The sequence below is a fragment of the Dactylosporangium sp. CA-092794 genome, from assembly GCF_050948465.1.
In the GTDB taxonomy this organism is placed as follows: Bacteria; Actinomycetota; Actinomycetes; order Mycobacteriales; family Micromonosporaceae; genus Dactylosporangium.
In genome coordinates, this window is sequence record NZ_CP192044.1 from 8,518,816 (window position 1) to 8,574,156 (window position 55,341).

Consider the following 55,341-nt stretch of genomic DNA (forward strand, 5'->3'; position numbering starts at 1 on the left):
GGAGGGCAGCGTCACCAGCTTGCCCGAGCAGCGGCACGGGTGCTCCTTCGCGCCGCGCTGCGCCATCGCCGTCGAGACCTGCCGGACGACGGCGCCGCCGCTGCGAGCGGCGGCCGGCGGGCTGGTGGCCTGCCACCTCTACCAGGACGGCGAAGGAGAAGCACGGTGAGCCAGCGGTTGCGGATCGAGGGACTGTCGAAGACGTTCCACGGCGGTTCGGCCAGATCCGGCGGCGTCCGCGCGGTCGACGACGTGTCGCTGACCGTCGATCGTGGACAGACCCTTGCCCTGGTCGGCGAGAGCGGCTGCGGAAAGTCCACGCTCGTGCGTACCATCGCGGGCATCTACCAGGCCACCGCCGGACGGATCCTCGTCGGGGACGTCGACATCAGCGACCGGCGCGCGCTGCGGCGGCATCGCCGGGCGGTCCAGCTCGTGCCGCAGAACCCGCTGTCGTCGCTCAACCGCAGCCGCTCCATCATGCACGCGCTCACCCAGCCGCTGCGCGTGCACCGCATCGGCACCGGCCGGCACGACCGCGAGCGCCGCGCGGCGACCCTGCTGGAGCAGGTCGGCCTGTCCCCCGACTACCTGCGCCGGCTGCCGGTCGGGATGAGCGTCGGCGAGCTGCAGCGGGTGGTGGTGGCCCGGGCGCTGGCCACCGAGCCGTCGGTACTGCTGCTCGACGAGCCGACGTCGAGCGTCGACCTCACGACCAAGGGGCGCATCATCAACCTGCTGCTGGACATGCAGCGCGAGTTCGACCTGACGTCCATGCTCATCACGCACGAGATCGACATCGCCCGCCACCTCAGCCAGCGGATGGCGGTGATGTATCTCGGCCGGATCGTCGAGGAGGGGCCGACCGAGGAGATCTACAACCGGCCCCGCCACCCCTACACCCGGATGCTCGTCGGCTCCGCCACCGCCGCCGACCCACTGCTCGCGCCGGCGGCCGCGGGCCCGGCCGCGGTGGCCACCGGCGAGGTGCCCACCGGTGGCCGGCCGGAAGCGGGCTGCGCCTTCGCGCCCCGGTGCGCGTACGCCGCCGCCGTGTGCACGGCGACGCCGGCGCTGCGGGCGGTCGGCGGGGAGCACCGGGCCGCCTGCCATCGCGTCGACGAGCTGGATCCCGCCGCCTAATCCGGATCGCGGCGGGTGACGGCCGGCCCGAAGATCGCCCGCAGCCGGTCGATCTCGCCCGCCGGCGCGCGATCCGTGTGATAGCCGGGCACGTCGCGGTGCCACACGCCCAGCGCGCGGGTCCGGGCGTGCATCGCGGCGGTGGCCAGCACCAGTGCGTCGGCGTCCAGGAACGGCAGGCCGGCGAAGGTCCGCACGCCCTGCGCGCAGTACAGCTCGTTGGGGATGCCCTCACCCGGCACGATCGTCTGCGCACCGGCCCGGGCGAGCGACTGCGCCGCGAGCTCCATCTTCGCGCGCACGTCCGCGGCCGCCTCCTCGGGCGCGCCCGCCTCGACCAGCTGCCGGCCCTCGGGCACGTAGCGGAACCCGACGCAGAGCTCGGCGCAGCCGTACGCGGCCAGGTTCGCCCGGAGGATCTCCTCCAGGGCCGGCACGAACCCCACGACGCCGAAGCGCAGTCCTTGCGAGCGCAGGAACTCGAAGGCGACCTGCCCGTAGCCGAGCACGGGGATGCTGACGAGGCTGCGCGCCGCGCCCAGGCCGGGATCCTGGCTGGTGCCGATCACGTAGGCGTCGTAGCCGGCCCGCTCGGCGGCGATCGCGCGGTCGGCGAAGTACCAGGAGAACAGCACCTCGACCTGCCCGTAGCGGACGAGGTCCGCCGGCATCCTCGACGGGTACGCCTCGGGCGGCAGCGTGTGGAAACCGACCTCGACATCGGGGCCGAGGTCGCGGGCGTGCCGTTCGTAGGCGCGGTCGAGCCACGGACTGCGGCCGGCGACGGTGTGCTTCTGGAACCAGATCCTCATGTCGCGTCCCCGGGCCGGTGCCGGTTCAGCGAACCGGAAAGCCCAGCCGCCGCGACAACGCCGCCGTCTCCATCAGCAGCAGCGCCGATGCCTGGCCCACCACGGGCCGCAGCCGCTCGGCGGGGCCGCAGACGCTCATCACTCCGGCAAGGCTGCCGTCCGCGCTGAAGACCGGCGCGGCCACCGAACCCGCTCCCTCCTGGCGCTCCCCGAACGAGACCGCGTAGCCGCGCTGGGTGATCTCGGCCAGCTCCCGGCGCAGGACGGCGAGGTCCACGCCGGTCAGCGCGGCCAGGTAGTCGTTGCGCTCCTGGGCCGGTGCGAAGGCGAGGAAGACCTTCGACGAGCCGCCGACGTGCAGCGGGAAGGGCTGCGCCAGCGGTACCGTCATGCGCACCTCGCGGTCGGGAACCGCCTGGCTGAGGTAGATGCGGGCGGGGCCCGAGCGGATGGAGAGGGTGGCCGTCTCGTTGGTGCGCTCGACCAGCCGCCGCATCGGCTCCAGCGCGAACTCGCGCAGGTCGATCCGCTCGAGATAGGCGTTGCCCAGCGCGAGGGCGGCCGGGCCGAGCGTGTAGCGGCGGGTGCCCGGGTCGAAGTCGATCAGCCCGCTCGTGCGCAGCGTGGTCAGGATCCGGTGCACGACCGTCTTGGGCATGTCGAGGTGGGCCGCCACCTCGGTCACCCCCAGGTCGCCCGATACCCGGGTGAACAGCAGCAGCACCTCGACGCCCCGCTCCAGGGAGCCGATGGTCTGCCGTTCGGCCGGTGCCGGCGGCTCGGCGCCCGCACCGTCGGCGCCGCGGCGGGTCCGCGCCGGGGTCCCCACGGCGTTGGTCTCGGTCATGCTGCTCCTGAGCGGGCTCGTGGCGGATGGAGCCGGAGCATCGTATCGGCCCCGTCATGCCGGGGACTGCTCGGGCTCGAAGATCGACGGCAGAAAGGACAGCGCCCGGCCGGCCATGACCAGGGCGGCGAGCTCGATCGCCCCGAGCACCTGGGCCTCCGTCGCGCCGAGACTGACGGCCTTGCGGGCGTGCGCCCGCACCACGTTGGGGTTCACGCCGACGGCCAGGTCGAGCGCCATCACCAGCAGCTCGCGGACCCAGGCGGGCAGGCCCTGGGCGTCGGACTGCGCCGCGTTGAAGATGTGGTGGTAGCCGAGCAGGAAGGCGGGGTCCCGGGCGGCGAGGATCTCGTGCATCGCCATCGTGCGGCCGCCGCGCTGCTCTCGCATGATCGCCAGCAGCTCCCGGCCCTCCTCGGTCATCTCCGTGGTCATGCCTGATCCTCGTTCCTCTCGTGGTCGTCCAGTGAGTCGGTCAGCAGGGCGATGCCCCGCCGGGCCCGATCGAGCTTGGCGGCGCCGAGGCGTGCGCGCAGGACCGCGGGACCGTCGGCCGGCGCCGTTGCCAGGACGCGGCCGAGCGGGTCGACGATCCGGCTGCGGCCGAGCCGCCGCCACACGCCGGCGGCGCCACCGAAGTCGTGCGTGCCGAAACCGTTGCACGCCAGCACGTAGGTCTGGGTGTCCAGGGCGCGGGCGGCCGGCACGGTCGCCCAGTAGCGGCGCTTGACCGGGCCGTCGCCGATGCCGCCGTCGCGGCCGCCGGCCCAGATCGAGTTGATGTTCACGATGATCTCGGCGCCGGCCAGCGCCTGCGCCTTGACGTACTCCGGGAACCAGGCGTCGTAGCAGATCGCGACCCCGATGGTGGCGAGGTCGGTGACGAAGACGGCCGGTGCGCCGCCCGGGCTGAACCACTCGCGCTCCCGGCCGGGCAGGTGGCGCTTGCGCACGACACCGACCAGCCCGGCGGGCCCGAAGAGCGCGGCGCTGTTGTACGGGCGGCCGCCGGGATTCTCCTCGGCGAAGCCGACGACCGCGTGCGCGCCGTGGCGACGTGCCGCGGCCTCGACGCGCGCGAGCGCCTCGCTGTCGCCGACCCGGTGGGCCGGCACGGCCCCGTCGACCGGGAACCCGGTGAGGGCGAGCTCCGGGAACACGACCAGGCGCGGGCCCGCGCCGCCGGCCTCGAGGTGGCCGAGCACCGCCTCGAGGCCGCCGGCATCGGGCCTGGTCTGAACCAGCTCCCCGATCATGGAACCGATCACGGGCGGGCCGGCGCGACGAGGCGGCGCAGCTGCGCGCCGTCGTGGGCGACGCCGCGCGACACGACGGTGACCGGGGTGGCGATGGCGGTGAGGTCGGCGCGGGGGTCGCGGTCGAGCACGACCAGGTCGGCGAGCTTGCCCGGCGCCACGGTGCCCAGCTCGCCGTCGAGGCCGAGCAGCTTGGCGCCGTTGACCGTCGCCGTCTTGAGCGCCTCGGTCGGGGTGAGGCCGAGCCGCACGTACGCCTGCAGCTCGGTATGCAGCTCGTCGTTGTGCAGGTCGGTGCCGGCGGCGAGGGTCACGCCGGCCTCGATCGCCAGCCGCACGGTGTCCCAGACGCGTTCGAGGGCGATGCCGGCCATGTCGGGGTAGCGCGACCAGCGGGCCTCCGGGCCGGGCGCCCAGCTGACCACGTTGGGCACGAGGATGACCCCGTCGGCGGCCATCTTCTCCAGGATCTCCGGCCGCTCGTGCAGCGGGTTTCCGTGTTCGATCGAGTCGACGACGCCGGCCTCCAGCGCCGCCGTCACGACGTGGCAGTGCCAGGCGTGCAGCGCGAACCGCAGTCCGTGCCGGTGCGCCTCCCGCCCGGCCGTGATGATCTCCTCGTCGCTGAAGTAGTTGTTGCGGTTGGGGTCGGAGAAGTCGCGCCGGTGCCCCTTGAGCTTGATGAAATCGACGCCCTGCTTGACGAGTCCGTCGACGGTCTCGATCACGCCGTCGACCCCGGCGGCGTCGACCGTCATGCCGGCCGTCTTCACCATCGTGCCCTCGAACGGGATCGAGAGCACCTGGCCGCAGGTGTAGACGCGCGGGCCCGGCAGCACGCCGGCGCGCACCGCGTCGCGGGCGGCGAGATTGACCATCCACGCCGCCCCGGCGTCGCGGACGGTGGTGATGCCGCGGCCCAGCGAGACCAGCAGGCTGCGGGCGCAGTGGAGCAGTTGCCGCTCGGCCGGGGCGCGGTAGACGTCGTAGTACTGCTCGCCGTCGGGATCGAGCAGCCGGCCCTTGAGGCTCAGGTGCTCGTGGCTGTTGACCAGGCCGGGCAGCACGTAGCCGCCGGCGGCGTCGACGTCGCCGGCGGCCGCCGGGGCGTCGTCGGGACCGATGGACTCGATCACGCCGTCGCCGATCGTGATGGTCGTGGGCGGGCTCGCCTGGTCGGTGTCCAGGTCGAGCACGCGGGCGTTGACGATCCTCATCGTGGCGGGTCCTTTCCGGGTGTCGGCTACGCGCCGGCGGCCGGCAGCGGGGGCAGCGTGGGCTGGGCCCGCAGCAGCCGCTTGGTGTACGGGTGCGTCGGTTCGTCGAAGACCTGTGCGGCCGGGCCGAGCTCGACGATCCGCCCGCCGGACATGACGGCGATGCGGTCGCTGACGGTCCGTGCGACGTGCAGGTCGTGGGTGATGAAGACGTAGGTGAGGCGCCGGCTGCGCCGCAGGTCGGACAGGAGGTTGACGATGCGGGCGCGGATCGGCGCGTCCAGGCCGGAGGTGATCTCGTCGCAGACGATCACCTCGGGGTCCAGCGCGAGTGCCCGCGCGATCGCCACCCGCTGCCGTTGCCCGCCGGAGAACTCGCGCGGGTAGCGGCGCGCGTGCTCGGGGTCCAGGCCGACCATCTCCAGCAGCTGCGCGACCCGGGCGTGGGCGGCCGCCTTGTCCGGCACCATCCGGTGTACCAGCAGCGGCTCGGCGATCGCGTCACCGACCCGCAGCCAGGGGGTGAGGGAGCCGTTCGGATCCTGGAAGATGATCTGCAAGGCCCGGCGGGTGCGGGCGAAGTCGCGCCGCAGCACCGTGCCGAGGTCGTTGCCGTCGAGCCGGACGGTTCCGCCCGTCGGCCGCTGCAGGCCCACGAGCACCCGCCCGAGCGTCGTCTTGCCCGAGCCGGACTCGCCGACCAGGGCGAGCGTCTCGTGCCGGCGCACCTCGAGCGACACGTCGTCGAGCGCCCGCACGGGCACACCCGTGCGGCGCAGCCCCGGCCGGTCACGCTTGCCGAACACCACCGACAGCGCGTCGACGGAGAGCACGGTCTCGGGCAGCGTGGCGGTCACCGCGCGACCACCCGCCGCTCGACGTGGACACACGCGGCCCGGCCCGACGGGGTCGCCACCATCGGCGGGTGGGCCGACCGGCACTCCGCCGTGGCATACGGGCACCGGGGCGCGAAGAGGCAGCGGTCCAGCGCGGCGACGTGACCGGGCACGAAGCCGGGGATGCCGGCCAGGTATCCGTCGCGGGAGGTCTCCAGCGACCGGGCCGACGCCGCGAGCATCTCCGTGTAGGGGTGGCCGGGCCGGGCCAGGCAGGGCTCGGTGCGGCCGCGCTCCACGATTTCGCCCGCGTACATCACGCAGAGCTCGTCGGCCATCTCGGCGGCCACCGGCAGGCTGTGCGTGACCAGCAGCAGCGCCAGGGAGCGCTCGGCGCGCAGCCGCCGCAACAGGGCCAGGATCGCCTGCTCGGTCGTGACGTCCAGGGCGGTGGTCGGCTCGTCGGCGACGAGCAGATCGGGGCCGCCGGCCAGCGCGAGTGCGATGCAGACGCGCTGCTTCATCCCCCCGGAGAGCTCGTGCGGGTAGGCGCGGAAGGTCTGCGCGGGCCGGGGGAACTCCAGATCCTCCATCAGCGCGAGCGCCTCCCGCCGCGCCTGGGCCCGGCTCAGCTCGCGGTGCGTGCGCATCATCTCGACCAGCTGACGGCCGACCGAGAACAGCGGATCCAGGGCCGCCGACGGGTCCTGGAACACGAAGCCGATCCGGCGCCCGCGCACCGAGCGCAGCGCCCGGCGGCCGGCACCGACCTGGTCGATGCCCTCCAGCCGGATCTGCCCGCCGGTCACCCGCACGCCCCGGGGCAGCAGGCCGCCCAGCGCGAGGCAGGTCAGCGACTTGCCGGAGCCGGATTCGCCGACGAGCGCGAGCGAGGCGCCCCGGTCGAGGTCGAAGGACACCGCCCGGACCAGGCCCGCGCCGCCGCGCGGGACCTCGACGTCGATGGCGAGGTCGCGGACGGCGAGCAGAGGGTTCGCGGACACCACGGCTATTTCGGCTTGGCGATGTAGAGCCGGTTGTAGCGGCCGGGATCGCCGGGCCAGTCGACGTCCGTCGACACGGCCCAGATGGCGTGCACGGCCCACTGGAACAACACCGGCGCGTCGTCGTGCATCAGCCGCTGCAGCTGCGACAGGATCGGCTTGCGCGCCTCGGCGTCGGTGAGCGTCAGCTGCTGCTGGTAGAGGCGCATGAACTCGTCGCTGGCGTAGTAGCTGAAGGCGTTTCCGGTCTGGAACGACGACAGCCCGGCCGCGACGTCGAACACGCCCCGGGCGGCGTTGCCGAACTGGAACATCGGTCCGGCCTTGCCGCCGCGGACCACCTGCCCGACCGCCGTGGGGTCCGTCATCGTCTGCAGCGTGACCTTGACGCCGACCTTCTCCAGGTCGCGGGCCACCGCCTGGGCCGCCTCGGCCTGGGCGACGATGCCGGCGGACTGGCTGATCATGCGCGCCTCGAACCCGTTGGGGTAGCCGGCCTGGGCGAGCAGGTCCTTGGCGCGCGCCGGGTCGTAGGTGTAGGGCTTGATGTCCGCGTCGTAGCCGAACTGCGACGGGTGCGCGACGGAGCCGATCCGGGTGCCGTAGCCGAGCAGGAGGTTCTTGATGATGGAGTCGACGTCGACCGCGTAGTTGAGCGCCTGCCGGACCAGCTTGTTGGTCATCGGGCTGTCGGCCGCCGTGCGCCCGGCGGCGTCCAGGGCGATGTAGGCCATCAGCATCTTCGGCATCGAAATAATCTTGATCTTGGGGTTGCCGCTTAGGCTCTTCGCCTGCTGCGGCAGCAGCCCGGCGGCGATGTGGATCTGCCCCGAGGCGAGCGCCGAGAGCTGGGTCTCGGCCGCCTCGATCGTGCGGTAGGTCGCCTCCCGGTAGGCGGGCTTGGTGCCCCAGTAGCCCTCGTTGCGCTCCAGCACCACCTCGTACCCCGCGGTGAACGTCTTGAGCTTGTACGGCCCGGTGCCGACCAGGTTGGTCGCGAGGCCGGTGCCGACCTGCGCGGTGTGCTTCGGAGGCAGCATCGGATACGTCGCCAGCAGCTGGGTGAGCAGCGCGTCGGGGGCCTTGAGCTTCAGCCGCACGGTGTGCGCGTCGACCGCGTCGACCGACGTCACGTTGGCGAACGCGGTGTTGACCGTCTTGGTCGCCGGGTCGGCCGTGCGGGCGAAGGTGAACTTCACCGCGTCGGCGTCGAACGGCTCGCCGTTGGAGAAGGTCACGTTCTGGCGCAGCTTGAGCTCGAACGTGGTGGGGTCGGCGAAGCTCCACGACTCGGCGAGCCGCGGCACCAGCTCGCGCTTGCCGGCGTCGAAGTCGATCAGCGGCTCGCAGATCTCCATGATGACCGAGGCCGGCGCGTCGGCCGCGGTGAGATCGGGGTCGAGCGTGGGGATGCCCTGGGCGTTGGCGATGATGAGCTTCTCCGCCTGCGACGTCGCGCCGGCCGGCGCGTCGTCGCCGCCGCACGCCTGCAGCAGCGGAAGCGTCCCGGCGGCCAGCGCGCCGGCGCCGGCTAACCGGAACAGGTTGCGCCGGGTCAGCGGCGCCGAGATCGTCGAGGGTCGTTCGTCCGTCATGGATCGTCCCTTCACAGTGCCGGCGCCTCACGCGCCGCGGGGGCTGTCGGATCGTCCGCGGCCGCGCCTTCGCCGGCGGTCCTGGCCGAGGCGAGGGCGTCGCGGATGCTGTCGCTGAGCAGGTTCACGCAGAGGACGGTGACGAGCATGGCGATGCCCGGAAAGGCGGTGAGCCACCACTGCGTGTAGATGTAGGAACGGCCCTCGCTCAGCATCCCGCCCCAGGTCGGTGTGGGCGGCTGGATGCCGAGACCGAGGAAGCTCAGGAACGCCTCGGCCAGGATCATGTGACCGATCTGCAGGCTCGTGATGACCAGGAAGGTCGGCCAGACTCCCGGCAGGACGTGCCGGAACATCACGCGTGGGTGGGACAGGCCCATGACGCGCGCGTTCGTGACGAACGTCCGCTCGCGCAGCTCGAGCACGACCGACCGGATCACCCGGGTGTACATGGGCCACCCGGTGAGCCCGAGGATGAGCAGGACGTTGCGCAGGCCCGGCCCGGTCACGCCCGCGACGAGCAGCGCCAGCAGCAGGAACGGAAAGGCCATCATGATGTTGACGACGCCGGCGACGACCGTGTCGGCCCGCCCGCCGAGGTAGCCCGCGAACAGGCCCAGCGGCACGCCGACCACACCGGCGATGACGGCGGCGACCAGGCCCACCAGCAGCGAGACGCGGGCGCCGTAGATCAGCCGCGACAGCTCGTCGCGCCCCAGGCTGTCGGTGCCCAGCGGGAACCGCCAGCTGCCGTCGTGCGCCCAGACCGGGGGCCGCAGCGTGTCGGCGAGCTCGCCCCCGGTGGGGTTGTGCGGGGCGATCAGCGGCGCCAGCACGGCCGCGACGACCAGCAGCAGAAGCAGCACGGCGCTGACCAGGCCGGCCCGCCGGCGCCGGACCGGATCGGTGAAGCGCAGCCGGCGCCGCGGCCGGCCGAGGGACGGTGTCATGAGACCCCCTTGCCGACCCGGACCCGCGGGTCGATGACCGCGACGGCGAGGTCGGCGAGCACGTTGGCGACCACCACGGCGAGGACGATGACCAGCACCGCCGTCTGCACCACCGGGTAGTCGCGGCTGTAGATGGAGCTGATGAGCAGCGTGCCGACGCCGGAGCGGCCGAAGATGTACTCGATGACGACGACGCCGCCGAGCAGCGGCCCGGCCTGCAGCCCGATCAGCGTGGCCACCGGCGGCAGGCAGTTCTTCAGCGCGTGGAGCCCCACGACCGACCGCTCCGGCAGGCCCTTGGCCCGGTGGAACCGCACGAAGTCGGTGTCGAGGACGTCGAGCATGGTGGTCCGGGTCAGGCGCAGGATGTACGGCATGCTGCCGAGGGCGAGCGTCGCGACCGGCAGCACCAGGGAGCCGGCCCCGTCCATGCCGGACGCGGGCAGCCAGTGCAGCCGCACCGCGAACACGATGATGAGGATCAGGCCGACCCAGAACAGCGGCGCCGCCTGGGCCACCGACGAGATCGCGTTGACCACCCGGTCGAGCACGCCGCCGCGGTGGGTCGCCGCGAGCACGCCCAGGGCGATCCCCGCGACGGCGCTCACGGCCAGCGCCACCACCGCCAGCAGCAGGCTCTCGCCGAACTGGTCGCCGACGAGGGACGCGGCGGGCCGGCCGGTGATGATGGAGCGGCCGAAGTCGAACCGGGCCGCGTGCGTCAGGAACAGCCAGTACTGCTCCAGGACGGAGTGGTCGAGCCCGAGTTGCTCGGTGAGGATGCGCCGCTGTTCCTCGGTGGCCTCGGCGGGCAGCAGCGCGTCGAGCGGGTTGCCGCTCAGCCGCAGCGCGACGAAGGTGATGGTGACCGCGCCGACCATCACGACGAGCAGGTGTACCACCTGCCGGCCGACGAACCTGAGCACGGCTCCTCCCTCTGCCGGGTGCGGCTGGGCGTGGCTAGGGCTGGTAGTGCATGACCTTCCGGGTCCAGATGTCGAACCCGAATGCGCTGATGTCGGCCTGGTCGAGCCAGTCGAGCAGCTGCGCCTCGACGGTGTGCGGTGCCTTTCCGCCGTTGGGCGAGTGGCTGAGGATGCAGTGCACGACGTCGAGCCGGACCCCGCGGTTGAGCGCCGCATGGGCCGCGTAGGTGGCGTGCGGCAGCGACCGGCCCAGCTCGGTGTAGGTCGCCCGGCCGTCCGGCCCGCGCCGCGTTTCGACGAGCTTGCTGACGTCGATGAGCAGGGCGCCGGCGATGAGCACGTCGCGGTCGAGCCGGATGTCGTGCACCCGCTCCCACGCGTCGGCCACGGCGACCGCGGCGGCGGCGACGCCCTGGGCGTGCCGCAGCTGCGGATATTCGATCTTCACCGATACGGGGACGTCGAGCAGCCGGTCGTACTCGCTCATCGCCCACAGCTCCTGCCAGATCTCGACCACCGCGTCGCGCAGCGCCGGGTCGCCGATCAGGGCCAGCTCGGGAAACAGCGCCCCGACGTCGATGGTCTCCTTGCCCTCAGCCACGACGGCCCCCGTCGCCCGACACCAGTTCGGCGAACGCGTCGTCGGGCACGGCCCGCTTGTGCGCGACGGCCCACTCGTTAACCGCCCGCACCACCGCCGGTACCACGTCATCGGGCAGGTCGAGGCCGAGCTCGTCCGCCTTCATCCGCACGCCGGTCGGGCCGGTGCCGCGCCCCAGCCGGATGGTCCGGCGGTTGCCCGCGAGCACGGGATCGAACGGCTCCATCAGCGTCGGGTCGGCGCGGGCCGCGACGACGTGGATCTCCAGCTTGTTGGCGAACACGTCCGCCCCGACCACCGGCTTCATCGGCGGGATGGGCACGCCGGTCATCCGGGCGACCAGCCGGGAGACGTCGTAGAGCCCTTCGGAGCGGATCGGCAACCGGATGCCGTAGAGCGCCTCCAGTGCCACGACGAGTTCCTCGAGCGCGCAGTTGCCGGCCCGCTCACCGAGCCCGTTGACGGTGACCTCGATCCAGTCCGCGCCGGCCTCGATGCCCGCCAGCGTGTTCGCCATGGCCAGGCCGAGGTCGTTGTGCATGTGCACGCGGACACCGGCGGTGTCCGACAGGCCGCGCATCCGCTCGACCACGTGGCGCACCACCGAGGGCTTCGCGGTGCCGGTCGAGTCGGCGAGCGAGATGACGGTCGCGCCGGCCTCCAGCGCGGCCGCGTACATGGTGAACAGGTAGTCCTGGTCGGCCAGCGTGGAGAACGAGGGGCCGAACGCGACCTCGCGGAAGCCCGCCGAGCGGGCCAGGGCGACCAGTTCCTGGACCCGCTCGACGGCCGTGGCCCGGGTGTGGCCGAGCTTGTCCAGGTGGGCGTCGGTGGAGCGGAACAGCACCGAGCACACGTCGGCGCCGGCCTCCCGGGTCGAGTGCAGCGCGTCGGCGGCGTCGGGCTTCCAGCCCACGAGCAGGCTGGCCAGCGACTGATCGGGGCAGGCCGCCCGGATCCGGCGCACGGACTCGTCGTCGTCGCCGGCGTAGCCGACCTGCACCACCGGCACGCCGATCGCATGCAGCGCCTGGACGAGCGCCACCTCCTCGTCGGGCGAGAAGGCGACCTCGGCCGCCTGCTGACCCTCGCGCAGCGTGCAGTCGGTGATCGTGAGCCGCGGCCGGATCCGCTCGCCGCGGATCACCTCCGGCGCGAAGTTGAGCGGGCTGGTGTGGATGAGCTCTGGACGTGACGGTGCGGTCATCGCTGCTCCCCGATCTGGGCCGGCAGGAAGGTGCCGGCGCCGGGCTCGGCCAGGACGGCGCCCTCGCGCAGGATCGTCCGTCCACGTTGGACTGTCAGGGCCGGGCGCCCGAAGCCGGACCGGCCGGCGAAGACGCTGTAGTCGGAGTTGCCGTGCAGGCCCTCGTTGCCGATCGTCCAGGCCGGGAAGGGGTCGTAGACGACCAGGTCGCCGTCGAGCCCCGGGCGCAGCCGGCCCTTGCGGTGGCCGAGCCCGAAGATGTCGGCCGGACGCTCGCAGAAGGCGCGCACCAACGCGGGCAGGCCGGTGTCGCGTTCGTGCAGGCCGGCGTGCAGCACCAGCGGGAGCATGTGCTCGACGCCGGGCAGCCCGAACGGCACGTCGAAGAAGTTGGTCTCCTCCGGCCGCTTGCCGGCCAGCGTCTGGCCGGAGGCGTCGCTGGCCACCACGTCGATCTCGCCCGCGCGCAGGGCCGACCAGAGCGCGTCCCGGTCGCGCTCGCCGCGGATCGGCGGCGAGATCTTCGCCGGGCCGCCGATGCGTTGCTGGTCCTCGTCGGTGAGCATGAGGTAGTGCGTGCAGGTCTCGGCGTAGCGGGCCGGCCCCGGCCGGGCGCGGAAGGTCCGCAGCACGTCGAGCGACTCCGCCGCGCTCACGTGCACGATGTACGCGTCACAGCCGGTCAGCTCGGCGAGGCTGAGGGTGCGGTAGACCGCCTCGGCCTCGACGAGCGCGGGGCGGGACCGGCCGTAGGCGGCCGCCGTCACCTCGCCCGCCGCCCGAAGCCGCCGCTCGAGCAGTTCGACCGCGTGCCCGTTCTCGCAGTGGACCATACACAGCCCGCCGCGCGCGGCCAGCATCGTCATCAGGGCGAGGATCCGGCCGTCGTCGAGCATCCGGTTGCCCGGGAACGCGGTGAACGCCTTGAACGAGGCGATGCCTCGCTCGAACAGGGCAGGCACGGCGGTGTCCATGTCATCGCCGGGCGAGACGATCGCGTGGGCGCCGAAGTCGAGGTACGAGCCGCGCTCGCCGTTGGCGACGAACTCGGTGACCGTGTCGACCAGCGTGTGCTCGCCGCCGCCGTGCCACTGCCGACCGGCGAACGGGATCAGCGTGGTGACCCCGCCCGCCGCCGCGGCGAGCGAGAAGGCCTCGATGTCGTCGGCGTAGTACGGATGGTTGTGGGCGTCGATGACGCCGGGCAGGACGTAGCGGTGCGCGGCGTCATAGCTCGACCGCGCCGCGGCCGGATCCAGCTCCGGCGCCACCTCGGCCACCACGCCGTCGGTGACGGCGACGTCGGCCCGGCGCACGCCGTCGCCGTCGACCAGCAGTCCACCGTGGACGATCAGGTCATGCGGCATCGCGATCGGCTCCCCCGTCCGGCCCGGCCGTCGCCTCGATGAGGGTCCAGGGCAGGCGCCACCGGCCGGGCAGTCCGTCCGGATCGGAGCCCGGCGGGAACGGCGCGATCGCCGCCGCGGCGAACCCGGCGCCGGCCAGCTCGGCCGGCAGGTCCAGCCCGAGCAGGGCCGGCATGAACGGCTCGCCGTTGCGCCGGGCGTGCCCGAGATGGAAGAACATCCCGAGCGCGCCGCCCGGGATCAGGTAGAAGTCGAGCACGACGAGCCGGCCGCCGGGCGTGAGCACCCGGCTGGCCGCGCGCAGGAATGCCCGCACCGAGTCCGGCGGCATCTCGTGCACGAGCATCGTCGCCGTGACCACGTCGAAGGAGCCGTCGGCGTAGCGCTCCAGGTCCTCGGCGCGGGCCCGGGCGAGTTCGACGGTGAGTCCTTCGCCGACCGCGTGCCGGTGGGCCAGCCGCAGCGCGGGCGCGCTGAGGTCGCAGCCGGCGATGCGCGCCTGCGGCAGGACCCGCGCGAGCGCCAGCACCGTCCGGCCGAACCCGCAGCCGACGTCGAGCACGCGGCCGGGCGCCAGCGCGGCGATGTGCGCGGCCAGCCCGTCGTGGACCTCCACGGCCTCGTTGCTCATCATCGTCGTCGAGCCCGCCGCCCATTCGTAGACGAGCCCGTCGTGGTCGCGGGAGTGGATGCCGCCGGGCATCAGGTGGAAGTCGGTCTCGGTGTAGTAGCCGGGCGCGGTGACGCCGGGCGCGAGGTCGAGGCGGTCTGGGCAGATCGCGGCGGCGCGGTCCAGCTCGGCGGTCACCTCGCCCGCCATGCGCGCACCGGCCTTCATCAGCCCGCGCGGGCCGGTGTACTTGACCACCTGCAGGTTGCGCTCCAGCCAGCCGAACGCCTGATAGGCCAGGTCGTCGGCGAGCTCCCGTTCGATCCGCTCGGCGCCCGCCGCCGGGTCCTCGCCCGGGCCGGGCAGCCCGCGCCGCGCGGCCCGCTCGACCACCGCGCCGTAGAGCGGGCCGGCCCAGTAGCGGCGCACCGCGAGCACCAGCTCCTGCTGCACCTCGGTCGCGTAGTCAGGACGCATGCGCCGCTCCGCCGTCGTGGGCAAAGGGATCGAGCCACGCGGCCACCAGCGCGTCGGCCCGCTCGGCGATCCAGGCGCGCTCGTCGTCGCCCAGCGGTGCCGCGAGATCGACCCGCCCGCCCTCGATCGCGGCCTCGATACGCCGTTGGCGGGCCGAGAGCAGCAGCAGCTCACCCGTGAGCCCGAGCAGCGACCCCATCAGGGCGTCGGCCTGGGGTCCCGCGAGGAATCCACCGTCCGGCACGAGCGATCCTCCTCTCCGGACTGTTCCTCTCAGAGGAACATCATTCCGGAGTTCTATCACCGCCATGGAATCCGGTCAACGCCACGATGTGCACTTTGATGTGCGTGGACACGGCTCAATTCGGCCAATTCCGGGCGCCGAATGACAGCCTTCCGTAGAGCGAATATTCTCTGTACGATCCAGCGTCATGCCTGACGCTGCGGACCGCATTCGACGACGGCCGCCCGATCTGGCAGCACCGGTCCATCGGCAACTATCTTGCTGATATGGGTACGAAGATCACCGCGGCCCGGTGCGACGACCTTGCAGCGGGGACCCGGCGGCTCGCCGAGCGCGGCGGGCCGGACCTGTGACGGCGGGAATGTTCGAGCGCGACCACGCGATCGGCGCCGGGCCGCCGCGGCGCATGCAGCTCAACGACGAGGCCGCCGACTACGTCCGCGAGCTGATCATGACGGGTCAGCTGCGTCCCGGCGACTTCATCCGGCTCGACGACATCGCACGCCGGCTCGGGGTCAGCACCACGCCCGTGCGCGAAGGGCTGCTGGCGCTGCGCGGCGACGGCTTCGTCCGGCTGGAGGCCCGCCGCGGCTTCGTCGTCGCCCCACTGTCGATCAAGGACATCCGGGACGTATTCGTCGCCCAGGGCACGCTCGCCGGCGAACTGGCCGCCCGCGCCGCCGCGACCATGGCCCCCGCCGGCCACGCACACCTCGCCGAGCTGCAGGAGGCACTCGAGGCCGCCGCCGCGGCCGGGGAGATCGGCCGGCTGGAGGCGCTCAACCACGCGTTCCATCGACACATCAACCGAGCCGCGGACGCCCCCAAGATCGCCTGGCTGCTGTCTGTCGGGGCCCGCTACGTGCCACGGCGCTTCTACGCAACCATCACCGGCTGGCCGGACGCCTCGGCCCGTGACCACGCGGCCATCATCGCCGCGCTCGCGAGCGGTGACGCCGACGGCGCCAGGCAGAGCATGTCCCGCCACGTCAGCCACGCGGGCGAGCTGCTCGCCCGGCATCTGGAGCGCGCGGACAGACCCGGCACCACAACGCCACCGGGAGCCACCTCGTAACATCGGCCGCCGCGGTGTGGTGCTGGTTGATGGTCAGGCGGCCGTCGCAGGCTGGGCGTCGGTGGGGGCACAAGCGGCCATCGGCGCCGGCCCCGGGGGCGGCGCGGATATCGCACCCGCCGGGCGTAACCGCCGATCCGCGCGGCCGGGCCGGACGTATGTCTCCGTGATCATGATGCCCGCGGTGACCACACCCGGGTTTGCCATGATCTCGGAACCTTTCGGTACACAGGGGTACATCACCACTCCACGATCATGAAAAACCGTTGGTGTCGACGCCCAGGCGTGCATGATCCCGGAGACTTCCGGTCGCTGCGCCGCGCCTCGCGGGGGTGTGGCATCGAGACCCGTCAACAAATCGTCGCATCCGCAAGGCTTCCTCAAGAATCGGCACGCAAGCCGGCGAACCGCACGCCGGCCTCGGCAACGCTGCTCTTCGCGGGTCAGTTCGGGTCCAGGGGTGCGGTGGGTGCGGGTCGGCGGTGCCGGCGAGCGGTCAGTGCGCGGCGCAGGACGGCCGGCGCGGCGAGTTCGTCGGGGTGGCGGACCATGTGAGTGACCTCGTCGAAGACGCGGCATACCTGCGGGTCGGTCACCGTGGCGTCGATGATCTGCTGGGAGAGCCAGCTGGTGACCCGGTAGCCCCGCGGGCGGGGCGCGGTGACCGACGGCCGGGCCAGGTCACCGCCGGTGGAGATGCCCCAGGCGGCGTCGACGACCACCTGCTGCAGGTCGAAGAACTGGCGGGCCGAGGAGTCGAGATCCTGGCCCGAGTGCAGGAACATCGACAGGCAGGAGGCGTGCAGTGCGGCCGGGGGCGGCTCCGTCGATCCGATCCGTAGGAAAGTTTGGGCCTTCAACGATGCCATGCAAGCCTCCCCGAGCTGACGCCCACCATCAAAAGCGATCAAATTCCCGCACGAGAGGCTCAAGCCGCATAACGGATTCCTCCGTGGTTCAGAGACGTTACCGCGTTCGCCTGGGCCTCGGGGGTACCAGACCGTGCTGGATCATGCTCTCCGCCGTGTCCGTCACGGACTCCTCGACCGGGCGCATCGTCCAGCCCAGCTCCGTTTCCGCCTTGTCCGCGCTGACCAGCATGAGCCGGTCCCAGAAGGTCAGCGCGAGGCGGACGCTCGGGTCGACGCGGCTGATCAGCCACATCAGGGCGTACGGCATCGGGCCGGTCCCGATCCGGTAGCCGCTCGGCCGGTACCGCTCGGCCAGCACCGACGCCATCTCGCGCGCCCACACGTGCCGGCCGCCGGCCACGTAGCGGTTCCCGGCCGCGGCGGGGCTCTCCATCGCCAGGCGGTGCAGGCGGGCCAGGTCGCGGACGTCGACCGTCGCCCAGCCGATCTTCGGCACGACCGGGAGCCCTCCCGCCATCAACCGGCGGATCAGCACCAGTGACGTGCTGCAGTCGGTGTTCTGCAGCGGCCCGAAGATCGTTCCAGGGTTCACCGCGACGAGTTCCAGGCCGCTGTCGCGGGCGAATTCCCACGCGGCCCGCTCGGCCAGGGTCTTGCTCTTCACATACGCGTCGACCGTGCTCACGTCGGTCCAATCCGCCTCGGTGTACGTGCGGCTGTTGTCGTCGTGGCCGAAGGCGATCGCGGCCAGCGAGGACGTGAGCACCACCCGCCGGACGCCGGCGTCGTGGGCGGCGCGCAGCACGCGCAGCGTTCCGTCCACCGCCGGCGTGATCAGCTCGTGCTCGTCCCTGGGCTGCCGGGAGGGGAAGGGCGAGGCCACGTGCCACACGTAGGCGCAACCGGCGACGGCCTCCGCCCAGCCCGCATCCGCCGTCAGGTCGGCCTCGACGAACTCCAGCTCCCCGCCGGTGCGTTCGGCGATCGCGCGCAGGTGCGTGACGTCGGCGGTGCGCAGATTCCGGACCGTGCCGCGCACCTGGTAGCCGTGCGTCAGGAGTTCCTCGACGCAGTGACCGGCCACGAACCCCGTCGCCCCGGTGACCAGGACCTTCATGTCGCCACCTCGATCTCATCGTTGTGAATGTAAGCAGTGTATAGATCGCGGCGCTCTACGCTCAAGGGGTGCCGCCCACCGACAGCCGGTCCACGTACCACCACGGTGCCCTGCGCGAGGAGCTCATCACCGCCTGCCTGGCGCTGATCGAGAGCGAGGGCATCGGCGCGGTCAGCCTCCGGCGGGTCGCCCGGGAGGCCGGGGTCAGCCCGGGCGCGCCGTACCACCACTTCCCCGACCGGGCGTCGCTGCTCAACGCCATCACCGCCCGCGGCTACCAGCTCCTGCTGGCCGAGGTGCGCCGGGCCGTCGACGCGGCCGGTTCACCCGTCCAGGCGCTCGGCGCGCTGATCGAGACGTACGTGCGCTTCGCCCGCGCGAACACCGCCTATGTGCGGCTGATGTACCGGCCCGAGCTGTCCGAGTCGGACAAGGACCCGGCCGCCGAAGCCACGGCCGAGGAGGGCCTCCAGCTCCTCACCGAGACCGTCGTCGCGTGCCAGCGCGCCGGTGCCGCCCCGCCGGGGGACCCCGGGCCGCTGGTGACGATGATCTGGTCGGTCGCGGCCGGCCTGGCCATGCTGTCCGTCGAAGGCCCGCTCGATCACCTGACCGCCGCCCGCGGATCGACCGTTCCCGAGCTGACCGCCCAGGTTTCGGCGCTCGTCCAGACCCTGCTCACCGGCGCGACGCCGCCCAGGTGACGGGCCGCGCACGCTCCGCCGGGGCCGCCTAAACTTTGGCGCGTGGGCCAGCGCGTCGCGACGACCGAATCGGGCGACGGGGCCCGGATCGCCTACGCGGCGGCGGGGTCGGGGCCGCCGCTGGTGTACGTGGCCGGGTGGCTGTCCCACCTGGAGCTGAGCTGGGCGCTGCCGGCCGAGCGGGCCTTCTACCAGGCCCTGGCCCAGGGGCGCACGCTGATCCGGTATGACAAGCCGGGCTGCGGGCTGTCCGAGCGGACGCCGCCGGAGCGGTACTCGATGGCGCAGGAGCTCGACGCGCTCGACGCCGTGGCCGGCGCCGCCGGGGTCGAGCGGTTCGAGCTCATGGGGGCCTCGCTCGGGGCCGCCGTCGCCGCCACCTGGGCCGCGCGGCACCCGCGGCGGGTGGCCCGGCTGGTGCTGTACGGCGGTTGGGTCAACGGCGCCGACGTCGCCGCGCCGGAGATCCGCACGCACGTGCTCGGCCTCGTCCGGCAGCACTGGGGGCTCGCGTCCGGCCTGCTCGCCGACGTCTTCGCGCCCGACGCGGACGCCGGCACCCGGGCGGCGTTCGTGCGCTACCAGCAGGAGTCCGCCGACGCCGAGACCGCGTGCGCGATGCTGCGGGCCGCCTACCGGGTGGACCTGCGCGACGTGCTGCCGCGGATCGCCGCGCCCACCCTCGTCGTGCACCGCGACCGGGACCGGGCGGCGCCGATCGGCGAGGGCCGGCGGCTCGCCGAGGGCATACCGGGAGCGCGGTTCACCTCGGTCGAGGGGCGCTCGCATCTGCCGTACATCGGCGACGCGAACGCGCTGACCGGCGCGATCCGGCGGTTCCTCGGCCTGCCGGGCCGCCACCGCGGTGCCGCGCCCACGCTGACGGCGCGGCAGCGCGAGGTCGCGGCCCTCATCGCCGAGGGGTGCACCAACCGGGAGATCGGCGAGCGGCTCGGCATCACCGAGCGGTCCGCCGAGGCGCACGTGGAGCGGATCCGGTACCGCATGGACTTCCGCTCCCGCGCGCAGATCGCGGCCTGGTACGTGGCGACCGCCGCCCCGAACTGAGGTATTTTCCCGCCTGCCCCGGGCCGCCGGCCGCGCCGACGATGAGCGGATGCGTTCCCCTCTCTACGCCGTCGTCGCCTACGCGGCCTTCCTGCTCGCCGCCGCCTGGGCCGTCCGCTTCCTGGCCGCCACCGTCGACGGGCCGGCCAGGCACACCGCCCCCGTGGCGCTCGCGGTCGACGCCACGCTGCTGCTGGCCTTCGCCGCGCACCACTCGATCGCCGCCCGCGACCGGTTCAAGCGCCACCTCCCCGAGGCGATCGAGCGCAGCACCTACGTGCTCGTCGCGAGCCTGCTGCTGTTCGCCGTGTTCGGCTGGTGGGAGCCGGTGCCGGCGACGATCTGGCGGGTCGCGGCGCCGTGGTCGGCGGCGTTCTGGGTGGTGTACGTGACCGGCTGGCTCATCGTCGTCGCCTCGACGTTCATGGTCGACCACGCCGAGTTCTTCGGCCTGACCCGGCCGAAGGACCACGGGATCTCCCGGCGGTGGATGTACGCCTGGTGCCGCCACCCGATGATGCTGGGCCTGCTCGTCACGTTCTGGGTCACGCCGCACATGACCGCCGGGCACCTGTTCTTCGCCGTGGCGTCGTCGGCGTACATCGCGATCGGCATCCGCTTCGAGGAGCGCGCGCTGCGGGCCCGGTTCGGCGTCGCCTACGCGAACTACGCCAGGCAGGTGCCGGCCCTCATCCCACGGCCGCGCCGCCGGGAGCCGGCGTCCGCGAATCGGGCGTGAGTACGCGGCGATCGGCGTTTCCGGCCGGACGATGCGGGGTCACCGCGCCGCCCGCAGCGCCGCGAGGCCGCCCTGCGAGTCCTCGAGGGCGATGCGCTCGGCGGTGGCCGAGTCGCCGGCGCGCAGCGCCCGGACCAGGGCGCGATGGCTGGTGTACCGCTCCAGACCGAACGTGTCGTCCTCGGCCACCCGCCGCAGCATCAGCTCCCGCCGCTGCGGGCGGGAGAACACCCGGCTCTGCTCCAGGATCCGCACGAGGACGGGGTTGTGGGCGCACGCGTCCACGGTGTCGTTGAACTCCTGCATGGCGTCGAACAGCGCGGTGAGGTGCCGGTCCACCGGCTGCTCCTGGCGGCGGCGCTCCTTGAGGAGGATCAGCAGGTCGTCCGCCCGGTCGAGGATCGCGTCCAGCGCGTCGAGCTGATCGGCGGTGGCGTGCCGGGCGGCGAACCGGGCGACGAGGCCGCGCAGGCCGACCTCCACCTCCGCGAGATCGTCGATGGCGGCGTCGCGGATCGTGGCGACCAGCACCGTCCGCGGCCCGATCCGCTCGATGAGCCCGTCGAGCTCCAGCCGGCGCAGCGCCTCGCGGACCGGCGTCGGGCTGATCGCGAGCCGCTCGGCCATGCCGCGCTCGGTCACCTTCTCCCCCGGCGCCAGTTCGCCGGTCGCGATGGCGGTGCGGACATGACGGTACGCCTGGTCGGCGAGCGTCTCGGTGGCGTTCATGCCCGAACTCTAGCGCATGCCATGACTAACTTCGTTGCAACTGTTGACGCGTTTGCTATAGCAAATTAACGTGACGCCGGACACATGGAGGCAACACATGGCCGATGTACAAGTCCGGGAGACCGCGACGTCCTATCGCAAGATCACGTTCTTCATTGCTCTCGCGCTCTTCGCGCAGGAGTCGACCTGGAACTTCTACGACAACCAGGTGCCCGTCCTGCTCCGCCAGCACGTCACGAGCGCGGCGCTCGTCGGCGCCCTCATGGGGATGGACAACCTGCTCGGCATCTTCGTCCAACCCTGGATCGGCAACCGGTCGGACAACACCCGCACCCGGTGGGGGCGGCGCATGCCGTACCTCGCGGTGGGCATGCCGCTGGCCGCGCTGCTGTTCCTGCTGCTCCCGTGGACCACGTCGCTGGCCGCGCTGGTCGCCGTGATGTTCCTGTACGCGCTGGTCGCCAACACCGTCCGGCCGCTGGCCGAGTCGATGGTGCCGGACTTCATCCCGCCGCGGCGGCGCAGCCGGGCCAACGCCGTCGTGAAGATCGCGACCTCGCTGACCATCATCGTGGCGTCGTTGATCAGCCTGCTCGTCGTGGACCAGCATCCGCGGGGCGCCTTCCTCATCCCCTCGGCGATTCTGCTGGTCGTCACGGCGGTGCTGATCGTCAGGCTGCGCGACAACCAGTCGGCGGCGTACCAGGCGGCGCTGGAGGAGGACGCGACCGTGGGCCACAGCGAGTCCCGGGTGCCGTTCCGGCGGGTCGTCGCGGATCTGGTCACCGACCACGATCGGCGGCGGATTCTCCTGCTGCTGATGGTCCTGCTCTTCGGCGGGGCGTGGTTCGCCTCCCGCTCCCTGATCACGCCGTACGGCATGGAGGTCCTGGGTCTCACCCGCGGCGAGGCGGGCGGGCTCACGTTGCCCAGCGGCGTCGCGTACCTGCTCGCCGCCTATCCGGCCGCGCTGTGCGCCGAGCGCTTCGGGCGCCTGCGGACCATCGCCGCGGGCATGGCGATCTTCGCCGTCGCGCTGGCCGCCGGCACGATGGTCCAAACCGCCACCGGGACCGTCGTGGTGTTCTGCATCGCCGCCGCCGGCGCCGCCGGGTTCTCGATCAACGCGGCGGTCGCGCTGTGGAACCTGGCGCCGTCGAGCCGGGTGCTCGGCGCCTACACCGGCCTGTACGCGGTCACCTGGTACCTGGGCGGCTTCGGCGGGCCCGCGCTCATCGGCGCCGTGGTCGACCTCACCGGCTGGACCGGGATGCTGCTCGACATCGCGATCCTCGCCGGGCTCGCCGTCCTGGTCGTCGCGCGGCTGGGCTACCTGCAACGCCGTCACCGGTCAGCACCGATCACCTCCTGAGCCGAAAGAGAGCGATGCCGACCATCCTCATCACCACCGACTACCTGACCCCCGGCGACGAGGTCGACAAGTACCTCACCGGCCTGGGCTTCACCACCCGGCACGACCCGATGCGCGGCCCGCGCCGGCCGGAGCGGCTGATCGCCGCCCTGGCCGGCGTGGAGGGGGCGCTGATCGCCAACGAGCCGATGTCGGAGCACGTGCTGCGGCAGGCGCCGAGCCTGCGCGCCGTCGTGCGCACCGGCGTCGGCTACGACTCCGTCGACGTGCCGGCCGCCACCCGGCTCGGCATCAGCGTGAGCAATCTGCCCGGGGTCAACGGCAACGCCGTGGCCGAGTACACCATCGGGCTGCTGCTCGCCCTGGCCCGGCGGCTGGTGCCGATGGCCACCGGGGTCGCCGCCGGCCGCTGGCCCCGCCAGGACGGTCACGAGCTGCGCGGCAAGACGCTCGGCCTGATCGGCTGGGGCGCGGCGGCCCGCCGGGTGGCGCCGCTGGCCCGAGCCTTCGGCATGACGGTGCTGTGCACCAGCGGCGTGCCGGAGGCGCTGCGCGCCGCAGCGCCGGCCCGGTTCGTCGCGCTCGACGAGCTGCTGCGCGAGGCCGATTTCGTGTCCGTGCACACCGCGCTGACCGATCGCACGCGCCACCTCATCGACGCCGCGGCGCTGGCCCGGATGAAGCCGGGCGCGTATCTCGTGAACACCGCACGGGGGCCGATCGTCGACGAGGCCGCCCTTGCCGAGGCTGTCCGCGCCGGCCGCATCGCCGGCGCGGCGCTCGACGTCGTGGACGTCGAGCCGCTCCCGCCGGACAGCGTCCTGCGCGGCGTCGACGGCATCACCGTCTACTCGCACATGGCCGGGCAGACCGCCGAGGCCCGCCGCGACGCCGGGCTGGACGGCGCCAAGGAGCTCGTCGCCGCCCTCGGCGGGCACCCGGCGTCGTCAGTCAACGCCCACCTGATCGCCCAGCCACGTGAGGAGCACCGCGCATGACCACGCAGACCGCGGACGCGGACGTCATCGTCGTCGGCGCCGGCCTCGCCGGGCTGGTGGCCACCGCCGAGCTCGTCGCCGCCGGCCGGACCGTCATCGTGCTCGACCAGGAGCCCGAGCAGAGCCTCGGCGGGCAGGCCTTCTGGTCGTTCGGCGGGTTGTTCCTGGTCGACTCGCCGGAGCAGCGCCGCATGGGCATCCGCGACTCGCGCGAGCTGGCCTGGCAGGACTGGCTGGGCAGCGCCGGATTCGACCGGCCCGAGGACGCATGGCCGCGGCGCTGGGCCGAGGCGTACGTCGACTTCGCCGCCGGCGAGAAACGTGCGTGGCTGCGCGAGCGCGGCATCAAGCTGTTCCCGATCGTCGGCTGGGCCGAGCGGGGCGGTTACGACGCCACCGGGCACGGCAACTCGGTGCCCCGTTTCCACATCACCTGGGGTACTGGACCGGGCCTGCTCGAACCGTTCGTCGCGATCGTCCGGCAGGCCGCCGAGCGGGGGACGGTCCGCCTGCTGTTCCGGCACCGGGTCGACGCGCTGACCGTCAGCGGCGGCGCCGTGGCGGGTGTGAGCGGCCGCCTCCTGGAGCCCAGCGACGCCGTCCGCGGCGCGGCCAGTTCCCGCGCCGAGACCGGCGACTTCGCCTACACCGCCCAGGCCGTCGTGGTCGCCTCCGGCGGCATCGGCGCCGACCTGGACCTGGTCCGCCGCAACTGGCCCGAACGGCTCGGCGCCGCACCGGCGCACATGATCAGCGGCGTTCCGGCCCATGTGGACGGACGCATGCTCGGTATCACCGTGGCGGCCGGGGGTACCGTCATCAATCCCGACCGGATGTGGCACTACGTCGAGGGGGTCGAGAACTGGGACCCGATCTGGCCGGCCCACGGCATCCGCATCCTGCCCGGGCCGTCCTCGATGTGGCTCGACGCGCGGGGACGCCGGCTGCCGGTGCCGCTGTACCCGGGATTCGACACCCTCGGCACGCTCGCCCATCTGCGCACCACCGGCCACGACCACAGCTGGTTCGTCCTCACCCAGAAGATCATCGAGAAGGAGTTCGCGCTGTCCGGATCGGAGCAGAACCCGGATCTGACCGGCCGCAGCGTCCGCCAGGTGCTGGGTCGCATCCGCCCGGGCGCGCCGGCGCCCGTGGAAGCGTTCAAGCGCCGGGGCGCCGACTTCGTGGTGGCTCGCGACCTGGACGAGCTGGTGAAGGGCATGAACGCGCTGACGCCCGAGCCGCTGCTGGACCCGCTCGACATCCGGCGGACGATCGAGGCGCGCGACCGGCAACTGGACAACGGCTTCACGAAGGACATGCAGATCGCGGCGATCCGCAACTTCCGGCGGTACCGGGGCGACCGGCTGATGCGCACCGCGCCGCCCCACCGGCTGCTCGACCCCGCCGCCGGGCCGCTCATCGCGGTGCGGCTGCACGTGCTCACCCGCAAGACCCTCGGCGGCCTGCACACCGATCTCGACGGCCGGGTGCTGGACGGCGCCGGGCAGCCGGTGCCCGGGCTCTACGCCGCCGGCGAGGCCACCGGATTCGGCGGCGGCGGCATGCACGGCTACCGCGCGCTGGAGGGCACCTTCCTGGGCGGCTGCCTGTTCTCCGGCCGGCAGGCCGGCCGGGCGCTCGCGGCGGCCCTCGCATGACCGAGATGAGGAAACCCATGACTGCATCCGTACGCATCCTCGTGCCGACCGGCATGCTCGGCGGGGGATTCCCGCCCGAGACCGTGTCCCGCGGCATCGACCTCGGCGCCGACGTCATCGCCGTGGACGGCGGCTCCACCGACTCCGGCCCGTACTACCTCGGCTCCGGCACCGCCAAGACGGCCGCCGCGGCCGTGGCCCGGGACCTGCGCGTGCTGCTGCGGGCGGCGGCCACCGCCGGCATTCCCCTGATCGTCGGCTCGTGCGGCACCAGCGGCACCGACTCCGGCGTCGACTGGGTCGCCGGCATCGCCCGCGAGATCCTGGCCGAGGAGGGACTGGCCCTGCGGGTCGCCACCATCTACAGCGAGCAGCAGGCCGCCGACCTCAAGGAGCAGCTCGGCCGGGGCCGGGTGCACCCGCTGCCGCCGGCCGGTGAGCTCGACTCGGCCACGCTGGAGAGCTGCCGGCACATCGTCGCGATGATGGGCCATGAGCCGATCGCCGAGGCGCTGGCCGCCGGTGCCGACGTGGTGCTGGCCGGACGCGCCACCGACACCGCGCTCGCCGCCGCCTACCCGCTCATGCGGGGCATGCCGGCCGGCCCCACCTGGCACGCCGCCAAGATCGTCGAGTGCGGCGGGCAGTGCACCACCAACCCGCGCGCCGGCGGGGTGCTGGCCACGATCGACGCCACCGGCTTCACCATCGAGCCGCTCGACCCCGCCGTCGCCTGCACACCGACCTCGGTCGCGGCGCACATGCTGTACGAGACGGTCAACCCGTTCTCCATGCGGGAGCCGGCGGGCACCATCGTGGTCGCCGACGCCACGTACACGGCCCTGGACGATCGGCGCGTCCGCGTGGAGGGTTCCCGCTTCGAACCCGCCGAGCAGTACACCGTCAAGCTCGAGGGCGCCCGGATCACCGGCTACGAGACGATGTCCTTCACCGCGATCCGCGACCCGCGCATCCTCGGCCAGATCACCACCTGGGCCGCGCTCCTGCGCCGGATGATCATCGAGTGGGTCGGCCAGACCCTCGCGCTGGGCACCGACGAGTACGCCTTCGACATCCGCCTCTACGGTCACGACGCGATCCTGGGCGACCTCGACCCGGACACCCGCCCGCCCCGCGAGGTCGGCGTGATGCTCCTGGTCAACGCGGCCGACCAGGCGACGGCCACGGCCATCGCGAAGCTCGTCAACCCGCTCATGCTGCACCTGCCCACCCCGGACATGGACTACCTGCCCAGCCTGGCGTTCCCCACCTCACCCGCCGAGACCGAGCGCGGCGCGGCCTACGAGTTCGTCCTCAACCACGTCGTCGACGTGGACTCCCCCACCGGCCCGTTCCGCATCCACCTCCTGGAGGACGGCGATGTCCGATAACGACCGCCCCCGCACCGTCGGCGATCTCGCGCTCGAGGTCCGGTCCAAGAACGCCGGCCCGTTCTGGGTCACCATGGAGGTGTTCCTGCGCGACGCCGCCGGCTACACCGTGGTCGCCGATCCCGGCTTCCTCGGCGCCGCGCTGATCGCCGACCTCTACCGCGTGCCGGCGGACACCATCCAGATCTTCCGGATCCCCCAGCTCAACGTCGTCAAGATCTCGTTCCCGCGCCCGGTCGTGCAGGGCAGCCTGCACGACCGCGACATGCACGCCGGCCAGCACCATGTACCCCTGGCGCTGCTGGCGCTGCCGGCCCCCGCACGCGGCTGAGTCGCCGGCCAGCGGGCGGGCGGCCTCGGCCGGGGCCGTGGCGCGTCCCGGATCCCGAGCGTCAGCGGTTCCCGGTGATCTCCCTGCGCTCCTCCGCTTCCTCCTCGGGCGGGATCTCCCGCTCGGCGGGTCTCTCGATCGGGAAGAAGAAGCCCTTGACCGTCGGGGCCAGGGCGCCGATGCGGTTCATCTTCTTCGGTACGACCCAGCCGGCGTACTCCAGTTCCTCGGCGCCGCGGCCGTCGCCGGTCGTGAGCGGCTGGTGGACCTCGACGAAGCGCCCGTCGGGCAGGCGGCGGATGATGCCTGTCTCGACGCCGTGGGCCAGGACCTCGCGGTCGTGCTGCTGCAGGCCCAGGGCGAGGTGGTACGCGACGTAGTAGGCCAGCGGCGGCAGGATCAGGACGCCGACGCGACCCGCCCAGGTCATCGCGTTGAGGCTGACGTGGAGCTTGTCGGCCAGCAGGTCGTTGCCGCCGGAGAGCAGCAGTACCACGTAGAACGTGACCGCCATGGCGCCCAGGCCGGTGCGCGACGGGTTGTCGCGCGGGCGCTGCAGCAGGTTGTGGATCGCCTCGTCCTCGGAGAACCTGGCCTCGATGCGCGGATACCCCATCGACAGCCCGGCCAGCAGGCCGGGCAGCACCACCGTGGGCCAGAAGATGGCCGGGAGCGTGTAGCGGTTGCCGAGCAGACCGAACCTGATCTCCCAGGCCGGGAAGATGCGGGCCGAGCCGTCGAGGAACATGACGTACCAGTCGGGCTGGCTCGCCGACGACACGACCGCCGCCCGGTACGGCCCGAACAGCCAGATCGGGTTGATCTGGAAGAAGCCGGCCAATAGCGCGAGCATGGCGAACACGAACATGAAGAAGCCGCCGGACTTGGCCGCGAAGCCGGGGAACATGCGCACGCCGACCACGTTCTCGTTGGTCCGGCCCGGGCCGGGCCACTGCGTGTGCTTCTGCTTGACCAGCAGGCCCAGGTGGACCGTGATCAGTGCGAGCAGGGCGCCCGGCACGATGAGCACGTGCACGATGTACAGCCGGTCGAGAATGACCTCACCCGGGAACTCGCCGCCGAAGAGCGAGGTGGTGACCCAGGTGCCGACGATCGGGATGGACAGCATGATGGCGCTGGCGATGCGCAGGCCGGTGCCGGACAGCGCGTCGTCGGGCAGCGAGTAGCCGGTGAAGCCCTCCAGGAAGGCCAGCCAGAACAGCAGCATGCCGACGGTCCAGTTGGCCTCGCGCGGCTTGCGGAACGCGCCGGTGAAGAAGATCCGGAGCATGTGCACCACGATCGCGGCCACGAACAGGTTGGCCGCCCAGTGGTGCATCTGGCGCATGAACAGGCCGCCGCGCACGTCGAAGGAGATGGTGAGGGCCGAGTTGTACGCCTGGGACACCGTGGCCCCGCGCAGCGGCGTGTAGCTGCCCTCGTAGGTCGTCTCCCGCATGGACGGGTCGAAGAACAGCGCGATGAACGTGCCGCTGAGCAGCAGCACGACGAACGAGTACAGGGCGATCTCACCCAGCAGGAACGACCAGTGGTCGGGGAAGACCTTGTTCAGCAGGCGCCGCAGCGGGGTGGCCGCCTGAAACCGCTCGTCGAGCCCGGCGGCGGACCGGCCCGGGAGCGTTCGGAGACTGCGCCGCTTCACCGGCGCTCCCTGCCCGTTGCCGGTACGCCAAACGACCGCCCGTGGCGATCATGCGGGTGATTGATAATGGGACGCAGTTGTCGGCGGTAACCGGAGGTGTGCGTGTCCCCGCGGTCGCAACGGCTCAACCAGCAGCTTCGGGAGCAGTCCCGGGAGCGGATCCTGGCGGCCGCATTGGAGGTCTTCGCCGACGAGGGATACGAGGGTGCCACGATCTCGCAGATCACCGACCGGGCGCAGGTGTCGCGCGGCCTCATCTCGTACTACTTCCCGAGCAAGCGGGACCTGCTCGCCACCGTCCTCGACCGGTGGCTGACCGGGGTGTTCTCGCTGCTCGACGGGGCCGGACCGGACGTGCCGGCGGACGAGCGGCTGCGTTCGCTCATCGACCTGGTGCTCTCCGGCGCCAGCCGGCGGCCCGGCGAGCAGCGGCTGATGCTGTGCCTGATGCTCCAGCCCGGCACGCACGAGGTCTACGCCAGGGTGGAGGGCGCGCGGGAGCCCGACGCCCGGGTCTTCGAGGACAAGCTGCGGGCGCTGTTCGCCGAGCGGGGCGCGGCCGAGCCGGCCGTCGAGGAGGTCCTCCTGCGCAGCGTCCTGGAGGGCGTGCTGTTCAAGCTGATCGTGTACCCGGAAACCTATCCGCTGGCCGCCGTCCGGGCCCGGCTCTACCAGCTGTACGGCCTGGGCGAGCCCGCGCCGCTGGATCTGCCGGGGCCTCCCGTGGGCGCGGCGGTGCGGCTGCGCATGGGGTAGGCCGCACCGCCGCGCCGGGCGGCTCAGGCCAGGTTCTCCAGCGCCAGCATCGGGTTGCAGATCACCACGACGTTGTCGCAGCCGATGAAGATGCCGCCGCCTCCGCCGCTCGCGCCGGACGGGTAGTCGGGCAGGTCGTAGTACCACAGGATCTCGGCGGGGCTGTATCCGTAGGGGTTGTCGAAGCTGCCGTACACCTCGACCCCGATGGCACCCTGCACCCACGTGGGGATGAGCGTCGAGCCGGACGGGATGTCGCTGTAGCTCTCGATCAGCGACACCTTGCGCTGCCCGGTGACCGGGTCGTACTCGAAGTGCAGCACGTTGCCCCGGGCGTCGACGTAGTAGAAGTGCTGCCCCGAACCGCTGGTGCTGGGCGGGTTGTTGCCGCCCGGGGTGCTCGCGTCGGCCGTGCCGGTCGAGCCGGGCTCGGTGCTGCCGGTCGGGGACGCGCCGGCGATCCACGAGTCCAGCCAGAGGTCCTGGATGGTGCTGCCCGGGACGGGGTAGTCGCCGCGCGGCGCCGGCCCGCCGGCCCCGCCGCCACCGCCCGTGCCGCTCCAGTCCATCGGTTCGCACCGGCTGGAGAACCGGTTGACCGCGCAGAACGCCTTCATGTCCGCGGCGTAGAAGTCGCGCATGTTGGCGAACGTGGGCTCGGTCACCGGCGGCTGGGGCTGGACCACGACCTGGTTGAATGTCGGTGCCTTGGCCCATAGCCCCGGGCACTTGGCCTGCAACCAGCGGGCCAGGGCCTGCCCGAGCGCGACGGTGCCGGCCCGGTTGGGGTGGAAGCTCTCCTGGAACGCGTGCAGCTTGTTGAGTCTCATCAGCTCGGTGAGGTTCACCGTCCACGGGTTGATGTACGAGTTGGGCTGGCCCACCTCGTGCCCGGCCATCACGCTGGCGCCGCCCGGCCCCGCGGTGTTCGGGTCGAAGACCTCGACGGCCGGCTGGTTCGGGTGATCGGCGTTGTACTGGTTGACCGCCGCGCGGATCGTGGTGTTGAGCGCCACCGCGAACGGGTAGATGGCATCGAGCGTCTGGCCCCACATCATCGGCACGAACGCGTTGCCGCTCGGCTTCAGCGCCACCGGGTAGAGCTCGGCGACGATCAGCGCGCCCGGCGCGCGGTCGTGCGTCGCGGCCAGCCCGGCGTACAGCTGCTCCTGGACCTTGTCGAGCCGGCCCGTCTCCCGGGCGACCGCCTGCTGCACGAGCATCTGCTGCGGGGTGCGCCAGGACGCGGGCGGGGTGAGCAGGCCCTGCAGGAAGAGCTCGCTGTCCGCGGCGATGTACGCGGCCAGCGCGGTGCTGAGGATGTCGCCGTAGTGCGCGTCGTTGCCGCCCATGCCGAAGAGGACGACGTTGGCGTTCGCCGGCACGTTGGCCAGCTGCGGCGAGCTACGGTTCTGTTTGGTGTCAGGGTCGACCTGGTCGATCTTGAGGTGCTTCGTCTCGGCGCCGGAGGAGGCTGCCAGCGCGAACTTGTCGATGCCCCAGCCGGGCTCGATCTCCCCGTCGAGCACCTGCAATGACGGCACGAGCGGCTTGTTCGTGGTCTCCAGATACAGGAAGGCCAGGTGGTCCGGCGCGTACGGCGAGACGTGCCGCCAGAGCTGCGAGGCCACGGTGCTGGGCTGGTAGCCGCCGGTGCCCTCGCCGGAACTGAAGCTGTCGCCGACGCCGGCGACGATCCGCGGCACCGAGGCGGCCACCGGCGCCGACCCGGCGCCGCCGCACCCCGGCACGACGGGCCGTCCGGCAAAGGCCGGCGCCCCGGTCACCATGACGAGCCCGCCGCTGACCAGCGCCGCGACGAGCCCGCCTCCTACCCACCGCCGCCACCCGGACGACGGCGAAAACATGAGCCCGATTCTCATACGCATAGAGATACGGCGTTGACTGGATGTCCGGCCAGTCTACAATGATAACGATACAGTTAAGATCATCGTTGGATGCGCGGCCGGGGTGCCGGGATACAGTGATGGACGTGGCTGCCGAAGGCTTCCGGCTCGGGTGCGACTTCGGCACCTCGCACACCGTGGCGGTGCTCGCCTGGCCCGACGGGCGCACGCGGCCGCTGCTGTTCGACGGCTCGCCGCTGCTGCCGTCGACGGTCTGCTGGGATCCCGCCCTCGGCCTGCTGGCCGGGGTCGACGCCGCGGTCGTGGCGCGGGCCCGGCCCGAGAGCGTCGAGCCCAGCCCCAAGCGCTGCATCGACGACGGTACCGTGCTGCTCGGCGCGCAGGAGGTGGCCGTCGAGGAGATGGTCGGTGCCGTGCTGCGGCGCGCCTTCGATGAGGCCGCGCGGGTCGCCGGCGGAGCGGTCCCGTCGATCGTGCTGACCCATCCGGCGGGCTGGGGGCCGGCCCGGCGGGAGACGCTGCGCGCGGCCGCCGCGCTGGCCGGCGCACCGCGGGTCGGCCTGGTCACCGAGCCGACCGCCGCCGCGGCCTACTTCCTCGGTACCGCCGCCGCCGACGTCCCGGTCAACTCCTGCGCCGTCGTGTACGACCTCGGCGCCGGCACCTTCGACGCGTCGGTCGTGCGCCGGCGGCGGGACCGGTTCGAGGTGCTCGCCACCGTGGGGCTCACCGACGTCGGCGGCCTCGACATCGACGCGCTCATCGTGGAGTACCTGGGCGGCGTGTACGGCACCCGCGACCCGCAGCGCTGGCGGGAGCTGGCGGAGCCGGACAGCACCGCCGGGTGGCGGGCCCGGCGCCAGCTCTGGGCGGACGTCCGGGCCGGCAAGGAGAGCCTGTCGCGGATCGGTGCGACGCTGGTGCCGATCCCGGGCTACGACGACGAGGCGCCGCTCGGCCGCGACCAGGTCGAGGCGCTGGCCCGGCCGCTGCTGGACCGGACGGTGGCCGCGACCCGGGAGGCGCTGCGGGAGGCGCGGATCGACCGGTCCGCGGTGTCGGCCGTGTTCCTGGTCGGTGGCTCCAGCCGGATCCCGCTCGTCGCGACGCTGCTGCACCGGGCGCTGGGCATCGCACCGACCGTCCTCGAGCAGCCCGAGCTGGTGGTGGCCGAGGGGGCGCTGCACGCCGACGCGGACTGGCAGACCTACGCACCGCCCGCCCCGCCCGCACCGCCACCGGTCGAGGAGGTGGCCGAGCCCGAGCCCGAGCCCGAGCCGGTGGCGGTGGCGGAGGCGGAGGCGGAGGCGGAGGCGGAGGTACCGGACGGGCCGCCGCCGAGGCGCCGGGTCCGCCGCCCCGCGGTCGCCGGAGCGGTGCTCGCGCTGCTGCTGGTGGCCGGGCTGGTGTTCGTGTTCGCGCCGCGGGGCACCGGCGGCGGGCCGTCCCGGCCGGGCGCCGGCGCCAGCGCGAGCCAGAGTCCGAGTCCGAGCCCCAGCGTGGGGCCGTCGGGCGTCCAGCCGGTGGCGCTGCTGCGGGCGCAGGGCCAGAAAGCGCTCTCGCTCGCGTACAACGGCGACGGTTCCCTGCTCGCCGCCGGCGGCGAGGACGGCGTGATCAGGCTGTGGAACCCGAAGGACCGGACCGCGGCCGGTGAGCTGGACACAGGTACCGGAAAGGGCATCTACAAGGTGGTGTTCAGCCGGGACGGCTCGGTGCTGGCCGGCTACGTCGGCAGCGAGTCGCAGATCCGGCTGTGGAGCGTCGCGACGCGGCAGCCGCTCGGCACCCTGGCGGTCGCCGACGACCAGTACGGCATCAACGGCGTCAGCGACGTCGCGATGGGCGCCGGCAGCATGCTCGCGGCGGTCGGCGGGGACGACAGCGTGCAGCTGTGGGACTTCAACACCCGCAAGAAGAACGGCGCCGTGCTCAACCGCTACCCCGTCTACGCCAGCGAGCTGGCGTTCAACGCGGCCGGCACGCTGCTGGCCACCTGCGCCGACGGCGCGCCCGACGACCCGGTCTACCTGTGGGACGTCGCGTCGCGCCGCCGGGTGGGCCAGCTCAAGCAGCCGCTCGACCACTACTGCGACCTGACCGCCAGCCCGGCCAACGACGTGCTCGCGGTGACCAGCGACGGCACCTATCTGTGGGACTTCGCCGGCGACAAGCTGCTCGGCGGCCGGCGGCTGGACACCGACGGCGCGGTGGCGTTCAGCGCCGACGGCGGGCGGCTGGTGTCCGGCGGCAAGGGCATCAAGATCTTCGACGTGGCGAGCGGTCAGCAGCTCGTACCCCCGAAGAACAGCGGCGACACGGTCTACGTCCACGCCGTGTTCAGCCCCGACGGCGCGACGGTCGCGACCGGCGGCGCTGGCGGCGTCCAGCTCTGGGACGTCGCCGCGCTGCTCAACCCGGTCGCGTGAGCCGCACCGTCTCGCCCCGGACCATGACGAAGCGGACGTCCCGCGCCCTGCAGACGTCGGCCGGCAGGTCCCCGCCGACGGCGATGAGGTCGGCGGCGTAGCCCGGCGCGATGCGACCCGTGGTGGCGCCGAGGCCGCACAGCTCGGCGGCGCGCGTGGTCGCGGCGCGCACGACGTCCGGGACGGGCCAGCCCGTCTCGGCGGCGAGCTCGAGTCCCAGGTGGAACCGGCCGAACCGGGTGTCCGAGGGCCCCGCGTCGGTGCTGATGACGATCCGCTCGGCGAGGCCGTCGTCGAGCAGCCGGCGCAGCACGCCGAGCTTGTCGGCGAAGTACCGCTCCAGGCGGGCGACGGCGCGCTCGTCGGGATCGGGCCGGGTGCGCAGGTCGAGCAGCGTGTCGTAGCCGCCGGCCTGCATGGTCATGCTGAGGTACGTCCCGGCGTCGCGGATCATCCGTACCGTCTCGGCGTCGTACTCGACGACCGGGTCACCGCCGGCGACCGGGCGCAGGAAGTCGAGATGTTCGAGGCAGTCGACGCCGGCCGCGACCGCCCGCCGCGCCGACTCGGCCGCCCGGCAGTGCGCCGTCGTGGCCAGGCCGCGGGCGCGGGCCGTCTCGACCGCGGCGCGCAGGTGCTCCCCGGCGTAGGTGCACTCCTCGGGGCGGCTGCCGGCGGTACCGCCGCCCGAAGCGATGATCTTGATATGGTCGACGCCCTCGTCGGCCAGCCGGTGCACGGCGTCGCGGATCTCGGCCGGGGTGCCCGCGGCGCCGCCGCAGAAGTGGAAGTGGCCGCCGGGCGGGGTGAGCGGACGGCCGGCCACCAGGAGCCGCGGGGCGGCCGGATCCGGCGCCAGCAGCTCCCGCAGCCGCACGCCGACCTGGCCGCGCGCGCCGTTGTCACGGATGGTGGTCACGCCCGAGCGCAGGTGGAGCTCGGCGTTCGCGCGGGCGTAGCACAGCAGGTCCTCGTCGGTGAGCCGGTGCACGCGCTCGTAGCTCTGCCCGTCCGCCGGCAGCGAGAGGTGGGCGTGGGCGTCGACGAAGCCGGGCAGCAGGGTCACGTCGCCGAGGTCGAGCGCGGCGGTGGAGCCGGCCGCGGCGCCGTCGCGCACCGCCTCGATCACGCCGCCCCGCACCACGACCACGGCGTCGCGCCGGACGGGGTCGCCGCCGTCGCCGGTGACGACGCGGGCGGCCCGCACCGCCAGGGCGCCGGCGGCGGGCGGCACTCAGCCCGCCGCGGCGTAGAAGAGCGCGATCGGCTCGGCGAGCACACCCTCGGTGATCGCGATGTCGCCGCCGCGGCCCATCAGGCCCAGCAGCGCCTCGACGGTGTAGTCCCCGAGCGGGGCCTCCCCGACGGTGCGGCGGGCGCCGATGACGAGCGTCCCCACGCCGGCCTCGGCGATCGCGCCCAGGCACATCGGGCACGGCTCGAAGGTGGTCAGCAGCAGGGAGCCGCGCAGGCTGCCGATGCCCCACGCCGCCGCCGCGGTGCGGACGGCCATCACCTCGCTGTGCGCGGTGGGGTCGCTCGCCGAGTTGACCCGGTTGCGCTCGGCGACGGTGCCCGAGGCCGTGACCACCACCGAGCCGTAGGGGTGGTCACCGGCGGCGAGCGCCTCGCGAGCCATGTCGAGCGCCTGGCTCATGAGTTGGCCTTGGTCGACTGCCAGCACGGCGTACCTCCACGTTCTCCGACACTTTGAATACCGAATACTAAATGCGATTTGTTTCGACCATGCTTCAGCCGCGCCGCAGCCGGGCGCTCGCCAGGAGCGCGGCGGCGCGCGCCACGGCCTCCTCGCGGGTCGCCGCGTCCACGTCGTGGTGTTCGAAGAGCATGGCGAGGGCCGGAACCTCGTGCCGCCCGATCGCCAGCTCGCCGTCCGCGACCTCGATGAACAGCACGTCGGCGGGGTGCATCCGGTGGTGCAGTGCGCGAACCTCGCCGGCCAGCAGCCGCAGCGCCGCGGCCGGCTCGCGCTCCAGGAGCTCGCCGGGGACGGAGGTGATCAGTGCGTCCATGGCGCCGATCGTGACACAGGCGGGCGGCGAAACGCGACTGGAACATACGGAAACCGCTCGGTCATTTGTGTTCTGTATACAAGCTACAGCGGACGACCACAGGAGGCGTGACGGTCATGCGGATCGGGATCGACGGCAGGAAGATTCCCGGCGCCGTTGGACGCGGGCCGGTGGCGAACGTGCGATTCGCTCACGAGCTGGGTATGGACGGCATCTTCTTCCGCACCGTCCTGGACATGACCGCGACGCTGGACCCGGGCGTCCTGCGCGACGTGCGGGCCTGCGCCGGCGAGCTCGGCCTCTACCTGGAGGCCGGGCTCGGCAAGGTCAACCCGTATGCGATGGCCGAGGCGCCCGAGCTGCGGGCCGCGGGCGACGGCGACACCCTCCTGGGCTTCCGGCGGATGATCGCGGCGTGCGCCGAGGCCGGCATCACCGAGCTGTGGGCCGGCACCGCGAACTACAAGCCCTACGGCGGTCGCTACGCCTACGACCGGTTCCGGACCGACGTCGACTGGGCCGATCAGCTGGCGGCGACCGGGAAGTTCCTGGCGCGGCTGGCGCCGGTCGCCCGCGATCACGCAGTACACGTCAATCTGGAGACCCACGAGGAGATCACCAGCTTCGAGGTCGTCCGGCTGGTCGAGGCCGCCGGCCCCGACGCGTTCGGCATCGTCTTCGACACCTCCAACCTGCTGCAGCGCGGCGAGGACCCGGTCCGGACCGCCCGGCGCGTGGCCCCCTACGTCCGGCAGACGCACATCAAGGACGCCGCGCTGAGCCTGACCGCCGGCGGCGTGCTCTACCAGGAGCGGCGGGTCGGCCTCGGCGTGGTCGACCTGCGCACGATCCTGCCGATCCTGCGCGCGGCCAACCCGGCGCTGCACCTCACCATCGAGAACGCCCAGCCCTGGGACGAGGTGGCCGTCACGTACCCGACGTTCACCGCGGAGCAGATCCCGCTGCGCGGCCGCACGCTGGTCGAGGTCTTCGACCCCGAGTGGCAGGCCGGCCACCCCGACATGTCCGTCGCCGAGCTGAGCGCCTACCTGCGCCTGGCGCAGCACAGCGACGCGCTGATCGCCGCCGGCACGCTGCCGTCGTTCGACGAGTGCGCGCCGGACACCTTCGGGTTCGACGACGCGGTGCTGGCCGTGCGGGAGAGCGCCGCGGTGCTGCGCGCGCTCGTCGACGAGGCCGGGCCTTCGGCATGACCGGCACCGGCCGCCTCGGGGTGTTCGCGTCGAGCCTCGCCGACGTGCGGCTCGACGTGGACACGGCCGTGTCCCGCGCCGCGGGCCACGGCTTCACCGCCTGCCTGTTCGGCTCGGTGTTCGACGTCAGCCCGACGCTGGACCACGGCGAGATCGCGGCCCGGCGCGACGCGGCCGCGGCCCAGGGCGTCGAGGTGGCCGTGGGCTCGGTGAACCTCCATCCGTTCCGGGCCGGTCAGGACGACCGGCTGCTCGCCGCCGGCGACGGCGACGCGCTCGCCGGGCTCGGCCGGATGGTCGAGGCCGCCGCCCTGCTGCCGGGCCGGGACCTGCTCGTCATCATCGGTCGGATCGAGGACCGCTACGACCGGCTCACGCCGTGGCCGGAGCAGCTGGACCTCGCGGCGCGGCTGCTGCGGCGGCTCGGCCCGGTGCTGCGCGACCACGGCCTGCGGCTGGCCCTGAAGACCCACGAGGAGATCACCGCCACCGAGGTCGCCCGGCTGATCGACGCGGCCGGCGCGGACGTGGCCTGCGCATCGCTCGACCCGGTGAACCTGCTCGTCAACCTGCAGGATCCGGTCACCGCGGCCGGCGCCCTGCTCCCGGCGGTCGGGCAGGTGGTGCTCGACGACGCCGTCCTCGCCCTGGCCGGCGGCGTCGGCACCCGGCTGCTGTGCCCGGTGGGAGAGGGCGTCGTCGACTGGCCGGGCGTCGTCGCCGCCGTCGCGGCCGCCGCTCCGACTTACTGGGTGGAGCTGCACCGCGGCCAGTTCACGGTGGCGCCGTTCGACCCCGGCTGGCACGCCCACCATCCCGACCTGACGCTCGCCGAGTACACCGCGGTCGTGCGCGCGATGGTGCGGTGCACCGCCTCCCTGCTCCCCGCCCGCCTGGCCGCGCTGCGGGCGCACCAGGCGCGGCCGACCCAGCGGCTGGCGGCCACCACGACCGCCGCCCGTTCACTGCTGTTCCCCCAGTGCAGGAAGGACCACCACCATGCATAGTTCCGAGTTACCGGCCCGCCGCGGCGGCCTCCAGCGCCGGGCCGTGCTGCGCGGCCTGGCCGGATTCGCCGGCCTGGCCGCCGTCGGGCCGGCCTTGGCCGCCTGCGGTGACGACAGCGGCTCCGACGCGCCCGGCGCGGGCGCGTCCGGCGTCGCGAAGGGCCCCGGCCCGGGCGGTTACAAGATCGACCTCGGTGGCTACCAGGGCCCGGAGCTGACCTCGAAGCCGGTGACGCTCCGCTTCATGCGACAGAGCTACTCGCCCGAGGTGAACGACTTCTTCACCGGCCTGTACACCAAGTTCAGCGCGGCGTACCCGAACATCACGATCAAGGAGGAGCTGGTCCCGTACGGCGACCTGCCCACCAAGCTCAAGGTGTACGTCGCCTCGGGTGACGCGCCGGACGTCATGATGGGCCGCAACGACTTCACCCCGGCCTACGCCGCCGGCAAGATCGCGCTGCCCCTCAACGGCTACTTCACCGACGCCTACCTGACCGACATCTACGCCCCGCTGCGCGAAGCGGCGTCGGCCAACGGCAACCTGTACTGCCTGCCGTGGGACAACAACGTCGAGGTCCTGTTGTTCAACCGCGACCTGTTCACCAAGGCGAAGGTCGCCCCGCCGCCGGAGACCACGAACATCGCCGAGGGCTGGACGATCGAGCAGCTGATCGACGCGATGCGGGCGCTGAAGACGAACCTCAACGACAGCTCGGTGTGGGCGATGGCCTCGTCGACGGCGGGCAACGGGGGCCCCGGCTCGAACTACACGCAGCACGAGAGCTTCTGGATCCGGATGATGGGCGATCCGGCGGCGGCCAAGGACAGCGACGAGTACAAGACGTGGGCCGGCGTCAGCCCGGACGGGCTCAGCGTCACCGGATACGTCGACAGCGCCGGCTCGATCCAGGGCATGAAGAACTACCAGACCTTCTTCAGCGAGGGCCTGACCCCCAAGGGCGTCGTCCCGGACCAGCTGACGGCCGGCACCGCGGCGCTGTCCATGGACTCCTTCAGCGTCGCCAACCTGTACCAGACGGCGGCCGGCAAGCCGAAGTTCGGCTGGGGCGTCTCGCCGATGCCGAAGGGCAAGACGCTGTTCGGCTGCAACAGCTCGGACTCCCCGATCGTCTGGGCCGGCTCGAAGAACGCGAACGAGGCCGTCGCCCTGGTCGCCTACCTGTGCAACGACGCCAACCGGATCGGCTTCGCCCGCGGGTGGGGCTCGGTGCCGGCCCGCGCGTCGCTCATCACCCAGATGCAGGAGTACCAGGGCCAGCAGCAGCAACTCGCCGTCGCCCTCGCCAAGGCCAGCTCGGGGGCGCCGCGGTCGGTCGGCTGGTTCGACTACTTCAACGCCATGAACCCGGCGGTGAAGAACATCGCCCTGGGCGCCGACCCGGCCGGGACCCTGCAGTCGACGGCGAAGCAGGTCGACGGCCTGCTCGCGAAGTACCGGTAGACCGATGACGAGTGTGCTCACGCCCCGCGTGCGGAGCACCGCGGCGCGCCCGGCCCGCGGGGTCGCTCCCTGGGCCGGGTGGCTGTTGATCACGCCGCTGTTCGCCGGCCTGGGGCTGTTCCAGTTCTACCCGATCGCCGTGGCCGGCCTGCAGAGCCTGCAGTCGTTCAACCCGTTCACCGGTGCGAGCAACGGATACGTGGGGCTGCACAACTACTCGGCCCTCTTCGCGGACCCGCAGTTCGTCGCCGCGCTGCGAAACACAATCCTCTACATCGTGCTGACGCTCGTGGTGGAGATCCCGCTCGCGCTGTTCCTGGCCCAGCTCATCCACGCCCGGCTGCCGGCGCGCGGGCTGCTGCGGTTCATGGTGATCGCCGGTCTCGCGGCCTCGGAGACGGTCGCCATCCTGGTCTGGAACCAGCTGTACGATCCGACCCACGGCCTGTTCAACGCGCTGCTGCGGGCGGTCGGGCTCGGCGCGCAGCCGTTCCTCACCTCGCCGTCACAGGCGCTGGCCGGCATCGTCGTGATGTCGGCGTGGAAGAACGTCGGCCTGGCGGTGCTGATCTTCCTGGCCGGGCTGCAGAACGTGCCGCAGGAGCTGGACGAGGCCGCCAACCTCGACGGTGCGGGCCCGGTGCGCCGGTTCCGGCACATCACCTTGCCGATGCTGCGGCGGTACCTCCTGGTGGCGCTGTTCGTCTCGACCGTCTCGGGAACGCGCATCTTCACGCCGATCATCCTGATGACCCAGGGCGGGCCGAAGAACTCGACGACCAACCTGACGTACTACGCCTACCAGCAGGCGTTCCAGTACTCGTCCTACGGGGTCGCCGCGGCCACCACCGTGTGCATGCTGGTGCTCATCGCCGCCGTCACCCTCATCCAGGGCATCGTCCTGCGGGAGCCGTCATGACCACGTACTCCGTCGAGGCGACCGCGACGCCGACCGCCGCGACACCGACCGCCGCGCGGCGCCGCTCCCGGTCCCGGGCGCTGGCCAGGGCCGTGCGCCGGCTGCCCGCCGCGGCCGGCATGGTGCTGCTGGCGGTGCTGTTCGGCTTCCCGCTGCTGTGGATGATGCTGTCGGCGTTCAAGACGACCGCGAGCGTCGTCACCGACGCCTACCCGCTGACATGGCGGAGCGTGGTGCCGAGCAGCCCGACGCTGTCGAACTTCGGCCGGCTCTTCGGCGACCTCGGATTCGGCCGGACCCTGTGGAACACCGCCGTCGCCTCCGCCGGGCAGATCGCCGGTTCGCTGGTCGTCTGCACCCTGGCCGGCTACGCCTTCGCCCGCATCCGGTTCCGGTTCCGCACCGCGCTGTTCGCGCTGTGCATGGCGGGCGCGTTCGTGCCGATCGAGGCCACCGTCGTTCCGCTGTACTCGGTGACGAAGGACCTCGGGCTGCTCTCGACGTACCCCGTGCTGTTCCTGCCGTTCATCTGCAACCCGTTCGGGGTGTTCCTGATGCGGCAGAGCTTCCGCGACATCCCGGACGAGCTGTTCGACGCCGCGGCGGTGGACGGGGCGAGCGGCGCCCGGACGTTCTGGCGGGTCGCGCTGCCCAACGTGCGGCCCGCGCTGGCCACCCTGGCGCTGATCCAGTTCATCTGGTCGTGGAGCAACTACTTCTGGCCGCTGGTGTCGATGCAGGACCCGAAGCGACAGGTGGCGCAGGTGGCGATGGCCGCGCTGCAGACCGACGCGAACAACCAGCCGATGTACGGCGAGATGTTCGCCGCGGCGACGGTGATCACGGTCCCGCTGGTGCTGCTGTCGATCGGCCTGCAGCGGTACTACGTGCGCGGGATGCTGACCGCCGGGCTGAAGTGACGTCAGGCCGGCAGCAGGTCGGCGAGCAGGACCAGCGACGGCTTGCGGCCGCTCGCGATGTGCTCGAACGCGAGCTCGCCGGCCCGGTCCACCTCGCCGCGCAGGATCGCCCGGAGCAGCTGCTCGTGCGCGCGGCAGGCCGCCTTGGGATCGCGGGCCGACGTGAGCCGGAACAGCCACTGCACCCGGCCGCTGATCGGGCGCATCATCGTGCGCAGCAGGGCGTTGCCGGACAGCTCGACCACGAGGCGGTGGAACTCGGCACTGGTCGCGGCGATGTCGGTGTCGTTGCCGTCGCGCACCGCGTGCTTCGCGCGCTGCAGGTTGTCCTTCAGCGCTTCGACGGTCTCCTGCGCGTCGGGCCCGTTGATGCGCTCGGCGGCCAGGCGCGCGGCCAGGGTCTCCAGGGTCTCCCGCACGTCGAAGAGGTCGTGGACGTCGCGGAGCGTGAGCCGGGTGACGAACGTGCCGTGCCGCGGCACGGTATACACCAGGCCCTCGGACTCCAGCAGCGGGATCGCCTCGCGCAGCGGCACGCGGGAGACCTTGAACTGGTCCGCGATCCACTGCTCACGCAGCTTCGTGCCCTGAGCGATCTTGCCTTCGATGATTGCGTGGCGCAGGTGCTCGTAGATCTGGGCGGACAACGAGCGATTTGTGGTCCCGATCGGCTCGGTCACGCCTTCGAGCTCCGTCCTCAGATGCATCGACACCGTCTCATCCGCAGAGTCAGTATACAGCCTACCGTCCTCGCGGCGTCCTACCCAGCCGGCCGGCGCCTGATCGCGGTGGTTGATGTCACGCGGGCGCGGCGAACGTTGCGGAATGTCTCACCCGCAGGGCGCAACCTCCGATCGACGCGGCCCCGGGCGGACGAATGTCTCCGTGATCATGATGCGCGCCGCGGCTGCACACCGGGTTTGCCATGATCCCGGAGACTTGTGGTACACGGGGGTACATCACCACTCCACGATCATGAAAAACCGTTGGTGTCGGCGCCAGTTGCGCATCATCACGGAGACTTCTGGTCGCGGCGCCGCGCAGCGCCCGAGATGTGGGACGTGGGCGCGGCCGGTGGCGGGCAGGCGGCGGGCGCGGGGCCAGCGCGTCGAATGCTCAGGCGCGGCGTATGGCGCGGAAGGCCAGCTCCGCCAGCACCAGCGCGCCGTCGGCGAGCACCGCGACGTCGAAGGCGGCGTCCGGGCTGTGATTGCTCGGCGCGGTGGCCGGGTCCTCGGCCGCGGCGACCTCGGCGCGCTGGCCACACCGGCAACACCGCCGCACCGAGCGGGTTCACGCTCAACGGCACTGCCTGCGGCTGAGCGCCCGGCCGGGTCCGGAACCCCCGGACCCGGCCGGACATGCCAGCGGCCCGGGCGGCGAACAGCGGGGCCGAGGCGCGTGGCGGAGGAGGACGGGAATCGAACCCGCCAGGCCGAGATGCTCGACCTCGTCGGTTTTGAAGACCGCGGCGCCCACCAGGACGCTTACCCCTCCGCGAGCCACGCGACGGCGGCCGCGGCCGCGCTGCTCGAGCCTAGTCCCGGCGGTGCCCGGGGGCTACCTCGGCTCCAGGACGGACGGAGGCTCCAGCACCCGGTCGAGGCGGATGGGGAGGATCCGGTGGCGGGTGCCGGTGGCGTGCCAGACGGCGTTGGCGATCGCGGCCGCGGTGCCGGCCGTGCCGATCTCGCCGAGGCCGTTGATGCCGACCGGGTCCTCGGGGTCGTAGTCCGGCACGAAGTCGGCCTCGATGTCGGGCACGTCCGCGTGCGCGGCGATGTGGTAGCCGGCGAAGTCGCCGTTGACGTCGCGGGCAGAGCGCGGATCCCGGACGCTCTCCTCGTGCAGGGCCATGGACAGGCCCATGATCATCGCGCCGCTCAGCTGGCTGCGGGCCAGCAGCGGGTTGACCACCCGGCCCACCGCGAACATGCCGAGCAGGCGGCGTACCCGCACCTCGCCCGTGGCCGGGTCGACGGTGACCTCCGCGAAGATGGCGCTGAAGGTCTGCCGCTCCCGGGGCGGCCGGTAGTTGATGAGCGTGGTGGTGTCGACGGTCGCGCTCACCGGCCGGGCCGGGTCGTCCAGCCGCTCGCGCAGCCGGCGCGCGGCCTCCAGGATCGCGAACGACCAGGACGTCGTGCCCCGGGATCCGCCGGCGCCCCAGGCCATGCCCAGGTCGCTGTCGCCGATCCGGATCCGGATCAGGTCGACCGCGACGCCGAGCGCGTCGGCGGCGAGCGCGATCAGCGCGGTCCGCGCCCCCGTGCCGATGTCGGTGGCGCCGATGCCGACCGTGAACGTGCCGTCCGCTTCCGCGGTGATCGTCGCGCTGGACGGGAACGTCCCGGCGCTGAACGAGGCGGTGGCCATGCCGGTGCCGACGAGCAGGTGTCCCTCGCGCCGCATCCGGGGCCGGGGGTCGCGGCCGCCCCAGCCGAACCGGCGGGCGCCCTCGCGCAGGCACTCGACCGACCGGCGGCTGCTGAACGGGTGCCCGGTCACGGGATTGGCGTCGGGCTGGTTGCGCAGCCGGAACTCGAGCGGGTCCCGGCCCAGGCGCTCGGCCACCTCGTCGATCGCCGACTCGAGCGCGAACGACCCGGGCGTGGCGCCGGGGCCGCGCATCGTGTCCGGCGGCAGCAGGTCGAGCGGTACCACGTCCATGTGGGTGCGGATCGCCGGGGACGCATACAGCACGTGGGACTGGTCGATGCACCACTCGATGTACTCGGCCAGCGGCGACACCGAGTAGAGCGCGTAGTGGTGCAGGGCCCGCAGGTGCCCTTCGGCGTCCGCGCCGATGCGCATCCGCTGCTGCGTGGTCGGGCGCGCCGAGGTCGACAGGAACACCTGCTCGCGGGTGAGCACGACGCGGACCGGACGCTCGAAGACGCGGCTGGCCATGATCGAGAGGACGAGCTGGGGGCCGCATCCCTGCTTGGCGCCGAAGCCGCCGCCCACGTGCTCGGCCCGGATGTGGACCCGCTCGCGGTCGATCCGGAACAGCGTGGACACCACCTGGGACACGCTGAACGGCCCCTGGTTGGCGTCGATGGCGTAGATGTCGCCGTCCTGCCACCAGGAGGTCGTCGCGTGCGGCTCCATGGCGCTGTGGCTCTCCTCCGGCGTGCGGTACACCTCGTCGACCACGACCGCGGACGCCGCCAGCTCGGCCTCCAGGTCGCCGGTGTCCGCCTCCGGGCCGAACGCCTGGGACGCCGGCCGTTTGGCCGGGTGGTCCACCGAGAGCGTCGTGTCGTGGGGCAGCTGGCGGTAGGTCACCCGCAGCGCCGCGGCCGCGGCGCGCGCCTGCTCCATGGTTTCGGCCACCACGAGCGCGATCGGCCGGCCCGCGTACGGTACCGCGTCGCTCTGCAGGTATTGCGGGATGCCGTCCGGCCCGAAGTAGTTGCCGGACTCGGGGTTGAGCCGCGGCGCGTTGCCGTGGTCGAGCACGCCGATGACGCCGGGCATGCTCAGCGTCTCCTTGGCATCGATCTCGGCGATGTGCCCCTTGGAGATGGCCGCGGTCACGATCCAGCCCCAGGCCATGCCGGGGCGCCGCTCGTCCGCCGCGTACCGGGCGGCACCGGTCACCTTCAGCGGGCCCTCGATGCGGGGCCGCGCGGTTCCCACCGCTCGCGTCATCAGTGGTTGCTCCCTTCGGCAAGCTCGGTCAGCACGGCCTCGATGAGGTTGCGCGCCAGGGCGACCTTGTATCCGTTGTGCCGCAGTGGCCGCGCCGCCTCGAGCTCGGCCGCGGCGGCGGCCCGGAACCGGTCCGCGGTGGCCGGGCCGTGCAGCAGGGCCGCCTCGGCGGTGCCGGCCCGCCACGGCCGGGGCGCGACCGCGCCGAGCGCGATCCGCACGTCGTGCACCAGGCCGTCGCGGACCTCCAGCGCCGCCGCGATCGACACGGTGGCGAAGGCGTACGACGCCCGCTCGCGCACCTTGCGGTACCGCGAATGGCGCGCGACGGCGGCCGGCGGCAACGCGACGCCGGTGATCAGCGCGCCCGCGGGCAGTGTCGTCTCCCGGTCCGGCCGGTCGCCCACCGGCGCGTAGAACTCGGCGAGCGGAATCTCGCCGGTGCGGTCGAGGGTCACGTACTGCACCACCGCGTCGAACGCGGCCAGCGGCACCGCCATGTCGGACGCGTGCGTGGCCGCGCAGTGCTCGCTCCGGCCGAGGATGGCGTGGTTGTGGTGCACGCCCTCGATCGCGCCGCACCCGCTGCCGGGCGCCCGCTTGTTGCACGGCTCCGTCACGTCGGCGAAATAGGAGCAGCGGGTGCGCTGCAGCAGGTTGCCGCCGACCGTGGCCATGTTGCGCAGCTGGCCCGACGCCCCGGCCAGGATGGCCTGCGTCACCGCCGGGTAGCGGCGGCGCACCTCGGGGTCCGCGGCGGCGTCGCTGTTGGTCGTGGTCGCGCCGATGACGAGACCGCCGTCGTCCGTCTGTCGTACTCCGCCGAGCGGTAGCCGCCGCACGTCCACGAGCCGGGTCGGCGTCTCGACCTCGTTCTTCATGAGGTCGACCAGGTTGGTGCCGCCGCCCAGGAAACGCGCACCCGGCTCCTCGGCGACCGCGGTGAGCGCCTCGCGCACCCCGGTCGCCCGCTGGTAGGCGAACTCCCTCATCGCGCCGCCGCCGTCTCCAGCACCGCACGCACGATGTTCGGGTACGCCCCGCACCGGCACAGGTTGCCGCTCATCCGCTCGCGCACCTCGCCCGCGTCCAGGCGCGGCCCCGGACCGTCCGGCGACACGTCGGCGGTCACCGCGCTGGGCCACCCGGCCGCGTGCTCGGCCATCATCCCCACGGCCGAGCAGATCTGCCCCGGCGTGCAGAACCCGCACTGGAACCCGTCGAGCCGGACGAACGCCTCCTGCACCGGCGCCAGCTCACCCTCGGGCGCCAGGCCTTCGATCGTCGTGATCGAAGCGCCCTCCGCGGCGACCGCCAGCGTCAGGCACGACACCACCCGCCGCCCGTCGAGCAGCACCGTACACGCGCCGCACTGGCCGTGATCGCATCCCTTCTTCGTACCAGTGCAGCCGAGGTCCTCGCGCAGCGCGTCGAGCAACGTCCGGCGATTGTCCACCGCTATCCGATGATCCTCCGCATTGACGCGCAGCGTGATCTCACTACCGGTCATGGTCGCTCCTTAGGTGTCAGCGGCGGAGGGCGCCGGTGTCCTGCGGCTCACCGCTCACCGCTGGTCTGCTCCACTCTCGGGCCCGGCTCCGCGGCGCTCATCAGTCATCTGTCTGCACCCTCACCGCTCGCGACGTGCCCGCCGCATGGCGTCGCCGCCGCATCCGGACATCCGAACACCAATGACACCAGTCCGGACCCGGCAGGTGCTTGCCCAGAAGTCGCGAAGATTGGCCCGATCCTGCCCGATCCGGCCAGAACGCCGACCGGGCTCAGAACTTGGCCCGGCCGCCGACGGGAAGCGCGACGGTGATCTCTTCGCCGGCCACCAGCGGCCGGAACTTGGCGAGGAACACCTCCGCCTCCTTGGCCTCGGCGACCCTGGTGTGGGCCTCCTCGCTGGTCCAGCCCTCGATGACGTAGATGAGGTCCGGGTCGTCGATGCCGCGGGTGACCAGGAAGACCGGGCACTCATCGTGGTACAGGTCGACCAGCAGGGCGACCAACTCGTCGCCGCGCCCCGGGTGTGCGTGCACGGTCCCGTGGACACCGTAGGTGACAGTCATGGCAGTGCCTCCTTGATCGGCGGCACTCGATGCCAGCGCCGCTCACTTCTGCTGCACTCCACTCTTCGGCGTGGCGGGGCGGCGCTCATCAGTCATCTGTCTGCGTCTTCGCGGATCCTTGCTGTGGTTTCAAAATCCGACGGATCGATGCCCGACAGGCGGAGGGTCTCGCTCGCCCGGGTGAACAGACCACGGTCGCCAGCCGCATCTGCCTCAACCTGCTCGGCTCGGCCGCCGCGGAGCACGGCGCAGCGGCCGGAAGTCTCCGCGATCATACACTCCCCGCCGCCGACACCAACGGTTTTTCATGATCACGGAGCGCTGATGTACCCCCGTGTACCGAAAGTCTCCGGGATCATGGCAAACCCGGGGTGCGGCCACCACGTGCAGCATGATCACGGAGACATACGTCCGCCCCGCCCCGCGCAGATCGGATGGTGCGACATCCGCACCGTCCGCCCCGGGGCGCCGTGCCCCCGAACCGGCGGCCATCGACGCCCATGACGCCCTCGATCCTGAGGCCGGACGCGTCGCCGGGGTGCTACGGTGTGGTCATCGAGGTGAAGCGTCGGAACGCCTCGTCGCCGACCCCAGGCTCCCGTGGCGCGTGTGCTGCGCTGTGTGAGGTGCCGGGTGCAAGCTCTGATGATCGCTGTCGGCGCCGTCGTGCTCGTCGTCGCGGTGACCGCCTTCTCGCCCCGCGTCGGCGTGGCCGGGCCGCTGGTGCTCGTGGTGATCGGCATCGCCGTCAGTTTTCTGCCCTGGGTACCGCCGGTGTCGGCCGAACCCGAGATCGTTCTCAGCGGCGTGCTGCCGCCGTTGCTGTTCTCCTCGGCGGTGTCGATGCCGTCGATGGACTTCCGCCGCGACTTCCGGGCGATCAGTGCGCTGTCCGTCGTGCTCGTGGTCCTCAGCTCGGTGGCGGTCGGCTTTCTCGTCGCCTGGCTGATACCGGGCATCGGACTCGCCACCGGCATCGCGCTCGGCGCGATCGTCAGTCCCACCGACGCGGTTGCCACCTCGATCGTGCGGCACCTGGGCGCGCCGTCGAGGGTCGTGACCGTACTCGAGGGCGAAAGCCTGCTGAACGATGCGACGGCGCTGGTGCTGCTGCGCGCCGCGATCGCGGCGACGGCCGGCGTCGTCTCCGTCTGGGCCGTGGCCGAGCGGTTCCTCGTCTCGGTCGCGGTAGCGGTCGTCATCGGCGCGATCGTGGGGATGCTCAACCTCCGGATCCGGCGGGCCTTGCGCCACCCCGTGGCCGGTACGGCGATCTCCTTCGTGGTCCCGTTCGTCGCGTCCGTCCCCGCCGACGCGTTCGGCGCATCGGGACTGGTCGCGGCCGTGGCCGCGGGCCTGGTCACCGGCAACGGGCTGGCTCGCTACCTGCGCCCGCAGGACCGCATCGCCGACGAGCAGAACTGGCGAACGATCGAACTGCTCCTCGAGGGCGGCATCTTCCTGCTGATGGGACTCGAGGTCGACGGCCTCGTCGAGAACCTTCGCGAGGCCGGCGGCAGCATGGCGACCGCCGCCTGGATCGGTGCCGCGGTCGCCGCGACGGTGATCCTGGTGCGGGCCGCACACGTCACCGCCCTGCTGCTCGGGCTGGGAGCCCAGGCACGGCGAAAGGCGGCCGGCGCGGTGCACCGCGTCGCCCCGGAGTACCTCATGTCCAAGCCCTTCACCGCCAGGGAGCGGACGGTGATTGTCTGGGCGGGCATGCGGGGCGCGGTGACCCTCGCGGCGGCGCAGACGCTGCCCGGCGACACGCGGCAGCGGGCGATGCTGGTCCTTGTGGCGTTCGTCGTCGCCGCGGGAACCCTGCTGCTGCAGGGCGGTACCCTGCCCTGGCTCGTCACGACGCTCGGTGTCGTCGATCAGGACGCGGCCGAGGCCGAGGCCGAGCGTGCCGCCCTCCTCGCCGCGATGAACCGCGCCGGCATCGCCGTGCTCGACGATCCCGAGTTGCGCCGCCCGACCGGCGGCCCTTACGACCGGACCCTCGTCCGCGCGATCCGCGGCAGCGTCGCCCAGGCCTCCGACCTGCGGCGCCACCAGGTGCTCCAGGAAGCCAAGGAGCAGCGGTTCGAGTTGCGCCTCGCCGTCATCGACATGCAGCGCCGCGCGCTGCTCGACGCCCGCCGGCACGGGGCCTACAGCTCACGGACGCTGCGCGAGGTCCTCGCCGCACTCGACGCCGAGCAAATCTCCATCGAGCTCAAGGGCGGCCTGCCGGCACGGCTGGGGAATGCCCTGAACGTGAGCGTCTCCGATCCGGGCTGAGCGACCTGGCATGATCAGTGCCGTGACCGACCGCCTGCGCGCGCTGCCCGCCGAGACCGTCCACCTCTGGCTCATGCTGGTGCTGACGCTCACGACCGGGATCAACGACGCGGTGGGCTATCTCGGGCTCGACAAGGTCTTCACCGGCAACATGACGGGCAATGTGGTTGTCCTCGGCATGGCCCTCGCCGGCGGCACCGGGCTGCCCACCCTTGGCCCGGCGCTGGCCCTCGTCGGTTTCATGGCGGGCGCGGCCGTGGGCGGCCGGGTGCTCAAGCGCGCCAAGGTTGCCTGGAGCCGGGGTGTCACGCTGCTGTTCGCCCTGGTCGCCGCGATGATGTGCGCGCTCGGCGGGCTGCTGCTGGCGATCGGCCGGGAGCCGGGCCACGTGGTGATGATCACCGTGACGACCCTGGCGGCGGTGGCGATGGGGACCCAGGCCGCGGCGGCGCGCCAGGTCGCGGTCAAGGACGTGACCACCGTGGTCGTCACGTCCACGATCACCGGTCTCGCCGCCGACTCCGTGTTCGGCAACGGCAAGCGCAGCGGCACGCCCCGCCGCCTGTTGGCGGTCGCGCTGATCCTGGCCGGTGCGGCGATCGGTGCGCTGCTGCTGAGGGTGCAGCTGGGCTGGCCGTTGTTGCTGGCCGGTGTCCTGATCGCCGCGGCGACCGCCGTCGGCGCGGTGCACCACCAGGCGCGGCCCGCGGTTCCCCCGCAGCTCACGCAGGATTCCTTGCGCTGATGCCTCACAGGCCGGCGAGGCCCCGCTCCAGCTGGTCGAACGCTCGGTTGGCGGCGTCGAGGGCGCCGGGCAGCGCGGCCGCGGCGCTGCCCTCGGCGAGCACGCGCTCGTGGTTGTCCATCATGAGTACCGCGAAGACCGCCATGATCTGAGCGGCGGCGAGCCGGCCGGTGAGCGGGTCGGTGTCCTTGCCGAGCACCTGCTCGGGCAGCTCATCGTCGTGTCCCAGCGGGCGGTGCCGGCGGCCGTTGCGGCCTTCTCGGGTGCCGGCCCCTTCACGGCTACAGCCAGGCCGGTAGCGCCGGTGCGGGCCCGCCGCCGGCGGTGGTGAGGGCGTGCGCGCGTCCGGTGAGGTACGCGGCGATCTGCGCGCACGGCCCGTCCGCGGTGACGGGTGTCCCGTGCCCGGCGAGCTCCCAGCGGTCGCCGGTGTCGCTGGCCCGCAGGACCAGCGCCGGGCCGGGCGCGTTGGCCCGCTGCGCGACCACGTCGGTGCACAGCGCGGTCAGGAAGTCGGTGGGCAGGTCGGCGAAGCCGACGTCCGCGGCCAGATCGACGGCGTGCACCCACACCTCCCGGGCGCGCAACCACGGAATGTGTGCCGCCGGGACGGTCCGGGCCGTGGCGGTGACGACGGGGGTCTGCCAATGTTCGTCGCGCAGCCGGCGCATCCCCGCCTCGAGCGCCTCGCTGGAGCGGGTCAACCAGGCGACGAGCTCGGGCGTCGCCAGGCGGCTGCCCCGCTCGATGTCCTCCGCGCGCGCCGAGGCCGACGCGTACATCGGCCTCGGCTCGCCGGTCCGCGCCCAGTGGACGAGGTTGCCCAGCGCGTCGGCGTTCGCCGCGACGTGGGCGACAATGTGCCGGCGCGTCCAGCCGGGCAACGGGCCGGCCGCGTCCAGCCGGTCCTCGACCTCGGCCACCGCCTTGCGGAACGTCGCCGTGCCGTCGCTCATCCACCGCAGCGCGCCGGCCGGCGTGCGTCCGGTCATGCCGGGATCTCCTTCACTACCCGGTTCTCCAGCCGCCCGATGCCATCGATCTCGGCGACCACCGTTTCGCCCCCGACGAGGAACCGCTGCGGGGTGCGGGCCTGTCCGACGCCGCCCGGAGTACCGGTGGCGATGATGTCGCCGGGGTTGAGCCGGACGATGGTCGAGACGTACTCGACGAGCGTCACCGGGTCGAAGACCAGGTCGCCGGTCGAGTCGGACTGCATGACCTCGCCGTCGACGAGCAGTCGCAGGTCCAGCGCGGGTCGTACGCCGCCGGGCAGCTCGTCGGGCGTCACCAGCACCGGACCGACCGGTGTGGTGGAGTCCCACGTCTTGCCCTGCAACCACTCCCGGGTGCGGAACTGCCAGTCCCGGCAGGTGATGTCGTTGAGGACGGTGAAGCCGGCGATGGCCCGCTCGGCCGCCGCGCCCCGCACCCGCCGTGCCGGACGGCCGATCACGAGGGCCAGCTCCACCTCCCAGTCGAACCCGCCGGTCTCCTCCGGCCGCACGATGTCGTCACTGGCGCCGATGAGCGCGTCGGCGTACTTGGCGAACAGCGTGGGATACGCGGGCAGGTCGCGGCCCATCTCCAGGATGTGGTTGCGGTAGTTCAGCCCCACACACACCACTTTGGACGGCGCCGGCACGATGGGATCGAACTCGGCGCCATCGGCCGGATAGGTCCGGCCCGTGATCGCATGCGCCCGCGCCTGCCAGTCCTCCAGCGACAGCAACGCCCCGACATCGCTGAACCCGAGGTCGACCAGCACGTCGCCGTCGACGCGTACCGCGCGCGTGGATCCGCCGCTGCGCAGCGTGGCGAGCCTCATCGCGCCACCCCCTCGCCGACGTGGGAGCGGTGCAGATGCAGCGCCTCGAAGACCGGTGCGTCACCGAACCGGAACAGGTCCAGCGCACCGGAGTCGGAATCGTCGCGCCCCGCCTCGGACCGGGCCGAGAACGGCTCCCATGACGGGACCACGAACAGGTCGCCGCGGGTCACCGACCAGGTCCGGTCGCCGACGGTGACGGTGCCGGACCCGTCGAAGACCTGGTACACCGACGAACCGGTCTCGCGGACGGGTGCGGTCTGCGTCCCGCTGGTGATGCGGTGCATCTCGGCGCGGATGGTCGGCAGGGCGTCGCCTCCGGTGGCGGGGTTGGTGAAGCGCACGGCGGCGTGGCCGGGCTCCACGGTCCCGCCGAAGCCCTCGTCCTCGATCGCGAGTTGCTCGCTCAGCGCCCGGTTGGTGTGCTCCCAGCGGTAGGCCAGCAGCGGCGAGCCCGGCGCCGGGGCGCCGGCGGAGACCGGCCGCAGGCCCGGGTGCCCCCACAGCCGCTCGGCGCGGGACCGCTCCGGCGTGGCGTGCTCGGCGTCGCTGAGCTTGTCGCGGCCGAATTCAAAGAACTGGACCTCGGTGAGGTACTGCAGCGGGATGTCAAGACCGTCGATCCACGCCATCGGCTCGGCGGTGGCGTTGTGGTGCGCGTGCCAGTTCCAGCCGGCCTGCGGCAGGAAGTCGCCGCGGCGCATCGGCACGGGGTCGCCGTCCACGACCGTCCAGACGCCTTCGCCCTCGACGACGAAGCGGAAGGCGTGCTGGGTGTGCCGGTGCTCGGGCGCGTCCTCGCCCGGCAACAGGTACTGGATCGCGGCCCACAACGTCGGGGTGGCGAAGGGACGGCCGTTCAGCGCCGGGTTCGCCAGAGCGATCGCGCGACGCTCGCCGCCGCGGCCGACCGGAACGAGGCCGCCGGCCCGCTCCGCGAGGGCCAGGAGCCGGTCCCATTTCCAGACGTGGCCGACGGCCTTCGACCGCGGGTGGGCGGGCATGAGATCGCCGATCTCCGTCCACAGCGGAACGAGTAGCTCCCGCTCGAAGCCGCGGTAGAGCTGTTCGAGCGCGGGCGTCACGTCGGGCTGGTCGGCGGCGGCGACGGCCCTCAGCCGCACGGGTGAGGGCGCCGGCGTTGCGGGAATGGTCATACGGGCTAGCGTGGACGCCGCCTTTCCAGAAGACATTGAAATTCTGCAAGCCAGAACCCGGCCGCCTGACGCCGTTCCTCCCAGCCGTACGCCGCCAGGTCGATGGCGGGGTGTACGCCCCGCCCGGGGTCGCCCAACGCCTCGCCCCGGCCGGACAGCGGCAACGAAAAGGCCGGATGCAGCGGGATCGGCGTCCGGGCCAGGTCGGCGGGGACCAGAGGGTAGGCCAGCGGGGAACGCTCGGGCGGGATGTCTGCGTACTGCACCTCCAGCGCCCGGCGCCGACCCCGGGGCGGCGCGGGGCGGGGCGGACGTATGTCTCCGTGATCATGACGTACGTGGTGGCCGCACCCCGGGTTTGCCATGATCCCGGAGACTTTCGGTACACGGGGGTACATCAGCGCTCCGTGATCATGAAAAACCGTTGGTGTCGGCGGCGGGGAGTGCATGATCGCGGAGACTTCCGGTCGCTGCGCCGTGCTCCGCGGCGGCCGAGGCCCGGGGGTCCGGACGCGGATGTCCTCCGAACGGAGCTGTACCCAGTTCCCGCCCCCGCTGGCGGCCCGGCCAGTCGCGCGCGACTGTTACGAGTCGCCGCTGGGACCGCGCTCGACCTGCCGGCAGAGGACTCGGAGCGAGTCCGCCTGATCATTGCAGGACGCCGGGCACAAGCCGGGGAAGGCGGCGCCTGCATGGGCCCGTCCCGGTTCTGCCCCCTCCCGCCCCATCACGATGTCAGTGCTGTCGCGGCTCTCGACACGACGCTGCTGCTCGTCGAATGGACCGACCGTACCCTCGCCTCGTGATGGCTATGCGACGACGTCGAGGGGCGCGAGGGGATCGCCGATGCGGCGGCCGACGGCGTCCGCGGCTTCCATGACGCTCTTGATGATCGGCTCCTGAGGAACCGAGTCGAAGCGCTGCTTGGGGGCGATGACGGCCACGCTCGAGGTGACGCCCGAGGACGACCTGACCGGTGCGGCCACGGCGCTGGCGCCGAGGTTGACCTCATCGTGGCTGACCGCGAAGCCGCGCTCGCGAATCTCCTGGAGTGCGGCTCTGAAATCGCTTTTGTCCGGTGCGGCCGCGAACGCGGAGAACGTGTCGGCCGTGGCGTACACGGCGTCCTGCTCGGATTCGGGCCTGAAGGCGAGAATGGCCGTCGCGCTTGCCCCGGCATAGGCCGGCATCCAGGTGAAGAGGTCGGGAACGAATCGGACGCTGTGCCGGCTCGGGGACGCCGCGACGAACATCCGGGCTCGCCGCTGGGGGTCGTAGACGGTCAGCAGCGCCGTTTCCGAGGTCTGCCTGGCCAACGACTCCAGGACCGCCGCCGCGGCCTGGTACGGACGCTTGGACTGGGCGATCGCGGCGATGCGGTACAGCTCCCATCCCAGCTCCCACTGGCCGTTCTCGGCGACGGCGACGAGGCTCACCTCCTGCGCCGCCTCCAGGGTCCGCTGCACCGAGCTCGGTGCGGTCTCGAGCATCCTGGCCAGTTCGCGCACCCCGGCCGTCGGGTCGTCGTGCTCGGCGAGCGCGCCCAGGAGCCGCACCACCGCCGCGATCGGATTGCGCTCGCGTCGTGCGCCTTCGCTTGCCGGCACCAGCACTCCCACCCTTGACCGCGTCCCGCTGAAGCGTACGATCGTTCCGTACTAGCGACGGAGGACCTATGACCTTTCGCCTCGAACCACAACTATCCCACGCGCTCAGTGGGGTGCGGGTTGTCGACCTGACCCGGAATCTCGCCGGCCCCTTCTGCACCATGCTGCTGGCGGACCTGGGCGCCGATGTGATCAAGATCGAGCGGCCGGGCACGGGCGACGACACGCGCGGATGGCAGCCGCCGTCGTGGAACGGCGAGAGCGCCACGTTCCTCTCGGCCAACCGCAACAAACGCAGCATCGCGGTCGACCTGAACCGGCCCGAGGGACAGGACCTGGTTCGGCGCCTGCTTCGAGGGGCCGACGTCCTTGTCGAGAGCTTCCGTCCCGGTTCGCTGCGCCAGCGCGGGTTGGACGCCCAGACGCTGCGGACGGCGGCCCCGCGCCTGATCTACTGCTCCATCAGCGCCTACGGTGATCGGGGACCCAAGCGCCACCGACCCGGCTACGACCCGGTCCTGCAGGCCGACACCGGGATCATGGACCTGACGGGGTACCCCGAGGAG

General features: G+C 72.5%; 56 protein-coding genes and 1 tRNA gene (2 of these 57 cut by a window edge). 21 read left to right on the plus strand and 36 right to left on the minus strand.

From position 1 onward, the window contains the following. Positions 1-169, plus strand: the final stretch of a protein-coding gene (locus tag ACQPXD_RS36555) for an ABC transporter ATP-binding protein (RefSeq protein ID WP_432826180.1). It extends 833 nt beyond the left edge of the window; 169 of the gene's 1,002 nt are visible here — the last part of the coding sequence; its start codon lies beyond the left edge, outside the window; it ends in the stop codon at positions 167-169. Further along, the gene (locus ACQPXD_RS36560; RefSeq protein ID WP_432826182.1) at positions 166-1,143 is read left to right on the plus strand and encodes an ABC transporter ATP-binding protein; all 978 of its coding nucleotides are present in this window, start codon (positions 166-168) and stop codon (positions 1,141-1,143) included. Before ACQPXD_RS36555 ends, ACQPXD_RS36560 begins: the two co-directional genes overlap by 4 nt. Here ACQPXD_RS36560 and ACQPXD_RS36565 read toward each other — a convergent pair. Genes ACQPXD_RS36565 through ACQPXD_RS36635 form a run of 15 tightly spaced genes read right to left on the minus strand, consistent with a single transcriptional unit; the run spans position 1,140 to position 15,092 of the window. Beyond that, positions 1,140-1,955 carry an aspartate/glutamate racemase family protein gene (locus tag ACQPXD_RS36565; protein ID WP_432826184.1) on the minus strand — a complete coding sequence of 272 codons (816 nt, stop codon included), beginning with the start codon at positions 1,953-1,955 and terminating at the stop codon, positions 1,140-1,142. The genes ACQPXD_RS36560 and ACQPXD_RS36565 overlap by 4 nt on opposite strands. Positions 1,956-1,980: 25 nt before the next feature. Continuing rightward, the gene (locus ACQPXD_RS36570) at positions 1,981-2,802 is read right to left on the minus strand and encodes an IclR family transcriptional regulator (protein WP_432826186.1); all 822 of its coding nucleotides are present in this window, start codon (positions 2,800-2,802) and stop codon (positions 1,981-1,983) included. Positions 2,803-2,856: 54 nt separating this feature from the next. Beyond that, positions 2,857-3,237, minus strand: coding sequence for a carboxymuconolactone decarboxylase family protein (locus ACQPXD_RS36575; RefSeq protein WP_432826188.1), 381 nt, complete (start codon positions 3,235-3,237; stop codon positions 2,857-2,859). Then, on the minus strand, positions 3,234-4,058 hold the full coding sequence (locus ACQPXD_RS36580; RefSeq protein ID WP_432826190.1) for a carbon-nitrogen hydrolase family protein: 825 nt from the start codon (positions 4,056-4,058) through the stop codon (positions 3,234-3,236). The genes ACQPXD_RS36575 and ACQPXD_RS36580 overlap by 4 nt, the downstream gene beginning before the upstream one ends. A gap of 8 nt (positions 4,059-4,066) precedes the next feature. Next, positions 4,067-5,275, minus strand: a complete 1,209-nt coding sequence (locus ACQPXD_RS36585) for an amidohydrolase family protein (RefSeq protein ID WP_432826192.1) — start codon at positions 5,273-5,275, stop codon at positions 4,067-4,069. A 26-nt stretch (positions 5,276-5,301) separates the two neighbouring features. Continuing rightward, positions 5,302-6,132 carry an ABC transporter ATP-binding protein gene (locus ACQPXD_RS36590; protein ID WP_432826194.1) on the minus strand — a complete coding sequence of 277 codons (831 nt, stop codon included), beginning with the start codon at positions 6,130-6,132 and terminating at the stop codon, positions 5,302-5,304. Further along, positions 6,129-7,115 (minus strand): ABC transporter ATP-binding protein, encoded by a 987-nt coding sequence (locus ACQPXD_RS36595; protein ID WP_432826196.1) that lies wholly within the window; start codon positions 7,113-7,115, stop codon positions 6,129-6,131. The genes ACQPXD_RS36590 and ACQPXD_RS36595 overlap by 4 nt, the downstream gene beginning before the upstream one ends. Positions 7,116-7,120: 5 nt before the next feature. Continuing rightward, entirely contained in the window at positions 7,121-8,710 is a 1,590-nt protein-coding gene (locus ACQPXD_RS36600) for an ABC transporter substrate-binding protein (protein ID WP_432826198.1), read from the minus strand. An 11-nt stretch (positions 8,711-8,721) separates the two neighbouring features. Beyond that, positions 8,722-9,660, minus strand: coding sequence for an ABC transporter permease (locus tag ACQPXD_RS36605; RefSeq protein ID WP_432826200.1), 939 nt, complete (start codon positions 9,658-9,660; stop codon positions 8,722-8,724). Continuing rightward, positions 9,657-10,586, minus strand: a complete 930-nt coding sequence (locus ACQPXD_RS36610) for an ABC transporter permease (protein WP_432826202.1) — start codon at positions 10,584-10,586, stop codon at positions 9,657-9,659. The genes ACQPXD_RS36605 and ACQPXD_RS36610 overlap by 4 nt, the downstream gene beginning before the upstream one ends. A 34-nt stretch (positions 10,587-10,620) precedes the next feature. Continuing rightward, a complete protein-coding gene (locus tag ACQPXD_RS36615) occupies positions 10,621-11,187 on the minus strand; it encodes a hypothetical protein (protein WP_432826204.1) in 567 nt (188 codons plus the stop codon). Further along, complete coding sequence (locus ACQPXD_RS36620) at positions 11,180-12,394, minus strand: LeuA family protein (protein WP_432826206.1); 1,215 nt, start codon at positions 12,392-12,394, stop codon at positions 11,180-11,182. Before ACQPXD_RS36620 ends, ACQPXD_RS36615 begins: the two co-directional genes overlap by 8 nt. After that, positions 12,391-13,761, minus strand: a complete 1,371-nt coding sequence (locus tag ACQPXD_RS36625) for a dihydroorotase (RefSeq protein ID WP_432826208.1) — start codon at positions 13,759-13,761, stop codon at positions 12,391-12,393. The genes ACQPXD_RS36620 and ACQPXD_RS36625 overlap by 4 nt, the downstream gene beginning before the upstream one ends. Further along, positions 13,751-14,848 (minus strand): class I SAM-dependent methyltransferase, encoded by a 1,098-nt coding sequence (locus tag ACQPXD_RS36630; RefSeq protein ID WP_432826210.1) that lies wholly within the window; start codon positions 14,846-14,848, stop codon positions 13,751-13,753. The genes ACQPXD_RS36625 and ACQPXD_RS36630 overlap by 11 nt, the downstream gene beginning before the upstream one ends. Next, positions 14,838-15,092 carry a hypothetical protein gene (locus ACQPXD_RS36635; RefSeq protein WP_432826212.1) on the minus strand — a complete coding sequence of 85 codons (255 nt, stop codon included), beginning with the start codon at positions 15,090-15,092 and terminating at the stop codon, positions 14,838-14,840. The genes ACQPXD_RS36630 and ACQPXD_RS36635 overlap by 11 nt, the downstream gene beginning before the upstream one ends. 361 nt (positions 15,093-15,453) lie before the next feature. Between ACQPXD_RS36635 and ACQPXD_RS36640 the strand changes: the two genes are divergently transcribed. Further along, entirely contained in the window at positions 15,454-16,167 is a 714-nt protein-coding gene (locus tag ACQPXD_RS36640; protein ID WP_432826214.1) for a GntR family transcriptional regulator, read from the plus strand. 443 nt (positions 16,168-16,610) lie between these two features. On the opposite strand, the gene ACQPXD_RS36645 is transcribed toward ACQPXD_RS36640, so the two are convergent. Continuing rightward, positions 16,611-17,036: a hypothetical protein gene (locus ACQPXD_RS36645; RefSeq protein WP_432826216.1), complete on the minus strand. Its 426-nt coding sequence runs from the start codon at positions 17,034-17,036 to the stop codon at positions 16,611-16,613. A 97-nt stretch (positions 17,037-17,133) separates the two neighbouring features. After that, on the minus strand, positions 17,134-18,156 hold the full coding sequence (locus ACQPXD_RS36650) for an SDR family oxidoreductase (protein WP_432826218.1): 1,023 nt from the start codon (positions 18,154-18,156) through the stop codon (positions 17,134-17,136). 68 nt (positions 18,157-18,224) lie between these two features. Here ACQPXD_RS36650 and ACQPXD_RS36655 point away from each other — a divergent pair, with 68 nt between their 5' ends. From ACQPXD_RS36655 to ACQPXD_RS36665, 3 genes are read left to right on the plus strand one after another with little or no spacing between them, the layout of a single operon-like run. Next, positions 18,225-18,860, plus strand: a complete 636-nt coding sequence (locus ACQPXD_RS36655) for a TetR/AcrR family transcriptional regulator (protein ID WP_432826220.1) — start codon at positions 18,225-18,227, stop codon at positions 18,858-18,860. 42 nt (positions 18,861-18,902) lie between these two features. Continuing rightward, positions 18,903-19,928 (plus strand): alpha/beta fold hydrolase, encoded by a 1,026-nt coding sequence (locus ACQPXD_RS36660; RefSeq protein WP_432826222.1) that lies wholly within the window; start codon positions 18,903-18,905, stop codon positions 19,926-19,928. 49 nt (positions 19,929-19,977) lie between these two features. After that, entirely contained in the window at positions 19,978-20,667 is a 690-nt protein-coding gene (locus ACQPXD_RS36665; protein WP_432826224.1) for a methyltransferase family protein, read from the plus strand. A gap of 39 nt (positions 20,668-20,706) precedes the next feature. Here the strand turns inward: ACQPXD_RS36665 and ACQPXD_RS36670 are convergent, their stop codons facing one another. Continuing rightward, on the minus strand, positions 20,707-21,396 hold the full coding sequence (locus tag ACQPXD_RS36670) for a GntR family transcriptional regulator (RefSeq protein ID WP_432826226.1): 690 nt from the start codon (positions 21,394-21,396) through the stop codon (positions 20,707-20,709). Between the two features lie 97 nt (positions 21,397-21,493). Between ACQPXD_RS36670 and ACQPXD_RS36675 the strand changes: the two genes are divergently transcribed. From ACQPXD_RS36675 to ACQPXD_RS36695, 5 genes are read left to right on the plus strand one after another with little or no spacing between them, the layout of a single operon-like run. Next, the gene (locus ACQPXD_RS36675; RefSeq protein WP_432826228.1) at positions 21,494-22,768 is read left to right on the plus strand and encodes an MFS transporter; all 1,275 of its coding nucleotides are present in this window, start codon (positions 21,494-21,496) and stop codon (positions 22,766-22,768) included. A gap of 14 nt (positions 22,769-22,782) precedes the next feature. Further along, the gene (locus ACQPXD_RS36680; RefSeq protein WP_432826230.1) at positions 22,783-23,766 is read left to right on the plus strand and encodes an NAD(P)-dependent oxidoreductase; all 984 of its coding nucleotides are present in this window, start codon (positions 22,783-22,785) and stop codon (positions 23,764-23,766) included. Beyond that, positions 23,763-25,427, plus strand: coding sequence for an FAD-binding dehydrogenase (locus ACQPXD_RS36685; RefSeq protein ID WP_432826232.1), 1,665 nt, complete (start codon positions 23,763-23,765; stop codon positions 25,425-25,427). The genes ACQPXD_RS36680 and ACQPXD_RS36685 overlap by 4 nt, the downstream gene beginning before the upstream one ends. Before the next feature lie 17 nt (positions 25,428-25,444). Further along, positions 25,445-26,818: an acyclic terpene utilization AtuA family protein gene (locus tag ACQPXD_RS36690; RefSeq protein ID WP_432826234.1), complete on the plus strand. Its 1,374-nt coding sequence runs from the start codon at positions 25,445-25,447 to the stop codon at positions 26,816-26,818. Further along, positions 26,808-27,149 (plus strand): DUF4387 domain-containing protein, encoded by a 342-nt coding sequence (locus ACQPXD_RS36695; protein WP_432826236.1) that lies wholly within the window; start codon positions 26,808-26,810, stop codon positions 27,147-27,149. The genes ACQPXD_RS36690 and ACQPXD_RS36695 overlap by 11 nt, the downstream gene beginning before the upstream one ends. A gap of 61 nt (positions 27,150-27,210) precedes the next feature. Here the strand turns inward: ACQPXD_RS36695 and qcrB are convergent, their stop codons facing one another. Beyond that, the gene (gene qcrB / locus ACQPXD_RS36700; protein ID WP_432826238.1) at positions 27,211-28,812 is read right to left on the minus strand and encodes a cytochrome bc1 complex cytochrome b subunit; all 1,602 of its coding nucleotides are present in this window, start codon (positions 28,810-28,812) and stop codon (positions 27,211-27,213) included. 102 nt (positions 28,813-28,914) lie between these two features. On the opposite strand from qcrB, the gene ACQPXD_RS36705 reads away from it, so the two are divergent. Beyond that, positions 28,915-29,568, plus strand: a complete 654-nt coding sequence (locus tag ACQPXD_RS36705; RefSeq protein WP_432826240.1) for a TetR/AcrR family transcriptional regulator — start codon at positions 28,915-28,917, stop codon at positions 29,566-29,568. 23 nt (positions 29,569-29,591) lie between these two features. Here ACQPXD_RS36705 and ACQPXD_RS36710 read toward each other — a convergent pair whose 3' ends face one another. Continuing rightward, on the minus strand, positions 29,592-31,436 hold the full coding sequence (locus tag ACQPXD_RS36710) for a hypothetical protein (RefSeq protein ID WP_432826242.1): 1,845 nt from the start codon (positions 31,434-31,436) through the stop codon (positions 29,592-29,594). A 125-nt stretch (positions 31,437-31,561) separates the two neighbouring features. On the opposite strand from ACQPXD_RS36710, the gene ACQPXD_RS36715 reads away from it, so the two are divergent. Next, a complete protein-coding gene (locus ACQPXD_RS36715) occupies positions 31,562-33,865 on the plus strand; it encodes an Hsp70 family protein (protein WP_432826244.1) in 2,304 nt (767 codons plus the stop codon). Here ACQPXD_RS36715 and ACQPXD_RS36720 read toward each other — a convergent pair. The 3 genes from ACQPXD_RS36720 to ACQPXD_RS36730 form a co-directional block, all read right to left on the minus strand. After that, the gene (locus ACQPXD_RS36720; RefSeq protein ID WP_432826246.1) at positions 33,849-35,099 is read right to left on the minus strand and encodes an amidohydrolase family protein; all 1,251 of its coding nucleotides are present in this window, start codon (positions 35,097-35,099) and stop codon (positions 33,849-33,851) included. The genes ACQPXD_RS36715 and ACQPXD_RS36720 overlap by 17 nt on opposite strands. Next, positions 35,100-35,549, minus strand: coding sequence for a nucleoside deaminase (locus ACQPXD_RS36725; protein WP_432826248.1), 450 nt, complete (start codon positions 35,547-35,549; stop codon positions 35,100-35,102). A 67-nt stretch (positions 35,550-35,616) separates the two neighbouring features. Continuing rightward, complete coding sequence (locus tag ACQPXD_RS36730) at positions 35,617-35,898, minus strand: hypothetical protein (protein WP_432826250.1); 282 nt, start codon at positions 35,896-35,898, stop codon at positions 35,617-35,619. Between the two features lie 179 nt (positions 35,899-36,077). Between ACQPXD_RS36730 and ACQPXD_RS36735 the strand changes: the two genes are divergently transcribed. The 5 genes from ACQPXD_RS36735 to ACQPXD_RS36755 are packed head-to-tail and all read left to right on the plus strand — an operon-like array spanning position 36,078 to position 41,423. Further along, the gene (locus ACQPXD_RS36735) at positions 36,078-37,112 is read left to right on the plus strand and encodes a sugar phosphate isomerase/epimerase family protein (protein WP_432826252.1); all 1,035 of its coding nucleotides are present in this window, start codon (positions 36,078-36,080) and stop codon (positions 37,110-37,112) included. Continuing rightward, a complete protein-coding gene (locus ACQPXD_RS36740) occupies positions 37,109-38,119 on the plus strand; it encodes a sugar phosphate isomerase/epimerase family protein (RefSeq protein ID WP_432826254.1) in 1,011 nt (336 codons plus the stop codon). The genes ACQPXD_RS36735 and ACQPXD_RS36740 overlap by 4 nt, the downstream gene beginning before the upstream one ends. After that, a complete protein-coding gene (locus ACQPXD_RS36745) occupies positions 38,112-39,584 on the plus strand; it encodes an ABC transporter substrate-binding protein (RefSeq protein WP_432826256.1) in 1,473 nt (490 codons plus the stop codon). Before ACQPXD_RS36740 ends, ACQPXD_RS36745 begins: the two co-directional genes overlap by 8 nt. A gap of 4 nt (positions 39,585-39,588) precedes the next feature. Then, on the plus strand, positions 39,589-40,503 hold the full coding sequence (locus ACQPXD_RS36750) for a carbohydrate ABC transporter permease (RefSeq protein WP_432826258.1): 915 nt from the start codon (positions 39,589-39,591) through the stop codon (positions 40,501-40,503). Continuing rightward, positions 40,500-41,423: a carbohydrate ABC transporter permease gene (locus ACQPXD_RS36755; protein ID WP_432826260.1), complete on the plus strand. Its 924-nt coding sequence runs from the start codon at positions 40,500-40,502 to the stop codon at positions 41,421-41,423. The genes ACQPXD_RS36750 and ACQPXD_RS36755 overlap by 4 nt, the downstream gene beginning before the upstream one ends. Positions 41,424-41,425: 2 nt before the next feature. On the opposite strand, the gene ACQPXD_RS36760 is transcribed toward ACQPXD_RS36755, so the two are convergent. The 8 genes from ACQPXD_RS36760 to ACQPXD_RS36795 form a co-directional block, all read right to left on the minus strand. Then, entirely contained in the window at positions 41,426-42,130 is a 705-nt protein-coding gene (locus tag ACQPXD_RS36760) for a GntR family transcriptional regulator (RefSeq protein WP_432826262.1), read from the minus strand. 409 nt (positions 42,131-42,539) lie between these two features. Next, complete coding sequence (locus ACQPXD_RS36765; RefSeq protein ID WP_432826264.1) at positions 42,540-42,707, minus strand: hypothetical protein; 168 nt, start codon at positions 42,705-42,707, stop codon at positions 42,540-42,542. Positions 42,708-42,825: 118 nt separating this feature from the next. Next, positions 42,826-42,920: transfer RNA gene (locus tag ACQPXD_RS36770), tRNA-Sec, on the minus strand. A gap of 63 nt (positions 42,921-42,983) precedes the next feature. After that, positions 42,984-45,077 (minus strand): xanthine dehydrogenase family protein molybdopterin-binding subunit, encoded by a 2,094-nt coding sequence (locus ACQPXD_RS36775; RefSeq protein ID WP_432826266.1) that lies wholly within the window; start codon positions 45,075-45,077, stop codon positions 42,984-42,986. Next, entirely contained in the window at positions 45,077-46,069 is a 993-nt protein-coding gene (locus ACQPXD_RS36780) for an FAD binding domain-containing protein (RefSeq protein WP_432826268.1), read from the minus strand. The genes ACQPXD_RS36775 and ACQPXD_RS36780 overlap by 1 nt, the downstream gene beginning before the upstream one ends. Continuing rightward, positions 46,066-46,587 carry a (2Fe-2S)-binding protein gene (locus ACQPXD_RS36785; protein WP_432826270.1) on the minus strand — a complete coding sequence of 174 codons (522 nt, stop codon included), beginning with the start codon at positions 46,585-46,587 and terminating at the stop codon, positions 46,066-46,068. Before ACQPXD_RS36785 ends, ACQPXD_RS36780 begins: the two co-directional genes overlap by 4 nt. Before the next feature lie 271 nt (positions 46,588-46,858). After that, positions 46,859-47,152, minus strand: a complete 294-nt coding sequence (locus ACQPXD_RS36790; protein WP_432826272.1) for a putative quinol monooxygenase — start codon at positions 47,150-47,152, stop codon at positions 46,859-46,861. A gap of 92 nt (positions 47,153-47,244) precedes the next feature. Further along, positions 47,245-47,427, minus strand: coding sequence for a hypothetical protein (locus tag ACQPXD_RS36795; RefSeq protein WP_432826274.1), 183 nt, complete (start codon positions 47,425-47,427; stop codon positions 47,245-47,247). A gap of 370 nt (positions 47,428-47,797) precedes the next feature. Here ACQPXD_RS36795 and ACQPXD_RS36800 point away from each other — a divergent pair, with 370 nt between their 5' ends. Together ACQPXD_RS36800 and ACQPXD_RS36805 are read left to right on the plus strand one after the other, a co-directional pair. Next, positions 47,798-49,438 (plus strand): cation:proton antiporter, encoded by a 1,641-nt coding sequence (locus tag ACQPXD_RS36800; RefSeq protein ID WP_432826276.1) that lies wholly within the window; start codon positions 47,798-47,800, stop codon positions 49,436-49,438. Between the two features lie 22 nt (positions 49,439-49,460). After that, positions 49,461-50,183: a YoaK family protein gene (locus ACQPXD_RS36805; RefSeq protein WP_432826278.1), complete on the plus strand. Its 723-nt coding sequence runs from the start codon at positions 49,461-49,463 to the stop codon at positions 50,181-50,183. A gap of 4 nt (positions 50,184-50,187) precedes the next feature. Here ACQPXD_RS36805 and ACQPXD_RS36810 read toward each other — a convergent pair whose 3' ends face one another. The 5 genes from ACQPXD_RS36810 to ACQPXD_RS36830 form a co-directional block, all read right to left on the minus strand. Further along, positions 50,188-50,382 carry a hypothetical protein gene (locus ACQPXD_RS36810; protein WP_432826280.1) on the minus strand — a complete coding sequence of 65 codons (195 nt, stop codon included), beginning with the start codon at positions 50,380-50,382 and terminating at the stop codon, positions 50,188-50,190. An 82-nt stretch (positions 50,383-50,464) separates the two neighbouring features. Then, the gene (locus ACQPXD_RS36815) at positions 50,465-51,175 is read right to left on the minus strand and encodes a maleylpyruvate isomerase family mycothiol-dependent enzyme (protein ID WP_432826282.1); all 711 of its coding nucleotides are present in this window, start codon (positions 51,173-51,175) and stop codon (positions 50,465-50,467) included. Further along, positions 51,172-52,011, minus strand: a complete 840-nt coding sequence (locus ACQPXD_RS36820) for a fumarylacetoacetate hydrolase family protein (RefSeq protein WP_432826284.1) — start codon at positions 52,009-52,011, stop codon at positions 51,172-51,174. The genes ACQPXD_RS36815 and ACQPXD_RS36820 overlap by 4 nt, the downstream gene beginning before the upstream one ends. Beyond that, the gene (locus ACQPXD_RS36825; protein ID WP_432826286.1) at positions 52,008-53,168 is read right to left on the minus strand and encodes a cupin domain-containing protein; all 1,161 of its coding nucleotides are present in this window, start codon (positions 53,166-53,168) and stop codon (positions 52,008-52,010) included. The genes ACQPXD_RS36820 and ACQPXD_RS36825 overlap by 4 nt, the downstream gene beginning before the upstream one ends. An 809-nt stretch (positions 53,169-53,977) precedes the next feature. Further along, the gene (locus ACQPXD_RS36830) at positions 53,978-54,775 is read right to left on the minus strand and encodes an IclR family transcriptional regulator (protein WP_432826288.1); all 798 of its coding nucleotides are present in this window, start codon (positions 54,773-54,775) and stop codon (positions 53,978-53,980) included. A gap of 68 nt (positions 54,776-54,843) precedes the next feature. On the opposite strand from ACQPXD_RS36830, the gene ACQPXD_RS36835 reads away from it, so the two are divergent. Next, positions 54,844-55,341: the beginning of a CaiB/BaiF CoA transferase family protein gene (locus ACQPXD_RS36835; RefSeq protein WP_432826290.1), read on the plus strand. It continues 717 nt past the right edge of the window; 498 of the gene's 1,215 nt are visible here — the first part of the coding sequence; it begins with the start codon at positions 54,844-54,846; the stop codon falls past the right edge of the window.

Excerpts from the sequence above, each read along its gene's own strand:
- ACQPXD_RS36775 (WP_432826266.1), bottom strand. The coding sequence starts at position 45,077 with ATGACGCGAGCGGTGGGAACCGCGCGGCCCCGCATCGAGGGCCCGCTG.
- ACQPXD_RS36670 (WP_432826226.1), bottom strand. The coding sequence starts at position 21,396 with ATGAACGCCACCGAGACGCTCGCCGACCAGGCGTACCGTCATGTCCGC.
- ACQPXD_RS36605 (WP_432826200.1), bottom strand. The coding sequence starts at position 9,660 with ATGACACCGTCCCTCGGCCGGCCGCGGCGCCGGCTGCGCTTCACCGAT.
- ACQPXD_RS36790 (WP_432826272.1), bottom strand. The coding sequence starts at position 47,152 with ATGACTGTCACCTACGGTGTCCACGGGACCGTGCACGCACACCCGGGG.
- ACQPXD_RS36685 (WP_432826232.1), top strand. The coding sequence starts at position 23,763 with ATGACCACGCAGACCGCGGACGCGGACGTCATCGTCGTCGGCGCCGGC.
- ACQPXD_RS36680 (WP_432826230.1), top strand. The coding sequence starts at position 22,783 with ATGCCGACCATCCTCATCACCACCGACTACCTGACCCCCGGCGACGAG.
- ACQPXD_RS36585 (WP_432826192.1), bottom strand. The coding sequence starts at position 5,275 with ATGAGGATCGTCAACGCCCGCGTGCTCGACCTGGACACCGACCAGGCG.
- ACQPXD_RS36580 (WP_432826190.1), bottom strand. The coding sequence starts at position 4,058 with ATGATCGGGGAGCTGGTTCAGACCAGGCCCGATGCCGGCGGCCTCGAG.
- ACQPXD_RS36675 (WP_432826228.1), top strand. The coding sequence starts at position 21,494 with ATGGCCGATGTACAAGTCCGGGAGACCGCGACGTCCTATCGCAAGATC.
- ACQPXD_RS36755 (WP_432826260.1), top strand. The coding sequence starts at position 40,500 with ATGACCACGTACTCCGTCGAGGCGACCGCGACGCCGACCGCCGCGACA.
- ACQPXD_RS36750 (WP_432826258.1), top strand. The coding sequence starts at position 39,589 with ATGACGAGTGTGCTCACGCCCCGCGTGCGGAGCACCGCGGCGCGCCCG.
- ACQPXD_RS36745 (WP_432826256.1), top strand. The coding sequence starts at position 38,112 with ATGCATAGTTCCGAGTTACCGGCCCGCCGCGGCGGCCTCCAGCGCCGG.
- ACQPXD_RS36740 (WP_432826254.1), top strand. The coding sequence starts at position 37,109 with ATGACCGGCACCGGCCGCCTCGGGGTGTTCGCGTCGAGCCTCGCCGAC.
- ACQPXD_RS36630 (WP_432826210.1), bottom strand. The coding sequence starts at position 14,848 with ATGCGTCCTGACTACGCGACCGAGGTGCAGCAGGAGCTGGTGCTCGCG.
- ACQPXD_RS36565 (WP_432826184.1), bottom strand. The coding sequence starts at position 1,955 with ATGAGGATCTGGTTCCAGAAGCACACCGTCGCCGGCCGCAGTCCGTGG.
- ACQPXD_RS36785 (WP_432826270.1), bottom strand. The coding sequence starts at position 46,587 with ATGACCGGTAGTGAGATCACGCTGCGCGTCAATGCGGAGGATCATCGG.
- ACQPXD_RS36820 (WP_432826284.1), bottom strand. The coding sequence starts at position 52,011 with ATGAGGCTCGCCACGCTGCGCAGCGGCGGATCCACGCGCGCGGTACGC.
- ACQPXD_RS36600 (WP_432826198.1), bottom strand. The coding sequence starts at position 8,710 with ATGACGGACGAACGACCCTCGACGATCTCGGCGCCGCTGACCCGGCGC.
- ACQPXD_RS36760 (WP_432826262.1), bottom strand. The coding sequence starts at position 42,130 with ATGCATCTGAGGACGGAGCTCGAAGGCGTGACCGAGCCGATCGGGACC.
- ACQPXD_RS36730 (WP_432826250.1), bottom strand. The coding sequence starts at position 35,898 with ATGGACGCACTGATCACCTCCGTCCCCGGCGAGCTCCTGGAGCGCGAG.
- ACQPXD_RS36825 (WP_432826286.1), bottom strand. The coding sequence starts at position 53,168 with ATGACCATTCCCGCAACGCCGGCGCCCTCACCCGTGCGGCTGAGGGCC.
- ACQPXD_RS36695 (WP_432826236.1), top strand. The coding sequence starts at position 26,808 with ATGTCCGATAACGACCGCCCCCGCACCGTCGGCGATCTCGCGCTCGAG.
- ACQPXD_RS36620 (WP_432826206.1), bottom strand. The coding sequence starts at position 12,394 with ATGACCGCACCGTCACGTCCAGAGCTCATCCACACCAGCCCGCTCAAC.
- ACQPXD_RS36795 (WP_432826274.1), bottom strand. The coding sequence starts at position 47,427 with ATGATCGCGGAGACTTCCGGCCGCTGCGCCGTGCTCCGCGGCGGCCGA.
- ACQPXD_RS36640 (WP_432826214.1), top strand. The coding sequence starts at position 15,454 with ATGTTCGAGCGCGACCACGCGATCGGCGCCGGGCCGCCGCGGCGCATG.
- ACQPXD_RS36650 (WP_432826218.1), bottom strand. The coding sequence starts at position 18,156 with ATGAAGGTCCTGGTCACCGGGGCGACGGGGTTCGTGGCCGGTCACTGC.
- ACQPXD_RS36625 (WP_432826208.1), bottom strand. The coding sequence starts at position 13,761 with ATGCCGCATGACCTGATCGTCCACGGTGGACTGCTGGTCGACGGCGAC.
- ACQPXD_RS36800 (WP_432826276.1), top strand. The coding sequence starts at position 47,798 with ATGATCGCTGTCGGCGCCGTCGTGCTCGTCGTCGCGGTGACCGCCTTC.
- ACQPXD_RS36780 (WP_432826268.1), bottom strand. The coding sequence starts at position 46,069 with ATGAGGGAGTTCGCCTACCAGCGGGCGACCGGGGTGCGCGAGGCGCTC.
- ACQPXD_RS36690 (WP_432826234.1), top strand. The coding sequence starts at position 25,445 with ATGACTGCATCCGTACGCATCCTCGTGCCGACCGGCATGCTCGGCGGG.
- ACQPXD_RS36645 (WP_432826216.1), bottom strand. The coding sequence starts at position 17,036 with ATGGCATCGTTGAAGGCCCAAACTTTCCTACGGATCGGATCGACGGAG.
- ACQPXD_RS36815 (WP_432826282.1), bottom strand. The coding sequence starts at position 51,175 with ATGACCGGACGCACGCCGGCCGGCGCGCTGCGGTGGATGAGCGACGGC.
- ACQPXD_RS36665 (WP_432826224.1), top strand. The coding sequence starts at position 19,978 with ATGCGTTCCCCTCTCTACGCCGTCGTCGCCTACGCGGCCTTCCTGCTC.
- ACQPXD_RS36575 (WP_432826188.1), bottom strand. The coding sequence starts at position 3,237 with ATGACCACGGAGATGACCGAGGAGGGCCGGGAGCTGCTGGCGATCATG.
- ACQPXD_RS36710 (WP_432826242.1), bottom strand. The coding sequence starts at position 31,436 with ATGTTTTCGCCGTCGTCCGGGTGGCGGCGGTGGGTAGGAGGCGGGCTC.
- ACQPXD_RS36570 (WP_432826186.1), bottom strand. The coding sequence starts at position 2,802 with ATGACCGAGACCAACGCCGTGGGGACCCCGGCGCGGACCCGCCGCGGC.